Here is a 57,383-nt window from a genome sequence, read left to right as displayed (position 1 = left end):
CACATGTTCGGTGCGGCCGGGGCGGTCGAGACGATCCTGACCGTGCGGGCCCTGGAGACCGGGACGGTGCCGCCGACGCGCAACCTCGAGCACCTCGACCCGGCGGTCGAGCTCGACGTCGTGGCGGAGGCTGCGCGGCGGGCGCCGCTGCGGGCGGCGCTCAACAACTCGTTCGGGTTCGGCGGGCAGAACGCGTCGCTGGTACTGACGGCGGCGTGACCGCGGCGCGGTGGGGCGTCCGACCGTCCGGCGGTCCGTCTGTCCGTCCGTCCGTGTGTCGGTCTGCCCTTCTGTCAGGATGAGCGCGTGCGCGCAGTCCAGTACGAGCAGTTCGGTACCCGCCCCGTCATCGTCGACCTGCCGACGCCGACCCCGCCCTCCGACGGCGTCGTCGTCCGCGTCGCGGCGACCGGCGTCTGCCGGAGCGACTGGCACGCCTGGAAGGGCCACGACGACTCGGTCCGGCTCCCGCACGTGCCGGGTCACGAGTTCGCCGGCGTCGTCGACGCGGTCGGCCCCGGGGTCACCCGCTTCACCGTCGGCCAGCGCGTCACGGCACCGTTCGTCTTTGCGTGCGGCACGTGCGACCAGTGCCGTGACGGCGCCACCCAGGTCTGCACGCGCCAGGAGCAGCCCGGGTTCACGCTGCCCGGCTCCTACGCCGAGGCCGTCGTCGTCCCGCACGCCGACGTCAACCTCGTGGCGCTGCCCGACGAGGTCGGGTTCGCCGAGGCCGCCGGGCTCGGCTGCCGGTTCGGCACGGCGTACCACGCCCTGCACACCCGCGGACGCGTCGCTGCAGGGGAGTGGGTCGTCGTCTTCGGCTGCGGCGGGGTGGGGATCTCGACGGTCATCGTCGCCCTCGGGGCTGGTGCGCGGGTCGTCGCGGTGGACGTCTCGGCCGCTGCACTCGAGCGTGCGGCCGGACTCGGGGCCGCCACGGTCACGATGGGCGACGGCGCGGTCCGGACGGTCCGGGAGCTCACGAGTGGCGGCGCGCACGTGTCCGTCGACGCGTACGGCAGCCGTGCGACCTCGGTCGCCGCGGTGGCCTCGCTCCGGCCGCGGGGGCGACACGTGCAGGTCGGCCTGCTGCTCGACGACGAGGCGATCCCGGCGATCCCGATGGGCCGCGTGATCGGTGACGAACTGGAGCTGCTCGGCAGCCACGGGATCGCGGTCGGCGAGTACGCCGCGATGCTCGAGGACGTCGTCGCCGGGCGGCTCCGGCCGGCGGAGTCGATCGGCCGGACGGTCGGGTTCTCGGACCTGCCGGACGAGCTCGTCGCGATGGACGGGCCGCCGACGTCTGCGGGCATGACCGTCGCGGTCTTCGAGCGGTAGGGCAGAGGCGACAGCCCGCCCTCGGACCATGCCGCGTCGACCTGAGTTGACATAATATGCATTATCGGCGCTTGCTCGCGGCGTGGTCCGTTCGACTCCAGGATGCAGGACACGCCGCCCACGGTCACCGTGGGCGGCGTGTCCTGCGTCGTCGTCAGTGCTCGGGCGTCTCGTCGCCCGTGGGCACGTCCTCGCTGTCGATCTCGAGCGCGGCCTGCTCCTCGCCGTGCTCCTCGAGGTCCGAGCGGTCCGTGTCGGGCTGCTCGGGTGCCTCTGCCTGCGTGGTCTCTTCTGCCGGGTCCGGCTGGCTGTACGTCATGCGGCGCACGCTACTCGTCGCGGCCTGGCGGGGTCCCGCGGGTGCGGTCGCGCAGTGCGCAGCCCGACCACGGACGGGACGGGAGGCACGTGGCGACGCCGCCACGTGCCTCCCGTTCGGAGTCGTCGTCAGTTGTTGAGCATCTGTGTCGCGAGCACGGCACCGAGGATCATGAAGATGATCGCGACGACGATCGCGATGGCGCTGAGGACGATGCCCGCGAGCACCATGCCACGGCTGAGGCCGCGGCGACGGGCGATGATGCCGAGCACCAGGCCCACGATGCCGGCGACGAGGCCGACGATCGAGACCAGGAACGCGAAGACGACGCCGACGATGCCGAGGACCAGCGAGCCGACGGCGAGGCCGTTGCCGCCGCTGCGGACCGGGGCTCCACCGGGGGCGTTCGGGGCCGGCGGGTAACCGTTCGTGGACATGGGAGCTCCTTGGATCAGGGGCCGGTGGTGCGGGCGCACCCGGCCGTCACCGCACACGGTATGCGTTCCGTGCGCGTTCGGTTCAGGTTGCCCGTGCGTTCGCTGCCGGTTGCTTCAGTGCTCGTCGACGCCGACGGGAGGCACGTACGCGGCGAGGTGCTCGCCGGTGAGCGTCGAGCGGGCGGCCACCAGGTCGGCCGGAGTCCCCGCGAAGACCACCCGGCCGCCGTCGTGCCCGGCGCCCGGCCCGAGGTCGATGATCCAGTCGGCGTGCGCCATGACGGCCTGGTGGTGCTCGATGACGACGACCGTGCGGCCCGCGTCGACGAGCCGGTCGAGCAGCCCGAGCAGCTGGGCGACGTCCGCCAGGTGGAGGCCGGTCGTCGGCTCGTCGAGGACGATCACCCCGCCGGGGTCGCCGAGGTGCGTCGCGAGCTTCAACCGCTGGCGTTCGCCACCGGAGAGCGTCGTGAGCGGCTGCCCGATGGTCAGGTACCCGAGCCCGACGTCGACGAGCCGACGTGCGACGGTGTGGGCGGCGGGGACGCGCGACTCCCCCTCGGCGAAGAACCGTTCGGCCTCGGCGACGGACATCGCCAGGACCTCGCTGATGTCCCGGCCGCCGAGCCGGTACCCGAGCACGGACTGGTCGAACCGCCGACCGCCGCACTCCGCGCACGGCGTCGAGACACCGGCCATCATGCCGAGGTCGACGTAGACCACACCGGCGCCGTTGCATGCTGGACAGGCACCCTCGGAGTTCGCGCTGAACAGGGCTGGCTTCACTCCGTTCGCCTTCGCGAAGGCCTTGCGCACCGGCTCGAGCAGCCCGGTGTACGTCGCAGGGTTGCTGCGGCGGGAGCCGCGGATGGCGCTCTGGTCGACGGCGACGACCCCGTCCAACGTCGCCAGCGATCCGTGGACGAGCGTGCTCTTGCCGGAGCCGGCCACACCGGTGACCACCGTGAGCACACCGGTCGGCACGTCGACGTCGACGTCCTGCAGGTTGTGCCGGTCGGCACCGCGGATCGGGATCGCACCGGTGGGTCGACGGACGGTGTCCTTGAGCGCGACGCGGTCGCCGAGGTGCCGCCCGGTCACGGTGTCGCTCCCCCGGAGCTGGTCGACCGTCCCGGTGAAGCACACCCGTCCGCCGTCCCGGCCGGCCCCCGGGCCGAGGTCGACGACGTGGTCCGCGATCCCGATGACCTCGGGCTTGTGCTCGACGACCAGCACGGTGTTGCCCTTGTCGCGGAGCCGCAGCAACAGGTGGTCCATCCGCTCGATGTCGTGCGGGTGGAGGCCGGTGCTCGGCTCGTCGAAGACGTACGTGACGTCGCTCAGGCTCGAGCCGAGGTGCTTCACCATCTTCACCCGTTGGCCCTCTCCCCCGGACAGCGTGCCGGTCGGCCGGTCGAGCGAGAGGTACCCGAGTCCGATCTCGACGAAGGCGTCGACCGCGTGCCGCAGGCCGTCGAGGAGCGGCTGCACGGACGGCGCGTCGAGGGTGCGGAGCCAGGCGGCCAGGTCGGACACCTGCATCGCGCACACCTCGGCGATGTTCCGGCCGGCGATGCGCGACGAACGGGCGGTGCCGTTCAGGCGGGTGCCGTCGCACGCCGGACAGGTCGTGAAGGTCACCGCACGGTCGACGAAGGCGCGGACGTGCGGCTGCATCGCCTCGCGGTCCTTCTGCAGGAACGAACGGCGGACCCGGAGGACCAGGCCCTCGTACGTCATGTTGATGCCGGCGATCTTCCGCTTCGTCGGCTCGCGGTACAGGAAGTCCGCACGCTCCTGCTCGGTGAACTCGCGGATCGGTTTGTCACCGTCGACGAACCCGGACTCCGCGTACATCCGGACCATCCAGCCGTCCCCGCCCCATCCCGGGATCGTGATGGCGCCGTCGGACAGGGCCCTGGTGTCGTCGAAGAGCTGTGCCAGGTCGATGTCCGAGACGCTCCCCCGTCCCTCGCACTCCGCGCACATGCCGCCGAGCCGGGAGAACGAGACGTGCTCGGCCTTGGCGTCCTTGCCCTTCTGCACGGTGATCGCCCCGCCGGCGGTGACGGTCGCGAGGTTGAACGAGAACGCGTTCGGGCCGCCGACGTGCGGTTCGCCGAGGCGGCTGAAGAGGAGCCGGAGCATCGCGTAGGCGTCGGTGACCGTGCCGACGGTGGACCGCGGGTCGGCGCCGATGCGTTCCTGGTCGACGACGATCGCGGTCGTCAGCCCGTCCAGGACGTCGACGTCGGGCCGGGCGAGCGACGGCATGAAGCCCTGCACGAAGGCGCTGTACGTCTCGTTGACCATCCGCTGCGACTCGGCGGCGAGCGTGGCGAACACGAGGGAGCTCTTGCCGGACCCGGACACCCCGGTGAAGACCGTCAGTCGGCGTTTCGGCAGGTCGACGTCGACGTCGCGCAGGTTGTTCTCGCGCGCGCCGCGGACGCGGATCCGATCGTGCTGGTCGGCCGGGTGTCGGGTGGTGTCGCCCATGCGACGACGGTAGCGGTCCGGCGGGCGCCGGGACAGCCCCTCAGCGGCGGCTGTGGAGACGGACGAGGCCCGGGAGCTCGGCCGGTTCGAACGGCTCGTCGGTGGCGTCCAGCTCGTCGGCCGTCCACCACCGCGCGTCGAGGATGTCGACCTGCTCGTCCTCGGTCCACCCGGCGTCGGACAGGGTGAAACCCGGCGTGCGCACGACGTAGAACTCGCTGTGGCCGCGGTCGTGGTCGGCGAGGTCCCACTCGACGGTGAAGTCCCAGGTCCACACGGGCTCACCCGGGTCGTCGACGACGATGCCGGTCTCCTCGCGCAGCTCGCGCACCGCGGCGTCCCGGTGCGACTCCCCCGGGTCGACGCCGCCGCCCGGCGTGATCCAGCGGTGCGCGCCGTCGGACGACGGCGACCGCGTGTCCATCAGGAACACGCGGTCGTCCGGGTCGAGCAGGATGATCCGGGAGGTGCGGCGCAGGCCGGGCTTGGCGGTCACCCGGACGACGTTACTGCGTGAAGCCGCTGACGTCGCCGACGAGCTTGGTGTGGTCGGCGGGGATCGGCTCGACGGCGGCGAGGGCGATCTCGGCCGCGAACTCGGAGACGCTGTAGAGCTTCCCGACCTCCTGCCGACGACCCTCGATCGCGCCCGGGTTCAGGCGGTTGAGGAGCGTCGCGGTGATGGTGCCCTCGATCATGTCGCCGGAGACGACGACGAACTCGATGCCGGCGGCGTCGAGCTGCGGGATCAGCTCGCGGAGCGCGAGTTCCCCCGCCCGCTTGCTCTTCGCGACGGGGACGTACTCGTCCATCGTCTCGGCGGTCTCGACGAAGTGGGCCTGGTGGCTCGTGACGAAGACGACCCGCGAGCCGGTCGGCATGTGCGGCACGGCGGTCTGCAGCATGTCGACCTGCGCGTCGCGGTTCAGGCGGAGCGCGTAGTCCTCGCCCAGGTCGGCCTCCATGCCGCCGGAGGCGTTCAGGACGAGGAGGTCGATGCCGCCCCACTCCGACACGACCGTGTCGACCATCGCCTGCACGGAGTCGTGGTCGGTCAGGTCCGCGGCGACGGCGAGGGCCGAACCACCAGCGGCGACGACCTTCTCGGCGATCTGCTCGGCACGACGTGCCTTGTTGCGGTAGTTCACGACGACCTTCGCGCCGGCCTCCGCCAGGTAGCCGACGGTGTCGGCGCCGATGCCGCGCGAGGACCCGGTGACGAGGGCGCGCTTGTCGGCGAGGGATCCGGGGGCGAGGGGGTTCGTCACAGTGTTCTCCTGGTCGCGTCTTCCGGCCGGTCGGCCGCCGACGAGCCTACCAACCGGTCCGGGCCGCGCCGCCCGCGCTCGTCCCGGGGTCAGGGGCGGACGGTAGGTTGGAGGGAAGTACCGGCAGTCGCGACGCTGCACGCCGGCGTGCGCGACGAGGGAGGGAGTCCGCGTGAACACCGACTGGATCCAGACCATCGTCTGGATCGGACTGACACTGCTGCTCGGGGTGGTCGAGGTCTTCACCCTCGACTTCATCTTCCTGATGCTCGCGGCTGGGGCGGCCGGGGGGTTGATCGCAGCGCTGCTCGGCGCACCGTGGTGGCTCGCGGCCATCGTCGCCGCCGGCGTCGCGCTGCTGCTGCTCTCGCTCGTCCGCCCGCGGCTCCTCGCGGCCCTGGGCCGGAGCGCCGATCCGCACCGCACCAACATCGAGGGACTGATCGGCCTGCGCGGCACGGTCGCCGTCGCGTTCACGTCGTCGACGCCGGGTCAGGTCCGGCTCGCGAACGGCGAGACGTGGAGCGCCCGGCTCGCCGCCGACTGCCCCGACCGCACACCAGCGCTCGGCGCCCCCGTGGTCGTCGAGTCCATCGAGGGGTCGACCGCGGTCGTCCGCCTCGGAGAAAGGGCCACCTCGTGACCATCTCAACCGGGACGATCGCTCTGCTCGTCCTCGTCCTCGTCGTCGTCGTCTTCGTGATCGTCGTCCTGTCCCGCGCGATCCGGATCGTGCCCCAGGCCACCGCGGGAATCGTCGAACGACTCGGGAAGTACCACAAGACCCTCAACCCGGGGCTCAACATCCTGGTGCCGTTCATCGACCGCCTCCGGCCGCTCATCGACATGCGCGAGCAGGTCGTCTCGTTCCCGCCGCAGCCCGTGATCACCGAGGACAACCTCGTGGTCTCGATCGACACGGTCGTGTACTTCCAGGTGACGGACGCCCGCGCGGCGACGTACGAGATCGCGAACTACCTCGGAGCCGTCGAGCAGCTCACGACCACCACCCTCCGCAACGTGGTCGGTGGTCTGAACCTCGAAGAGGCCCTGACGAGCCGCGACAACATCAACGGCCAGCTCCGGGTCGTCCTCGACGAGGCCACCGGCAAGTGGGGCATCCGCGTCGGCCGCGTCGAGCTCAAGGCGATCGAGCCGCCCGTGTCGATCCAGGACGCCATGGAGCAGCAGCTGCGCGCTGAGCGGAACCGTCGTGCGGCGATCCTGCAGGCCGAGGGCACGAAGCAGTCCCAGATCCTCGAGGCCGAGGGCCAGCGACAGGCCGCGATCCTGCAGGCCGAGGGTGACGCGAAGGCCCAGGTCCTCCGCGCCGAGGGCGAGGCGCAGGCGATCGCGACCGTGTTCGACGCCATCCACACGGGCGACCCGGACGAGAAGCTGCTGTCGTACCAGTACCTGCAGACGCTGCCGAAGATCGCCGAGGGCACGTCGAACAAGCTCTGGATGATCCCGAGCGAGTTCACCGAGGCGCTCTCCGGCATCGCGAAGGGCTTCACGGCGAGCCGCTCCGGATCCGGCCCGGTCGCGGGTGCCGGCGGCGGTACCGACTTCCTGGCGAAGATCTCGGAGCTCGCGAACAAGAGCCTCGCCGACACCGCCACGGTCGACGGTGCCGCCGCGTCGAACCCCCGACCGGACGCGACGGCCGCCGACATCGTCCCGGACGCGGCGCTCGACGAGCGGCTCGCGGAGTCCGACCGGAGTGTCGACGCGCACCTCGCGGCCGCGGACGACGTGACGAAGGACGTCCTCGGGGACGACCGGCCGCAGGCCTAGTCACACCCGGGCTGGCACGCGCGCGGCCGGACACGACGACGCCCGTCCCGGATGATCCGGGACGGGCGTCGTCGTGTCGGCGGGCGGGGCTGCCGTGCGGGCGTGGAACCAGGCGCGCGACCGTCGGTGCCGCGGCGCAGGTCTCGCGGCCGGTGCGCGGCCGCTCAGGCCGCGCGGCTCAGGCCCCGCGTCGGGCGCGCAGAACCGCCAGGCGTTCCTCGAGCAGCTCCTCGAGCTCCTCGCGGGACCTCCGCTCGAGCAGCATGTCCCAGTGGGTCCTCGGTGCCTTGACGTCCTCTGCAGCGACCTCGACGGGGATGCCGTCGTCGCCGAGCAGACGACCCTCGCGACCGGTCCGGGGCTCGGACCACGTCTGGGGGACCTCGGCATCGGCCGAGAAGACGACGTCGAAGGTCTCCCCCGACGTCGTCTGGTAGACCGCACGCTTCCGGTCGGAGAGCTCGACGCCCTCCTCGCTCTGGAGACTCTGACTTCCGAGCCGCATGCCGCGGAGACTCCGATCAGCCATGGTTGTGCTCCTCTCGCTCGTCTGCAGTCCCCAACACTGTCCCACGCGGCATCCATCCCGGTGAGGCGCATTCACAGACCGTTCCCAGAGGGAGGTGGCGGTGTTCAGCCTCGGGCAGCGGTGGAGCGCCGTCGACCCCACGGCGCGCAGGCGAGGAGCGCGAGGAGCGACCCGAGCGCGACGACGAGCGTGACCGACCCGGACGCGACGGTCGCCGGGGTCGTCCCCGTGCCGAGCGGCACGTCGGTGATCATCGACGTCGCCGTGTACGCCGGCACCCGGTCGATCGTCCGACCGGTCGGGTCGATGACCTGTGAGGCCCCGACCGTGGAGATGTTGACGAGCGAGCGACCGGTCTCGACCGCCCGGAGCCGCGCGATCTCGAGCTGCTGCAGGTTCTCGTCGGTGCCGTCGAAGTCGGCGTTGTTCGTCTGGGCGAGGATCACCTGCGCTCCCCCGCGGGCCATGTCGGTCGTGAGCCCGTCGTCGACGATGTCGAAGCAGATCGCGATGCCGGCCTTGATGCCCGCGACGTCGAGGACGTTCGGCTTGGTGCCGGGCGTGTAGTCGCGCTGGAGCAGGCCGATGAGGGACGGTGCGAGCTTCGAGAAGAACCAGCGGTCGGGGACGTACTCGCCGAACGGCACGGGACGCTTCTTGTCGTACGAGGACTGCCACCCGTCGACGGTCCACACGAAGGACGTGTTGTGCAGCACGCCCGAGGCCGTCTGCGTGATCGCTCCGGCGACGATCGGGGCCGCGACGGATTCGACGACGGTGTCCAGGGCGTCGGCGATCACCGGCTGGACCCGGGGGTCGTACTCCGCGGAGGCCTCGGGCCACACCACGAGGTCGACTCCCTTCGCGCCGACCTCGGTCGCGGCCACCTGAGCGTTCAGGACCTCGCCCGGCTGTGCACCGTCGAAGTACCCGGCGGGTCCGTTGCCCTGCACGGCCTCGATGCGGATGGTGCCGTCGGTCGGGGTCGGCCACGCGGGCACGGCGAGGACCGCGGCGACCAGGAGCCCCGCGGTCGCGACGCGGATCGGTGCACGGAGCACCGCACCGGGGTCCTCGGGCACGACGAGGACGAGCGAGAGCGCCACGGCGACGCAGTACACGACGACGAAGGTCACGCCGAGCACGCCGACGTACGCGGCGAGGTGCGTGAACGGTCCCTGCGACTGGGACAGGCCGACGCGCCCCCAGGCGAAGCCCTCGTAAGGCCAGCTGCCGGAGAACCACTCGCGCCCCGTCCAGAGGCCCGCGACGACCGCCGGCAGCACCCACACCCGCCAGGCGACCGACCGGGACACCCGGCCCACCCACCGGTAGGCGAGCGCGATTGCGACGGCGCCGAGGGCGAAGTACGCCGCCTCGAACAGGGCGAGCGCGAGCCACGGCACCGGGCCGAGGTAGCGACCGGCCCACGAGATCGCCGGGAGCCAGAACGCGGCACCGGCGACGTACCCGAGCCACGCGGCGCGGCGGGCGCGCTGTCCCATCGCGGCGAGGAGCATGCAGGCCATCGCCGGGTAGGCGAGGAACCACCACCCGGGGGACGGGAACGAGAGCGCGAAGAGCAGGCCGCCGATCACCGCGAGCGGCAGCGCGGTGCGGAGCGGCAGGGCCGCGAACGCGTCCCGCACCGGCGCGCTCGACGACGGCCGGTCGTCTTCGGGACGACGCCGGACGCCACCACCGTGCGGGCGCACCGCGCTGCCGAGGACCGCCATGGTGCCTCCTGTCAGACCGTCGCGTAGGCGACGATGCCGCGGCGCACCGCGTCCGTCGCGCGCCGCGCGGTCGTGGACAGGTCGTCGTCGCCCGCGTTCTTCACCTGGTCGAGCAGGTCGATGACCTGCTTCGACCAGCGCACGAAGTCCCCGGCGGGCAGGTCGAGCGTGCGGAGCACGTCGTCGAGCGCGGACCCCGACGCCCAGCGGAACATGCCGACCGCCATCGCCGGGGTGGGCGGCTGCGACCCGGCGAGCCGTGCATCCCGCTCGACGTCGTCGAGCCGCGCCCAGATCGTGAGGGTCTCGTCGAGCGCCGGACGGAACGCGCCGCGGGGCAGGGCGTGCTCGGTGCCGGGAGCGTCCTCGCGCCGCGGCTGGTAGACGATCGTGGCGGCCATCGCGGCGAGCTGCGCCGGCGTGAGGTCCTTCCAGACCCCCGCCTCGAGGCACTCGGCGACGAGCAGGTCCCGCTCGCCGTAGATCCGCTGCAGGCGTCGGCCGCCGGGCGCGACGGTCGCCTCGCCGTCACCGGTCGGAACCAGGTAGCCGAGCTGCAGAAGCACGTCCGTCACCCGGTCGAACGTCGTCGCGACGGCGCCCGTGCGGGAGCGGATCTGCTGCACGAGCTTGTCGTTGGCGCGCTTGAGCTTGTACCAGCGCTCGGCCCAGCGGGCGTGCGCCTCGCGGTCCGGGCAGGCGTGGCAGGGATGCCGCTGCATCTGTCGACGGACCTCGGTGATCGCCGCCTGCCGGTCGCGCTTGGCGCCGTGCGACGCCTCGCGGCCGCCGGGCACGTTCGTCCGTTCGAGGTCGGAGAGCTGCCGACGGAGCGCCGCGTACTCGGTGAAGTCACCGAGGTGGCACTGCATGGCCTGCTGGTACCCGTCGAGCGACTCCTGCTGCGACCGCACCTTGCGGGCGAGGTCGACGACCGAGCGGTCCGCCTGGAACTGTGCGAACGAGGTCTCGAGGACCTCGCGCGTGCGCTGCCGCCCGAACTGGTCGATCAGGTTGACCGCCATGTTGTAGGTCGGCTTGAACGACGAGTTGAGCGGGTACGTGCGCCGGCTCGCGAGGGACGCCACGGCCTGCGGGTCGAGCCCGTCGGACCACTGGACGACCGAGTGTCCCTCGACGTCGATGCCCCGTCGGCCCGCGCGACCGGTGAGCTGTGTGTACTCCCCCGGCGTGATCGGCACACGGGCTTCGCCGTTGAACTTCTCGAGCTTCTCGAGCACGACGGTCCGCGCCGGCATGTTCACGCCGAGCGCGAGCGTCTCGGTCGCGAACACCACCTTGAGCAGCTTGCGGCGGAAGAGGTCCTCGACGACCTCCTTGAACGCGGGCAGGAGTCCGGCATGGTGCGCTGCGACACCGCGCTCGAGCCCCTCGAGCCACTCCCAGTACCCGAGGACGGCGAGGTCCTCGTCGAGGAGCGTCCGGCAGTGGTACTCGGCGGTCTCGCGGATCTCGCGCCGCTCCTGCGCGGTGGTGAACGACACCCCGGAGCGGAGCACCTGGCGGACGCCCTGGTCGCAGCCGTTCCGGCTGAACACGAAGAAGATCGCCGGGAGCAGCATGCGCTCGTCGAGGACGCGGGCGATCTGCTCGCGGAACATCTTCTCGGTGCGCGGTCCGCGGTGCTCCTGGTACCCGCCGCGTCCACGGCGCCCGCGGTGTCCGCCGCCGTGCCGCTCGCTGCGGGACGCGCCGCCGACGAGCCGGAGGAGCTCCGGGTTGACGCGGTTCGTCGCCGCGGCACCGCTGGAGTCGAACAGGTCGACCATCTTCGAGCCGACGAGCACGTGCTGCTCGAGCGGCACCGGACGGTCCTCGGACACGATGACGTCGGTGTCCCCGCGGACGGTCTGCAGCCAGTCGCCGAACTCCTCGGCGTTGGAGACCGTCGCGCTCAGCGAGACCAGTCGGACCTCGGTCGGCAGGTGCAGGATGACCTCTTCCCAGACCGCGCCGCGGAACCGGTCGGCCAGGTAGTGCACCTCGTCGAGGACGACCCACGCGAGGTCGTCGAGCAGGTCGGATCCCGCGTAGATCATGTTCCGCAGGACCTCGGTCGTCATCACGACGACCCGGGCGCGAGGGTTGACGTTGGTGTCGCCGGTGAGCAGCCCGACCTCGGACTCGCCGTAGGCCTGCACGAGCTCGGCGTACTTCTGGTTGCTCAGCGCCTTCATCGGCGTCGTGTAGAACACCTTCGGCGTGGGCTGGCGCATCGCGAGCCAGATCGCGAACTCGGCGACGATCGTCTTGCCCGCACCGGTCGGCGCGGCGACCAGGACGCTGCGGCCCTGGTCGAGGGCGTCGCACGCGGCCGTCTGGAACGGGTCGAGGTCGAAGCGCAGGTCGGTGCGGAACAGCTCGAGGTTGCGCGAACGGTTCCGGACCTTCGCCGCCCGGTACCGCTCGGCGGGGCTGAGTTCCGTGGTCATCAGGCTCCGTACTCCGCGTCGAGCTTCGCCTGGCGCTTGGCGGCCCGACGGTCGTGGATCCACGTCACCGCGCAGGCCGCGATGTAGAGCACGACCATCGGCACGGCGAGCAGGAACATCGAGATGACGTCGGCGGACGGCGTGACGATCGCGCAGAACACCAGGATGCACAGGATCGCGACGCGCCAGGCCTTGATGATCGAGGCGGCCGACAGCACGCCGACGAAGTTCAGCAGCACGAGGAACACCGGCAGGACGAACGCGATGCCGACGGCGACGATGAGCTTGATGACGAAGTCGTAGTAGGCCTTGGCGTCGACGATCGACGTGTCCTGCGCGGAGACGAAGCTGCCGAGGATCCCGACGACGTGCGGCAGGATGTACCACCCGAACCAGCACCCGGCGAAGAACAACGGGATGGCGGTGCCGAGGAACCCGAACACGTACTGCTTCTCGCGGCGCACGAGCGCGGGGACGATGAACGCCCACACCTGGTACAGCCAGACCGGGCTCGAGATGACGATGCCGATCGTGATCGCGATCTGCAGTTTCAGGTCGAAGGCCCCGGTGATCATCGGGAAGTTCAGTTCGGCGGTGTGGCCGCCGACCTCGGCCAGCTGGGTGACCGGCGCGCGCAGCGCGTCGAGCACGAACGGCGTGAGGAACCAGCCACCGATCGCGCAGACCGCGACCGCGACGACGGCCTTGAACAGCCGGTTCCGCAGCTCGATGAGGTGCTGCCCGAGCGACATGCGGCCCTCGGTGTCCTTCTTCGGACGACCGGGCCGCTCCGCTCGCCCGCTCGCGGTCGTCGAAGCCATGCGGTCGATCCTACGGGACCGGCACCGACAAGTCGGTCGCGCGGGCGCGACGCACAGGCCGCGTCGAGGCGGACGGGAGGCACGGTGCGGGCCGACCCCGTGCCTCCCGTCCGTCACGCGGTCGCGTCACGCACGACGCGACGCGCGCGGCCCGGCAGGCGCCCGCTACTCGGCGGCCAGGGCCGCCTCGGCGAACGACCGGACGGCCGCGCGCGCCGCCGGCGGGTCGAGGACGACTGCGCGGCCCGGCAGCCCGGCGACCAGCCGCACCACGCCGTCGAAGCCGTTCGACGCGGCGAGACGGATGCGGACGCGGCCGTCGGCGTCCTCGGCGTCGGCCGTGTCGGCGAGGAAGTCCGCGACGAGCGGCAGCGCCGAGCAGTCGAGCTCGACCGTGACGATGACGTCCTGGCCCGACTGCTGGAAGAGCGTGTCCGGGATGACCACGTCTGCGGTGGACCGCTCGGCAGCGCGGTCGTCGACGACCACCGCGGACATCCGGTCGAGGCGGAACGTCCGGAGCGCGTCGCGGTCCAGGTCCCAGGCGCGGAGGTACCAGTCGGTGTCGATCGACTCCACCCGGAGCGGATCGACGCGGCGGGTGCTGCCGCGGGTGCGCGGGCCGGCGTAGTCGAACACGAGCCCGCGGCCGTCCGCCATCGCGCGCCGGATCGTCGCGAGCGTGGCGTCGTGCAGGTCCTGGCCGACGGCGACGTTCGACGCTGCTCCCCCGGCGCCGCGCGACAACTTGGCCATCAGGTCGTGGATGGCCTGGCGGTCGGCGGCCTCGGGCAGGGCGGACAGGTACTGGAGCCCGGCGATCAGCGCCGAGGCCTCGCGCGCGGAGAGCCTGGGCGCGTCGTCGATCGCGACGAGGTTCGTCAGCACGATCATGTCGTTCTGCTCGAAGTCGTCCCATGCGATGTCGAACAGGTCGCCGTGCTGGTACTGCATGGTCTCGCCGGGGACGCCGGACACCGCGATGAGCTCGACGGCCCGGCGGATGCGCTGCTCGGTGACCCCGAAGTGCCGTGCGGCGTCGGCGACCGAGACGCGCTCGTGGTCGATCAGGTACGGGACGAGCACGAGCAGGAACGCGAGCTTGTCCTGCGCCTGGAGCGGTTGCTGGTCAGCCACGCGCGGTCTCCTCGGGGTCCGTGTGGTCGGCGACCAGGCCGCGGAGCCGGGCCGCCACCTGCTCGCGCAGTGCGGCGGGCTCGAGCACGCGGACCTCCGGGCCGAACGCGGCGAGTTCCTCGGCCAGGATCTGCGGGTCGACGTGGTGCACGACGAGCACGCCGCCGCCGTCGACCTCGGTCCCCCGACGGCGCTGCAGCCGCCGCTCGGCGTCCGAACCGGGCTGCACGGCGATGCGCGCGGTCCGCTCGGCCCAGATCCGGTCGAGCTCGGCGAGGGCCCGCTCGCCCGCACCGGCAGGCGCGGGGTGCTGTCCGGGGTGGTGGGTGGTCACCGGACCGACGATCCGGGAGAGCAGGTAGTTCTTCGTCCCACCCGTCGAGAACTCGTGCGCGCAGAGCATCCACCGGCCGCCGTGCTGGACGAGCGCGAGCGGTGCGACGTCGCGCTGCCGGGGCTCGTGCTCGCCCGGGGTGATGTAGTCGAAGCGCACGGCCGCTGCCCGGTCGAGCGCGGACCGCAGGGGTTCGAACGCCGCGTCGCGGGTCCGGAGGCGCGGGGCGTAGGCGGCCATGCCGCGGGGGTCCTCGACGTCGTCGGCGCCGGTGTCGTCGGCGGCGGAGTCGTCCGTGCCGGCCGAACGGACCTTGAGGAGGGCCCGGCGGGAGTCGGCGGACAGCGCGCCCTCGCGCCAGGCCATCGCGGCGAGCGACAGCAGCGCGGACTCGTCGGGCGTGAACCGGACGTCGAGCGGCAGGTCGTACTCGCCCTTCGGGATCCGGTAGCGGAGGGTCTGGTTGTTGCCGGCCGCCCCGGGGGTCTCGATCGTCTCGAGCGGGATGCCGAGCTCGCGGACGTCGTCCTTGTCGCGCTCGAACTGCCGCTCGAGCGACGCGTTGTCGCCGCCGGGGGTGAAGCGCTGCCGGTAGCCCTGCACGTTCGCGAGGATCTCGGCCTTCGTCAGCCCGGACTCCGTCGAGAGCAGCGCCAGCACGAGGCTGAAGAGCCGCTCCTCTGCGGGCACACGGGGAGCTCGGGTCGCTGGCACGAGCCCGATCCTACGACAGCGCGGGTGCACCGGAGTGCACCCGCGCGTCGGTCGGTGGACGGCTCGACGCGGTGCGCGGGGCCGGTCCGGGAGGGACTCGATCAGGACGGCATGACGCCGAGGACGTCGATGACGTACGCCGTCGCCGAACCGCCCTGGTGCACGATCGCCAGGACCTGGTCGCCGACGTGACGGCCGATCACGGCCTTGCGCACGCCGTCGATGACCTGGCCCTCGGCGAGCGGCAGCGTCTGCGCGCCCGAGCCGTCGGTCCAGTTCGACCCGGTGACGTTCGAGTCGGCGGTCGAGTCGCCCCAGGTCACGGCCGTGTACTTGAAGACCGCGGTGTCCTTGTCGGTGAGCTCGGCGCCGCTGCCCTTGCGGAGCAGGTGGTACTCGTCGCTCGTCGGCGCGCTCCACGAGGGGATCGTGATGCCGGGGGCGCCGGACGGTGCGAGGACGACCGCGGGGATCTTGTCGCCCGCGAGCTGCGGGGTCCCGGTCGCGCGGGCGTCGTAGGCGCGGCGGACGTCCACCACGGCGACGACGGCGTCCTCGGTCTTCGAGGACTCGGTGGAGGTGCTCGCCCCGGCGGTCAGGGCGCTCTTCGGGAGCGCGACGGCCAGGCGGTCGCCGACGTTCGAGCACTCGAGCGCGGCGCCGAGGGCCCCGAACTTGTCCGCACCCGCGGTGAGCAGCGCGCTCTGGCCGGAGTAGCCGCTCGTCTCGACGACCTTGCCGGTGGCACCGTCGACGAGCGTGTACTCGACGAGGACGGGCGTGCCCTGCTCGACCGCACGGCCGTCACCGGAGCGGAGCACCGAGACCTGCGTGCCCTTCGTGGTGAGCCCGGCCGGGACGTTCACCTTCGGCTCCTTGCCGAACGCACCGCTCGCGGTGACCGCCTGCGACGCGGCCCCGGGGGCGGCGCAGCGGGGCGGCGTCGTGCCGACACCGCTGGCGGAGCAGCCGGTGAGGGCGGCGGCGAGGCCGATGGTGACCAGGAGTGCGGGGATGGTGCGCACGGACCCTCTTTCCGTTCGATGCAGGACGGGCACGGTCGGTACTCTACCGGTCGCCCTCGACCGGACCGGGCTGTGCTGCACCGGCCTCGGCGGCGGCCACCTTGCGGGCCTGCGCTGCCGCCTGCCGCGCGACCTTGCGGAGCTTCTTGTCGCTGGCCGACCGCTCCCCCACGGCGCCGGGCGTCCAGGCCTCGACGTCCCCGTCCGAGAACTCCGCCTTGCCTGCGCGACGCTTCAGGTTGGGGAGCACGACGCCGTCGGCCAGGCGGCGTGCCGTGACCAGGAAGCCGGTGTGTCCGACCATCCGGTGGTCCGGTCGGACGGCCAGACCCTCGACGTGCCAGGTGCGCACGAGGGTCTCGCTCGACTGCGGGTCCGTGAAGCGCCCGGTGTCGCGGAGGGCCTCGGCGGTGCGGGACAGCTGCGTGACGGTGGCGACGTAGCAGACGATGAGCCCGCCGGGGACGAGGGCGTCCGCCGCGGCGTCGACGCACTCCCACGGGGCGAGCATGTCGAGCACGACCCGGTCGACGCTCTGCGGCTCGGTCGCGTCCGGGAGCTCCTCGACCAGGTCGCCGACCGTGACGGACCAGTTGTCCGGGACGGCGCCGAGGAAGGTCCCGACGTTACCGCGGGCGATCGCCGCGAACTCCTCCCGACGCTCGAAGGACTGCAGGCGACCGGTCGGGCCGATCGCGCGGAGCAGGAAGAGCGACAGCGCACCGGACCCCACGCCGGCCTCGACCACGCGGGCACCCGGGAAGACGTCGGCGAAGGCGACGATCTGGGCCGCGTCCTTCGGGTAGACGATCGCGGCACCGCGGGGCATCGACATGACGTAGTCGTTGAGGAGCGGGCGGAGCGCGAGGTACTCGTCGCCGGTGCTCGCCCGGATCACGGAGCCGTCGGGCTGGCCGATGACGTCGTCGTGCCGGAGGACACCGCGGTGGGTGTGGTACTCCCCCGCGGTCTCCAGCGACAGCGTCGTGAGCTTGCCCTTCGGGCCGGTGAGCTGCACGCGGTCCCCGGCGCGGAACGGACCGCGCGGCGGGGTGTGCGGAGCGCCCCCCGCGGTGTGCGGCAGGGCGGCGAGCTCGTCGTGCCGGTCGGCGGGTTGCAGGTCTTCGTGCAGCTGGTCGTCGTGCTGCTCGGCGGTCATCGGGCCACCGCCTCGGTGCGGGCGGCCAGGGCCGGGCCGGTGAGCTCGACCAGGCGGTCGACGTCGACCCCGTCGAGGGTCGTCAGGTGCACGTCGCCCCCGCCGATCTCGGAGAGCGGCACGATGTGCTCGACGGCGACCGTGACGGCGCCGGACGCGACCGCCGCAGCGACGCCGGTGGCCGAGTCCTCGACCGCGACGCAGGCCGTGGCCTCGACGCCGAGGGCGTCGGCAGCGGCCAGGTAGGCGTCCGGGAAGGGCTTCGGGCGGTCGACGTCGTCACCGGCGACGACGACACGGAAGCCGCGGGCGCCGAGGGCCTCGGCCGCGACCAGGGCCATCTTGCGACGGGACATCGTCACGAGGGCGGTCGGGACCCCGCGGTCGTGCAGCTCCTCGACGAGCTCACGCGCACCCGGGCGCCACGGCAGTTCTTCGCCGTCGAGCCGCTCGGTGACGTAGTCGGTCATCCACTGGACGATCTCCTCGACCTCCATGTCGACGCCCTTGTCGCGGAGGATCTCCCCCGAGCGCTCGAGGCCGGAGCCGACGAGCGAGAGGCCGTCCTCGTGGGTCCACTCGGCGCCGTACCGGGCGGTCAGCTCCACCTGGGACTGCTGCCAGATCGGCTCCGTGTCGATGAGCGTGCCGTCCATGTCCCACAGCACGGCTGCGGGCAGGACTCGGTCGGGGTGCTGGGCGGTCACGGGCGACGAGTCTAGCGGTCGGGGTTCCGCTGCACGCGGACGCCGCCACGCCCCGACGAGCGCCGGGCCTATCCTGGGGTACTCGTACCGTGTCCGGCCGCGCGCGTGCAGCGCGTGCCCCGCTCCACCACCAGGAGGCCCCTCCGTGCCACAGCACTCCCCCTTCAGCGACGGCCGACTGCTCGTCGTCGCGTTCGAGGGCTGGAACGACGCCGGCGAGGCGGCCAGCGGTCTCGCTCGGCGCATCGTCGACGCCCTGGGGCTCGACGAACTGCGCGAGATCGACGGTGAGCGGTACGTCGACTACCAGTTCAACCGACCAGAGGTCGGGACCTCCGAGGACGGCTCGCGCGGCATCACCTGGCCCCGGATCGTGCTGTACGGCCCCGGCCAGGACGGTCGACCGGTCGTCGGAGCGACGGGTGCCGAGTCCGAGCGCGAGGTCTTCGTGCTCGTCGGCCCCGAGCCCTCGCGGACGTGGCGCGGCTTCTGCGCCGAGGTGATCGACCTCGCCGACGTGTACTCGATCGACGCCGTGGTGTTCGTCGGAGCGATGCTCGCCGACGTGCCGCACACCCGACCGATCTCGGTGTTCGTCTCGAGCGAGGACGCCGGGGTGCGCTCGGCCTTCGACGTCGACCGCTCCACGTACGAGGGCCCGACGGGCATCCTCGGCGTGCTGTCCGACGCGATGGACACCGCGGGCCTGACGACCCTGTCGCTCTGGGCCTCGGTCCCGCACTACGTGCACAACTCCCCCTCGCCGAAGGCCACCCTGTCGCTGCTCGACAAGATGGAGGAGCTCACCGACGTCACCGTGCCGCGCGGCACCCTGCTCGACGAGGCCACGGAGTGGGAGGAGGGCATCGACGCCCTCGCCGCCGACGACGAGGACATGGCGAGCTACATCGGGCAGCTCGAGCAGGCCCGGGACACCGTCGACTCCCCCGAGGCGTCCGGGGACGCCATCGCGCAGGAGTTCGAGCAGTACCTCCGGCGCCGGGAGCGCAAGGACGGCAAGGACGGCGGCACCGCGGGTGGCGAGGGTCCCTGGCGGCCGCCCCAGCAGTAGACGCACCACAGACGGACGGGAGGCGCGGTGCCAGCCGGCACCGCGCCTCCCGTCCGTCTGCGGGCACGTCCGCCAGCCGCCAGCCGCCAGCCGCGTCGCGGCGGGCCGCCCCCCCGCTCGGCGCGCCGAGCGCGCCAGATCTGGCCCGTTCGGCGCCGTCCGCCGACGAGACGTGCCCGCCCAGCGGCACACGCGCGGCGTGTCGTGCACGCTCGACCGGCGCGGGCCGACCTGTCAGCCGAGGCGGATGCCGAGCAGGGCGTCGACGAGGTCGACGAGCTCCGGCGTGACGGCCGTGCCGCCCGCGATCGCGGTGTCCACCGCGGCGACCGCTCCGGGCGTGTCGAGGTCGTCGGCGACCCGTGCGCGGATGCGCGCGGCGACGTCGGCGGCGTCGTCTGCGTGTCCGGCCGGCTCGCCGGCGGCCCAGGCGTCCCAGGTCGCGAGGCGTGCCGTGGCGCTCGAGAGCTCGCCGTCGAACCACTCCCAGTCGTCGGAGTACTTGTGCGACAGCAGGGCGAGGCGGATCGCGCGCGGGTCGGCGCCGTCGTCGAGCAGTCCGCGGACGGTGACGAGGTTGCCGAGCGACTTCGAGATCTTCTCGCCCTGGTAGGCGATCATCCCGGTGTGCACGAACGCGTTCGCGAGGGGTTGGTGCGCGAGAGCCGCCGCGTGACCGGCGCTCATCTCGTGGTGCGGGAAGACGAGGTCGCTGCCGCCGCCCTGCACGCTGATCGGCAGGCCGAGGCGGTCGCCCGCGATGACGCTGCACTCGATGTGCCAGCCCGGACGTCCCGGACCGACGACGGTGTCCCACGACGGCTCCCCCGTGCGCGCGGCGCGCCAGAGCAGTGGGTCGAGCGGGTCGCGCTTGCCGGCACGGTCGGGGTCGCCGCCGCGCTCGGCCGACAGGCGCGTCATCGTCTCGCGGTCCAGTCGGCTCTCGTCCCCGAGCGTCCACGCCTCGGTGGGGCGGTTCACGTCGAAGTAGAGGTCGTCGCCCTCGGACTCCGCCGTCGGGACCGCGTAGGCGTAGCCGGTCTCCTGCAGGAAGGCGACGGCCTCGGCGACGCGCTCGACCTCGTCCGTGACGGCGACGTACTCGTCCGGCGGCAGGACGCGGAGCGCCTCCATGTCGCGACGGAACAGGTCGATCTGCGAGGCGGCGAGCTCGCGCCAGTCCACGCCGTCACGGGCGGCTCGCTCGAGCAGCGGGTCGTCGACGTCGGTCGTGTTCTGCGCGTACTCGACCAGGAGCCCGGCGTCCCGCCATGCCCGGCCGAGGGTGTCGAACGCCAGGTAGGTCGCGGCATGGCCGAGGTGCGTCGCGTCGTACGGCGTGATGCCGCAGACGTAGAGCGCGGCGCGGTCCTCGCCGCGCGTCGGGTCCACCGGGTGCCCGGACGCCGTGTCGTGCACGACGGGACGAGGGCCCTCCCCGGGGACGTCGGGGACGGATGGGGCCTCCCAGGCCCTCACGGCTGGACCACTCCGAGCGACAGCAACACGATGAGCACGATACCGAGTGCGATCCGGTAGACCACGAAGGGCAGGAAGCTCCGCTTCGAGATGTAGTTCATGAACGCGGCGATCACGACGAAGCCGACGAGGAACGCGACCACCGTGGCGACGAGCGTGTCGACGAGTCCGAAGGGCGCGCCGGTGTCCCCGAGGCTCGTCGCGGCCTCGTAGAAGCCGGACAGGAACACCGCCGGGATCGCGAGCAGGAACGCGAACCGCGCCGCGGCCGGACGGGTGTAGCCGAGCGCGAGGCCCATCGAGACGGTCGCACCGGAGCGCGAGACACCCGGCACCAGGGCGAGCACCTGCGCGAGACCGATGAGCAGGCCGCTCCGGAACGTCATGTGCTCGATGCGGCGCACCTTGCGACCGACGACGTCGAGCACGCCGAGCACGATGCCGAACACGATGAGGACGATCGCGACGATCCACAGGGACCGGAAGGTGGTCTCGATCGAGTCCTTGAGCAGCAGCCCCGCGACCCCGATCGGGATCGTCCCGAGGATCACCAGCCAGCCCAGCCGGACGTCGGGGTCGCCCTTCGGGATGTCCCGCCGGAGGACCGAGCGGAACCACCGCCCGACGATCCGCGTGATGTCCTTCCAGAAGTAGATGAGCACCGCGGTCTCGGTGCCGAGCTGCGTCACCGCCGTGAAGGCCGCGCCGGGGTCCTTCGCGTCGGGCAGGAACAGGCCCACGATGCGCAGGTGCGCGCTCGACGAGACGGGCAGGAACTCGGTGAGTCCCTGCACGAAGCCGAGGAAGATCGCCTCGAGGATGTGCATCGTGCGGGCCTTTCAGGGGTCAGCAGGCAGGACGGTGCCGCGGGGGCGACCCGGCAATGTATCAGTACGTGGCGAGCAGGTCGCCGAGGACGCGCCGCCCGAATGCCAGGGCGTCGAGCGGGACCCGCTCGTCGACGCCGTGGAACATCGCCGGGAAGTCGACGTCGGCCGGCAGCTGCAGCGGGACGAAGCCGTAGCCGGCGATGCCGAGCGTCGAGAGTGCCTTGTTGTCGGTCCCACCCGAGAGCAGGTAGGGCAGCACCGGGGCACCCGGGTCGTGGCGGCCGAGGACGTCCCGGACCGCGTCGACGAGCGGGCCGCCGAAGTCCTGCTCGAGCCCGATGTCGCGGAAGGACGTCACGACCTCGACGTCGTCGCCCGCGAGCTCCCGGACGCGCGCGAGCACGGACTCCTCGTCGCCGGGCAGGCAGCGGATGTCGACGAGCGCCTCGGCGGTGTCCGGGATGACGTTGTGCTTGTACCCGGCCGTCAGGACCGTCGGGTTCGACGTCGTGTGCAGCGCCGCGTGGATGAACCGCGAGGCCGACCCGGTCGCGAGAGCGACCTCGTCGGGGCCGGTGACCGTCGGGTCGACGCCGAGGAACCGGGCGACCTCGGCGACCATCGCGTCGGTGGTCGCCGACAGCCGGACCGGCCACTCCTCGCTGCCGATGCGGGCGACCGCCGCCGCGAGCTTCGTGACGGCGTTGTCGCGGATGACGTGGGACCCGTGCGCCGCGGTGCCGCGGGTGACCAGCTTGATCCACATCAGCGCCTTCTCGCCGGTCTGCAGCAGGTAGGCGCGTCGGTCGCCGAGCGTGATCGAGTACCCGCCGACTTCGCTGATGGCCGCCGACGCCCCGGCGAAGACCTCGGGGTGGTGCTCGACGACGTGGTGGGAGCCGAGCACGCCCCCGGCCTCCTCGTCGGCGAAGTACGCGATCACCAGGTCCCGCTCGGGCGCTCCCTGCCGCTCGACGACGTCGGCGAGCGACGTGAGCATCATCGCGTCCATGTTCTTCATGTCGACGGCACCGCGGCCCCAGAGCATGCCGTCCCGGACCTCGCCGCCGAACGGGTCCACCGTCCAGTTCGCGGGGTCGGCGGGGACGACGTCGAGGTGTCCGTGCACGACGAGGGCGGGCTTGCTGCGGTCACGACCGGGGACCCGGGCGACGACGCTCACGCGGTCGGGCTCCGACTCGAAGAGCTGCGGTTCCAGACCGAGGTCGCGGAGCTTCGCCTCGACGTAGTGCGCGGCCTCCGTCTCGCCGCGGGACTTCCCCTCGCCCCAGTTCGTCGTGTCGATGCGGATGAGGTCCCGCGCGATCGCGGCCGTCGCCTCGAGGTCCTGCTCGGTCGGGTCGGCGCTCGCCTGCTGGTCGCTCATGCCCTCACGCTACCGGGCCGCGTCGGCGCGTCGGTCGGTGGCGCGACCGAGGACGCGCCCGGGATGCGCGTCCGTGTTCATCGGGCGTTCAGGGCCGTGCTAGTGTCTTCTCCTGTCAGAACGGCCGGGGAAACAGCCTGGATCGGCTCTGGCACACAACTGGAAACACCTGTCCGGGTGGCGGAATTGGTAGACGCGCTAGCTTGAGGTGCTAGTGCCCGTATTAGGGCGTGGGGGTTCAAGTCCCCCCTCGGACACAGGAACAGCGCAAGGCCCCCTGACTTCGGTCAGGGGGCCTTCTGCGTTGCGCGGGCGGCGCTGCACGGGCCGCCCCGGCTCCGCCAGGGTTCAGCGCCGCCGCAGCCGCCGCACCACCACCACCACGCCACCGATCGCCGCGAGCCACCCCCAGTTCGCGACGACCGGGTCGAGCAGCTGGTGCCGCCAGTCCCGGCGGGACGACCCGAGTCGCGCCCGCACGGGGTGCGTCACCCGCTCCGAGCGCACCCCGGTCTCGTGCAGGAGCCGGTCCGGCCTCCCGCGGAGCGCGTCCGTCACCCGGTGCGTCGCGACGTCGATGCGGTCACCGACGACGAGCAGCATCCAGTGCGCCAGCCGACCCTCGCTGAAGCGTCGGTAGGCGTACCGCTTCACGACGCCGGCCGGACCGGCCAGCGGCTGCGCCGTGCCGAACACCGGCGTGACGTGGGCGTGCTCGATCGATCGCTCACGTCCGGAACCGCCCGCCTGGGCCTCCGGGACCTCCCAGTGGGCGCCCGACGCGGCACCGACGGCTCGGGAGAGCTTCGGCACCGACGGACGGTCGGCGGGGTCGAGGTCGCTCCCCCACCCCGGGATGCGCGCGCGGAGCTCGTCGGGGCTCGGCGCGGGGCGCGTCGGCTCGGCGACGTACGGCGTGTGGTCGGCGGTGCTCACGGGACGATCACCGTCTTGATGCAGTCGTCGAGCTTCGCGGAGAACAGGTGGTACGCCTCGTCGATGTGCTCGAGCGGGATCCGGTGCGTGATGATGTCGCTCGGCTTCAGGTGTCCGGCCTGGATGTGTTCCAGCAGCCGCGGCCACTGACGCTTCACGGGTGCCTGGTTCATGTGGATCGTCACGCCCTTGTTCATCGCGTCCCCGAACTTCACCGCGTTCGGGATCGGCCCGTACGCGCCCATCGCCGACACGGTGCCGCCCTTCCGGACCCCGTCGATCGCCCAGTTGAGGGCGACCGGTGAGCCGCCCTGCAGCTTCGCCTTCGCCGAGGTGACGTGCTGCAGGAAGTTCCCGTCGGCCTCGGCACCGACGGCGTCGATCACGCTGTCCGCGCCGAGGAAGTCGGTCTGCTGCTTCATCGCGAGCACGACGTCGTCGACCTCGGCGAAGTTGATCGTCTCCGCGTGCGCGAAGGTCCGCGCCTTCTCGAGCCGGTACTCCAGCTGGTCGACGACGATCACCCGCCCGGCGCCCATGAACCACGATGACTTCGCCGCGTAGAGCCCGACCGGTCCGGCGCCGAGCACGACGACCGTGTCGCCCTCGCGGATGGACGCGAGCTGCGCTCCGAAGTACCCGGTGCCGAGCGCGTCCGTCATCATCAGTGCGTCGTCGGGTTCGAGCCACTCCGGGATCACCTGCGGCCCGACGTCGGCGAACGGCACCCGCACGCGCTCGGCCTGCCCGCCGTCGTAGCCGCCCGTGGTGTGCGAGTAGCCGAAGATCCCGCCGACCGCGGTGGCGTTCGGGTTCACGTTGTGGCAGTTCGTGAACAGTCCCCTGGCACAGAACCAGCAGCTGCCGCACGAGATGTGGAACGGCACCATCACCCGGTCGCCCACGTCGAGGCTCCGCACCGACGGTCCCACCTGCTCGACGACCCCGATGAACTCGTGCCCGAAGGTGTGGCCGACGCGGGTGTCCGGCATCATGCCGTGGTACAGGTGCAGGTCGGACCCGCAGATCGCGGCGCGTTCGACCCGCACGATCGCGTCGTTCGGGTGCTCGATCCGCGGGTCGGGCTTCTCCTCGACGCGGACCCGGTACGGGCCGCGGTACGTCATGGCGCGCATGCGCGCTCCTCTCGCTCGTGCGCGCCACGCTCGGCCTGGTCGGGTGGGAGGCGACCCACAAAGGACGGGAGGCGCGGTGCCAGCCGGCACCGCGCCTCCCGTCCGTGGGATTGTGACGTCCCTAGGACTTGGACGCCTCGACGAAGTTGCGGCGGGGGTCCGTCTCCTTGATCAGCGAGGTCGCGTCGCGACCGGACACCGCACCGGTGACCCAACCGATGACGATGCGCGCCTTCCGGTTCAGGGTCGGCATCGCGTAGACGTGGTAGGAGCGGTGGGCGAGCCAGGCGAGCAGGTTCGTCATCTTGACGCCCTTGATGTTCGCGGCGCCCTTGCCGACGCCGTACGAGGCGACGGTGCCGATCGACGGGTGGCGGTACTCCTCGAGCGGCTTGCCGGTGATCGTGGCGACCACGTTGTCGGCGGCGACGACGGCCTGGCGGACGGCGTTCTGCGCGTTCGGCGGGTAGTACGCCGGCTGCTTCTCGGCGGTCAGGTCGGGGACCTGGGCGACGTCACCGAGGCCCCAGACGCCCGGGACGACCTCGTGCGTGTCCTCGGCTTCGACCTGGAGCTTCGCGTTCGCGGCGAGGTGCCCCTTCGGGCCGCGGGGCAGGTCCGAGGCGTCGAGGAGCGGGTTCGGCTTGACGCCGGCGGTCCAGACGAGCAGTCCGGTCGCGAACTCGTCGCCGTCGGAGAGCTTGACGACGCCGCCCTCGCAGCTCGGCATGGTGGTCTTCAGGCGGACGTCGATGCCGCGGGCGCGGAGCGACTCGAGGGTCCACTTCGACAGCTCCGGGCCGACCTCGGGCGCCACGCGGTCGAGCGCGTCGATGAGCACCCAGCGGGGCTGCTCGCCGGCGAGCGACGGGTAGGTCTTGATGGCGGCCTGCGACACGTCGAAGAGCTCGCCGATGGCCTCGACCCCGGTGTAGCCACCGCCGACGAAGATGCTCGTGAGCAGACGGCGGCGCTCGTCCTCGTCTCGCGTGGCAGCGGCCTTCGCGATGTTGTCGAGGAGCTTCGCGCGGACGTAGGCGGCTTCTTCGACGGTCTTGAAGCCGACGCCGTACTCCTCGAGCCCCGGCGTCGGGAACGTGCGGGTGACGGAGCCGAGCGCGACGACGAGCTGATCGTAGCCGAGGGTGCGGTCGTCACCACCGGCCGTGGCGATCGACACGGTCTTGTCCTTCGACGAGATGCCGGTGACCTTGCCCTGGATGACGCGGGTCTTCTTGAGCGCGCGGCGCAGCTCGAAGGTGACGTCCTTCGGCGCGATGTGACCGCCGGCGACCTCCGGCAGGAACGGCAGGTACGTGTAGTACGTGTTCTGGTCCACCAGCGTGATGCGCATCGGCACGGTCGCCGCGTGCTTCTGCAGCTGCTTGACCGTGGTGTAGCCGGCGGAGCCGCCGCCGAGGACGAGGACGTGGGGGATGGAGTCTGCCATGCGTCCGGTCTACCGGAAGAAGCCTGGTCGCGTCACCAAGCCGCGCCGCGCGATCCGGCGACGGCACGGCGGGTGTCCGCGGTCCGTCGGTGCACCGGTCACCGTCCGCGTGGACGGTCCTGCAGTCGCCACCACGCGGTCTCGGCGAGCTCCGGCCCGGTGTACACACCGTGCGGGGTGCGGCGGGACTCCGTGAGCGAGAACCGGCGGAGTCGGTAGCCGCCGCCGAAGCGGTCGATGATCGCCTCGGGTGAGGACTCGGGGGTGCGTCGGACGTACCAGGTGCGGTCGTCGACCTGCTCGATCACGAGCGGCTCAGCGTCGGTTGCCGATGCGGGAGCGCAGGACGTCGATGCGCTTCTGGATCTGCTCGACGCTCGCCTGCGCGACGGCCGGGCCGCCGCTGATGCGTCGGAGCTCGGCGTGGATCGCGCCGTGCGGTTCGTTGGCGTGCCGGGACCAGATCGACACCAGCCGGGCGAGCTCGGTCCGTTGTTCCTTGAGCGTCTGGTACATCGGGCGGTCCGCCGCGGGCTGCTGCTTCGGCAGGCCGTCCTTCACCGCACGACCGCGGGACCGCTTGGCCTGGGTCGCCTGGCGGGCGCGGAGCAGGTCGCGCACCTGGTCGGGCTCGAGCAGCCCGGGGATGCCGATGAAGTCGAGTTCCTCGAGCGAACCGACCTCGCCACCGGTGCCGAACTCGCCGCCGTCGTAGAGGACACGGTCGAACGAGGCCTGCGAGTCGAGCGCCTGGAAGGGCTGCACCTCGAGCAGGCTCTCCGACGCGCGGTCCTCCTTGTTGGCCTCGGCGACCATCGCGTCCTCGGGGTTGTACATCCCGTCGTCGGCGTCCTTCGGGCGGTCGAGCGCGTGGTCGCGTTCGAGCTCGAGGGTGGCGGCCAGGGCCATCAGGTTCGGCACGCTCGGCAGGAAGACGCTCGCGGTCTCCCCACGGCGACGGGCGCGCACGAATCGGCCGATCACCTGCGCGAAGAACAGCGGGGTGCTCGCGCTCGTGGCGTAGACGCCGACGCAGAGCCGGGGGACGTCGACGCCCTCGGACACCATGCGGACGGCGACCATCCAGCGCGAGGTGTCCTCGGAGAAGGCCTGGATGCGGCTGGACCCGGCGGCCTCGTCCGAGAGCACGACCGTCGGTCGTTCCCCCGTGATGCGCTGCAGGATGCGGGCGTAGGCACGAGCCGTCGTGGTGTCGGTGGCGATGACGAGCCCGCCGGCGTCCGGGACACCTCGGCGGACCTCGGTCAGACGCTTGTCGGCGGCGGACAGCACGGCCGGCATCCACTCGCCCTCCGGGGAGAGCGCCGTGCGCCACGCCTGCGCCGTGATGTCCTTCGTCACCTGCTCACCGAGCGAGGCCGACATCTCGTCGCCCATCCGGGTCTTCCAGCGCATCTGGCCGGCGTAGGCCATGAAGAGCACCGGTCGGACGACGCCGTCCTTGAGCGCGCGGCCGTAGCCGTAGTTGTAGTCGGAGACCGAGGTGCGGATGCCCTGCTCGTCGGGGGCGTACTGCACGAACGGGATCGGGGCGGTGTCCGAGCGGAACGGCGTCCCGGAGAGCGACAGTCGGCGCGTGGCCTTCGTGAACGCCTCGCGGATGCCGTCACCCCAGGTCAGTGCGTCGCCGCCGTGGTGCACCTCGTCGAGGATGACCAGGGTCTTCCCGCCTGCGGTGATGCGCTGGTGGACCTCGGGGTTCATGCCGACCTGGGCGTACGTGATCGCGACGCCCTGGTAGTGCCGGCCGAACATGCCGTCGCCGTTCTTGAACATCGGGTCGAGCCGGATGCCCACGCGGTCGGCGGAGTCGGCCCACTGCCGCTTGAGGTGCTCGGTCGGCGCGACGACGATGATCCGGTCGATCGTGCCGCGGGCGAGGAGCTCGGTCGCGAGCCGGAGCGCGAACGTGGTCTTGCCGGCGCCCGGGGTCGCGGCTGCGAGGAAGTCGCGCGGCTCCTTCTCGAAGTACTTCGTGAGGGCCTCGACCTGCCAGGCGCGGAGCTTGGACGCAGTGCCCCACGCGGCCCGCTCGGGGAACGCCGGCGACAGGTGCTCGGCGGCCGCGTTGCCGGCGTTCTCGGCCTGGGCCACGGCGTCTTCGTGCGGGCGGACGGCGCCGTCCGCGACGGTCTCGGGGGTGTCGCCCCACAGTGTCGCGGGCTGCTGCTGGTCGTCGTACTCCGCTGCGCTCACTTCACGCGAGTCTACCGTCACGCGGGGTCCTGCCGGGCGTGCGGGGGCCGCTGCTCGGGCGTGCCGCGGACGAGCGAGGCGGGCCGGAGCACGCCCGCGCCAAAGCGTGCGGCGACGGCGTCCACCGTGGTCTCGGTGTCTCGCCACGGCGCGTCGTCGTCCCACAGCGCGTTGCTCGCGGCGGCGGGCACGAGGTTCTCGCCGCGGACGCCGATGAGCCGGATCCGGTTGCCCGGCCGGTGCAGCACGTCGTAGAGCTCGACGGCCTCGTGGTGCAGCCGCTTGGCGACGTCGGTGGGCTCGGCGAGGGTGCGCGACCGGGTCAGCGTGCTGAAGTCGGTGTACCGGACCTTGAGCGCCACGGTGCGGGCCTGCACGTCGGCGAGCCGGAGCCGGACGGCCACCTTGTCGGCCAGGCGCAGGAGCTCGCGGGCGACGTCGTCGCGTTCGGTGAGGTCGTGGCCGAACGTGGTCTCGTGCCCGATCGACTTCTCGCTGACGCCGGTGTCGACGACCCGCGGGTCACGCCCCCACGACAGGTCGTGCAGGCGCTGGCCGCCGGCGGGTCCGAGTGCCGCGACGAGGGAGGGCAGCGGGGTGTGCGCGAGGTCGCCGACCGTGCGGATGCCGCGCCGCTCGAGCTTCTCCTGCGTGGTGCCGCCGACGCCCCACAGCGCGGAGACGGGCTGCGGGTGCAGGAACGCGACGGTGTGCTCGGCCGGGACGACGAGGAGCCCGTCCGGCTTCGCCCGGCTGGACGCGAGCTTCGCGACGAACTTGGTCGAGGCTGCGCCCACCGAGCAGTGCAGCCCGGTCTCGGCGAGGACCGCGGCGCGGATCGCCCGACCGATCTCCCACGGGGTGCCGGAGAGCCGGAGCGCTCCGGCGACGTCGAGGAACGCCTCGTCGATGCCGAGCTTCTCGACGCGGGGCGTGAAGCTCTCGAACACGCGCATCACGGCGGCGGACTTCGCCGTGTACTTCTCGAAGTGCGGCTCGACGATGATCGCGTTCGGGCAGCGGCGCTTGGCGACGGCCATCGGCATCGCGGAGTTCACGCCGTACCTCCGGGCCTCGTACGTGGCCGCGGTGACGACGGACCGGTCGGAGTCGTGGCCGACGATCACGGGCAGGCCGCGCAGGTCGGGACGGTCGAGCAGTTCGACGGACGCGAAGAAGGCGTCCATGTCGACGTGCAGCACCGTCGCCGTCAGGTCGTCCACGGGACGGTCCGAGACGAGCCGGTTGCGTCCGTCCTGCTTGCTCACGCGCCGATGATGCCACGCCCCACCGACACCGACGACCGGCCGCCGCGCGCCGGCGCCGCTACGCGAGCGGGCCGAGCTCCGCCGCCGCGATCGTCCGCGCTGCGGAGTCCCGCGTGGACGGGTGGTACTGCCCGGCCCGGACGTCCCGGGCGAGCCGAGCCAGCTCCGAGTCCGCCGCGTACGCCCGCCCGCCGACGACGCGCATCGCCTCGTCCACCACGTGCTGCGCCGCGTCGACCGTCCGCGCCTTGGTCCCGACGAGCAGGGGGAACCACCGCGCGCCCAGGTCCTCGCCCTCGTCCACCGACCGGGCGAGCGACCCGACCTGCAGCGCCACGGCGTCGACGGCGCCGCGCAGGTCCGCGATCGTCCGACGGACGTCCGGGTCCTGCGACCGCGGGACCTCGTCCCGCCCCGCGCGACCGGACACCGCCGTGACCGCCAGGTCCACCGCGCGCGAGGCGATCCCGACGTACACCGACGCCACGAGCAGCTCGAACGCGGCGAAGATCCCGAACACGAGCGGGTCGTTCGTCGGGCCGACCGGCAGCGACCGCACGATGCGCTCCGCGGGCACGTGCACGCCGAGCAGCCGGGTGGTCCGGCTCTGCGTCGCGCGCATCCCGAGCGTGTCCCAGTCGTCGAGGTGCTCGACGTCGCCGTCGGAGCGGAGCACGAATCCGTGCACCAGCCGCGGCTCCGGCCCGCTGGTGTCCTTCCCGAACACGCTCAGCACGTCCCACGCCGGCGCGAGCGACGTCGACACCTTCGTCCCGGTGAAGCGGTAGCCCCCGTCGCCGTCCGGCTCCGCCGTCGTCGACGAGTCGAACAGGACGGCGTCGTTGCCGGGTTCGCTCACCCCGAACGCGAGCAGCCGGTCGTCCGCCGCGTGGTCGGTGACGGCCTGGAGGAACGACCCACCCTGTGCGGACACGCTGCGGGCCGCCTGCACCCAGACCTGGTGCATCCCCAGCCCGAGCGCGGTCGCCGGTGCGGCCTGCGCGAGCTCCTGCTGCAACCGCGCCGTCGCGGCGAGGCCGAGCCCGGAGCCGCCCTGCTCGACGGGCACCCCGATCCGCAGCCACCCGGCGGCACGGAGCTCGTCCAGGTCCTCGGCGCAGAAGGCGTTGTCCGCGTCGTACCCGGGCGCCCGCGCCGCGATCCGGGCGAGCAGGTCCTCGGGCAGGCTCCAGGCGGGGTTGGCCTTCGTCATGGCACGAGACTACGGTTCGGGACGTGTCAGATCGTCATCCGTGGTCCAGGTACGTCGCGATCGGTGACTCGTTCACCGAGGGCATCGGGGACCCCGACCCGACCGTGCCCGGCGGCAACCGCGGCTGGGCCGACCGGGTCGCCGAGGTCCTCGCGCACCGCACCGACGACTTCGCGTACGCGAACATCGCGATCCGCGGTCGGCTCCTCGGCCAGATCGTCGACGAGCAGGTCGAGCCCGCCCTGGCGCTCCGGCCGGACCTCGTCACGGTCTCGGCCGGCGGCAACGACATCATCCGACCGGGGTCGGACCCCGACGAGCTCGCCGAGCGGTTCGACGGCATGGTCGAGCGGCTCCGGAGCGACGGTGCGACGGTCGTGCTGTTCACCGGCCCGGACGTCGGCATGACCCCGGTGCTCGGGATGGTCCGCGGCAAGACGGCGATCTACAACGAGAACCTGCACGCCATCGCGCTGAAGCACGGGGCGCTCGTCGCCGACATGTGGGCGCTCCGGGTGCTGCGGGACCCGCGGATGTGGGCGCCGGACCGGTTGCACCACTCCCCCACGGGCCACGCCACCGTCGCCGCGGCCGTGCTCGACACCCTGGGCGTCGACCACGGGCTGGAGCCGTTCGTGCCGGAGCCGCTCGAGGCCCGACCGTGGCGCGAGGCCCGCGTCGAGGACCTCGGGTGGGCGCGGGAGTACCTCGTGCCGTGGGTGGTGCGCCGGATCCGGCACACGTCCTCCGGCGACGGCGTCTCCCCGAAGCGCCCGGAGCTGCAGGACGTCGTCGAGCACCGCTCCGACACGCCCTAGCGCGGGCGACGGCCGATCAGTCGGCCGGGCGCCGGAGCGTCAGCGGTCCGTCGTGCAACGGCTGCGTCGCCCAGGCCGAGGTCGCCGTACCGGTGCCGGTGTCGAGCCGGAGGCCGAGCAGATGCGGGCTCTCGACGAAGCGGACGTCGACGGCGACGACCCCCTCGCGTCGGCGGGCCCCGCTCGCGGCGAGCGGACCCTCGACCGCCCACGCGCCCTGGCCGACCGGGCACGTCAGCGTGCCGCCGTCGACCTCCACCGTGACGCGCCAGCCGTCGCCCGAGCGGGCGAGACGCACCCCGTCGGCGACGCCGGTCGCCGCGTAGGACGCGTTCGCGTCGTCGTGCAGCTCCACCCCGTCGACGGGCGGCAGCCCCAGGGAGGCGAGCCGTGCCTCCAGGGCGGTGTCCGCTGCCACGTCGGTGTCCGCAGCGTCTGTGTCCACAGCACCGACGGCGGGCAGCAGGTGCTGCCAGGCCGCGTCGAGGACGGCCTGCATGTCGGTGCTCTGCCCGGTCATGGCGAGGACGACGTCCTGCTCGGGCAGGACGACGCAGAACTGGCCGTACGCGCCGTCGCCGCGGAAGCCGTGCCGGGCCATCCAGAACTGGAAGCCGTAGCCCTGTCGCCAGTCGACGTTCTCCTCGTCCGGGTTCGCGACCTGCGTGCTCGTCGCGGCGGCGACCCAGTCCTCGTCGAGGATGCGCTGGCCGTCCCACACGCCCCGCTGCAGGTACAGCTGCCCGAGTGCGGCGACGGCCGAGGTCGGGGCGTAGCAGCCACTGAAGCCGAGCTCGGCGCCGGTCTCGTCGGTCTTCCAGGCGAGGTCGTCGATCCCGAGGGGTTCGAGGACGTGCGGGCGGAGCCAGTCGACCAGGGAACCGCCGGTCACGCGTCGGACGATCGCCGCGAGCGTGTAGGTGCAGGGCTGGTTGTAGGCGAAGACGCTGCCGGGCTCCTCGTCCGGGGGCGTCAGGAGGAACCCGCGGACGAGGTTCGTCGGGTCGGCGGCGCGGGCGCGCTCGAGGGCCTCCTCGCGGTGCCCGGACGCCATCGCGAGCAGGTGCCGCACGCGGATGCGCCGGCTGCGCTCGTCGGTGACGTCGGCGTCGAGCTCGGGGAAGTACGAGAGGACCGTGGCGTCGAGGTCGACCAGGCCGGCCCGGACCGCGGTGCCGACGGCGGCGGCGGTGAAGCTCTTGCTCAGCGAGTAGAGCAGGTGCACCCGGTCGGGGGCGTACGGCGCCCACCAGCCCTCGGCGGCGAGCTGCCCGTGCCGGAGCAGCTGGAACGAGTGGGGTTCCACACCCGGCGTGGACTCGAGGGCGTCGAGGAACGCGGACACCCCGCGTGCGTCGATGCCGAGGGCGGACGGGGTGGACCGGGGGAACGTCGTCGTCACCCCGCCGACACTACGCGGTGCTCGGGGTCAGGCGGCGGTGCCCTGGAACGGGTTCGTCCAGCGCCACCAGACGCCGGGGTCCTCGATCCCGCGCTCGAGGACGAGCGGCACGGTCACCGGGTCGTGGTCGGAGATCGTGAAGCGCACACGCCCGACCCGATCCCCCGCAGCGCCGAAGGTGAGCTGCTCGAGCGTGGTCTTCGCGGTCACGGTGGTCCGTCCCCAGACCAGGACCTCGGCCGCCTTCGCCGAGACGGCGTCGGCCTCGTCCCGCCACGGCGTCGAGAACGTCCCGAACGTCTGCCCGGCGTGCGTCAGGGTGACGACCTGGAAGTTGTCGGCGACCGAGCGCAGGAGCCGCTGCACGTCGACGTCGAGCGAGTCGTGGTCGACCCCGCCGAGCATCGCCCCGACGACCGTGACGGTCCGGCCGCCCCGCTCGTAGGTGGCGGCGAACAGCAGGCAGGCGCCGGCCTGGTCGAGCGTTCCGGTCTTGATGCCCTCGACGCCGTCCATCCCGAGCAGCTTGTTCGAGTTCTCGATCTGCCCGGCGCCAGGGACCGTGGCCTGCGCGGTGCCGACGATCTCCTTGACCACGGGGTCCGCGAGTGCGAGCTGCCCGAGGTCGACGAGGTCGGTCGCGGTCGAGGTGTTGCCCGCGTCCAGGCCCGTCGGCTCGTGGATCGTGGTGTCGTCGAGCCCGTGCGCGTGCAGCCAGGTCGTCGCGGCGCGCTGGTAGGCGTCCATCGAGCCGAACGCCCAGAGTGCGAGCGCGCCGGCGTAGTTGTTCGCGGACTTCATGAGCATGACCTGCATGGTCTGGTACTGCGACAGCTGCAGCCCCGCGGGCATCGGGGCGACCTCGCCGTTCTGCGCAGCGTAGGTCGCGTAGAGCCCCTGCATCTGCGCGTCGAACGTGATCGTCGGTCCCGCCTGGCCCTGTCGGAGCGGCTTCGCGTCGAGGACGACGAGCGCGGTCACGACCTTCGAGATGCTCGCGATCGACCGGGCCCTGCGGTCCCCGCTCGTCCGCAGGCTCTCCGGGAAGTCGGTGGCCTCGACCGCGGTCGCGCCGTAGCCCGGGAAGGACAGCGCCGGCAGCGTCGAGGTCGGGGCGGCGTACGTCGTGGTCCGCGCGCTCGCCGGGGCGAACGGCACGACGGCCGCCGCGACGAGGAACCCGACGACGAGCACGAGGACGGCGACGACGGTGATCGTCACGGGCCTCCTGATGGCGGAGCGGGGGCGACGGACGACTGCTGGCACGGCACAGGAGCGTACCGGGGCGTGACCGGGTGCCGCGTGTGACGAACGTGTAAAACATCGGCGGGACGGCCCGGTGCGGCCCCGGACGCCCCCTACCGTGACGGACATGCTCCACGGATCCACCCCGGGCACCGCGCCCGTGCCGCCGTCCTCGTCCGCCCCCACCGTGTCTGTCCTGCAACCGGGCACGGGTCCGGTCCGCTCCGACCGGTACCTGCCGGTCGACCCGGAGCAGGCGCTGTGGGGACGCCTGCCGAGCGACGCCGACCGCCCGGTGATGACGGTGCCGTCCGGTGCCGAGGTGACGATCGACACGCTCAGCCACGAGGGGCTCCTGCCGGACCAGGGCAGCGACCCGGTGGCGTTCTTCGCCCGGCACGGCGTGCCCCGCGAGCACGTCCTCGACGACGCGGTCGCCGTGGCCCGTGCCGCTCGCCGCGACCCGGAGCACGACGGACCGCACGTGGTCACCGGCCCGATCGCGGTCGAGGGCGCAGAGCCCGGGGACGTCCTGACCGTCACGGTGCTCGAGACGCTGCCCCGGGTCCCGTACGGGGTCGTGTCGAACCGGCACGGCCGCGGCGCGCTGCACGGCGAGTACCCGGTCGACGGCACGACCGTGAGCGTCTTCGCGGACGTCGTCCCCGGACCGGACGGGCTGCTCGGCCGCATCCCGCTCACCGAGTCCCGCGACCGGTACGCCCGCTTCCCGCTCGCCCCGTTCCTCGGCATCACCGGTGTCGCGACCCCGGGCGAACGGCTCCACTCGGTCCCACCGGGGCGGCACGGCGGGAACGTCGACGTCAACCTGCTGCAGGCCGGAGCCCAGCTGCACCTGCCCGTGCTCGTGCCGGGCGCGTCGGTGTACGTCGGCGACCCGCACTTCGCGCAGGGGGACGGCGAGGTCGCGCTCACGGCGATGGAGGCCTCGCTCCGGGCGACGCTGCGCTTCGACCTGACGCCCGCTGCCGAGGCAGTCCAGCGGTTCGGCGACCTCGTGTGGCCGCTCGTCGAGACGCACGAGTTCCTCGTCCCGACCGGCATGGACCCCGACCTCGACGAGGCCGTCCGGGCCTGCGTCCGGCACGCGATCGCGATCCTCGGCGCCCGCTACGGCATGGAGCCGCACCTGGCGTACGCGTACCTCAGCGCCGCGACCGACTTCAACGTCTCGCAGGTGGTCGACCTCGTCACGGGGGCGCACGCCCGCATCCGCAAGGCCGACTTCGAGGACGTCCGGTGAGCGGGCCGGACGCCCCGGCCGGGCTCCTCGAGGCCCTGGACGCCTACGAGCGCGCCCTCGCCACCGACGACCTCGCCGCGCTCGACGACGCCTTCGTCCGCTCCCCCACGACCCTGCGCGGCGACGACCGCGGTCTGCTCGTCGGCCACGACGCGATCAGCGCCTTCCGCGGCGCGCGCGGTGGGGTCGCGAGCCGGACCCTGACCCGGGTCGAGGTCCGAGCGCTCGCCGACGACCTCGCCCTGGTCGTCGCCGTGTCCACCTTCGACGCGGGCGGCTCCGGCCTGCAGACCCAGCTGTGGCGCCGCCAGGACGGCACGTGGCGGATCGAGGCGGCGCACGTCACCGGACGCCCGCGGGCGTTCGACACCACGGTCTGGCGCGTGCTCGGCGACCCGCTCGTCGCCCCGACCGGGACCGGCCCGCTCGACGGCGAGACCGTCGCCGTGAAGGACCTCTACGCCGTCCCCGGGCACCCCGTCGGTGCCGGGAACCCCACGTACCTGCGGGAGTCGGTCCCCGCCGCGACGGCAGCGGCCGCCGTCGCGGCGCTCCTCGCCGCCGGCGCGTCGATCCGCGGCATCGCGCGGACCGACGAGTTCGCCTACGCGCTCACGGGACGCAACGAACACCACGGCACCCCACCCAACGGGGCGGTCCCGACCGCCGTACCGGGAGGATCGTCCAGCGGCTCAGCGTCGGCCGTCCGTTCCGGGACGGCCGGCATCGGACTGGGCACCGACACGGCCGGCTCGATCCGGGTCCCGGCGTCCTACCAGGGGCTGTGGGGCCTCCGCACGACGCACGGGCTCGTCGACCGGGCCGGACTCCTGCCCCTCGCGCCGTCGTTCGACACCGTCGGATGGCTGACGCGGGACGCCGACACGCTCCTCCGCGCGCTCGACGCCTCGGTGCCGGACGACACCGCCCGACAGCCGGTCGGCGACCCGGTGGTCCTGACGGACCTGCTCGACGCCGCGGACCCGGCGACGCGGGAGGCCTTCCGCGCCGCGGTCGGGCCCGACGTGCCGGAGACCTCCCTCGCCGCGCTCGGACTCCCCGGACTCGACGAGCTGCGCGAGCTGCTCCGGCTGGTGCAGGGCGCCGAGGCCACGGCCGTGCACGGCGACTGGATCGCCGCACACCCGGGAGCGCTCGGCGCCGTCGTCGGTGGACGGTTCGCCGCGGCCGCCGCCGCTCCGGCCGACCAGGTGGCGGCGGCGCGCGAGCGGTTCCCCGTCGTCCGGGCCGCGATCCGCGAGGCGCTGCACTACCGCGCGTTCCTGGCGCCGACCGTGCCCGGCCCGGCTCCCGCGCTCGCCGCCGACGCGGTCGAGCTCGAGCGGGTCCGGACGGCGACGACCGCGATGACCGCGCTCGCGAGCGTCGGCGGCCTCCCGTCGGTGAGCGCGCCGGTGCTCACCGTGGACGGCGCGCCCGTCGGGGGGTGCCTGACCGGCGGGCCGGACACGGACCGCGCCCTGGTGACCGCCGTCGGACGGTGGCTGCCCGCCTGACCCGCCACGATCCTCCCGGCCGGTGCTGCTGCCCGCCGACCGGATCGGTGCCTAGCGGGCCGCCCGCTGCGCGTGGGCGACCGCCCACAGGCCGACGGCGCTCGCCGCAGCCACGTTGAGCGAGTCGACGCCGTGCGCCATCGGGATCCGGACGGTCGTGTCGGCTGCGGCGATCGCGGCGGGCGTGAGGCCCTGGCCCTCGGTGCCCATCACGAGCGCGATCCGCTCGGGGATGTCCTGCACGAAGGCGTCCAGGTCCACCGAGCGGTCGGTGAGCGCCATCGCGGCGAGGTGGAACCCCTGCGCGCGGAGGTCGTCGCCCGCCGCGGGCCAGTCGCCGATGCGGGTCCACGGCACCTGCAGGACGGTGCCCATGCTGACCCGGACGCTCCGTCGGTAGAGCGGGTCGGCGCAGCGCGGGCTGACGAGCACCGCGTCGGCGCCGAGTCCGGCGACGCTCCGGAAGACGGCACCGACGTTCGTGTGGTCGACGATGTCCTCGAGCACGACCACGAGCCGGGCGTCCCGCACGACGTCCGCGACGCTCGGCAGCTCCGGACGGTGCATCGCGGCGAGGGCGCCCCGGTGCATGGCGAACCCGGTCAGCTGCTCGAGCAGGGCGTCGGGCCCGACGAAGACCGGGCCCTCGTGGTCCGCCACCAGGGGCAGCACGCTGTCGAGCCACTTCTCCTGCACGAGGACGCTCCGGGGCACGTGCCCGGCCCGGACCGCGCGCTCGATCACCGTGTTCGACTCCGCGATGTACAGCCCGCCCTCCGGCTCGGAGACCCGTCGGAGCGCCACGTCGGTCAGTCGGGCGAAGTCGTCGAGGCGCGGGTCGTCGAGGGTGTCGATGCGGACGGGGTGCACGGGGCTCGTTTCGTGGGAAGGCGGCTGGGCGGTCGGCTGTTGAGGGTACCGTGGACGACGTGCTGACCGACCCGATGCAGGCCGAGCTGGACCGCGTGGTCGAGCTCCTCGCGGGCAAGCGGATCGCGGTGCTGTCCGGGGCGGGGCTGAGCACCGACTCCGGGATCCCCGACTACCGCGGCGACGGCCGGGTGGTCCGCAAGCCGATGACCTTCCAGGAGTTCCGTTCCGACGCCGCGAAGCGACAGCGGTACTGGGCCGGCTCGCACCTGGGGTGGCGTTCGTTCGCCGCGGCACGTCCGAACGCCGGGCACCGCGCCCTCGCCGCGCTCGAGCGAGCGGGGCTCGTCACCGGGGTCGTCACGCAGAACGTCGACGGCCTGCACCTGCGGTCCGGGTCGCGCCGGGTCGTCGAGATCCACGGCTCGATGGACCGCGCGGTGTGCCTGACGTGCGGGCAGGTCTTCTCACGCGCCGATCTCGCCGCCGTGCTCGACCGCGAGAACCCGTGGATCGACGAACCCGGGAACGTCGAGCTGCAGCCGGACGGTGACGTCGAGATCACCGACGTCGAGCGGTTCCGCGTGCCCGACTGCTCGGTGTGCGGCGGGGTGCTGAAGCCCGACGTGGTGTTCTTCGGCGAGTTCGTGCCGGCCGAGAAGTTCCGCGAGGCCGTGTCGATCGTGGCCGACGCGGATGCGCTGCTGGTCGTCGGGTCGTCCCTCACCGTGAACTCCGGCGTCCGCCTGGTCGACCACGCCACGCGCCGCAAGCACCCGGTCGTCATCGTGAACCGCGGCACCACCCGCAGTGACCGGCGAGCAGCGGTGAAGATCGACGGGGGCACCACCGAGACGCTCGAGGCCCTGGCAGCGCGACTGCTGCCGTCTGCGATGATCGACGGGTGACGACGCTCCTCACCCTGGTCCGGCACGGCGAGACCGACTGGAACGCGCAGCGCCGCATCCAGGGTTCCACCGACATCCCGCTCAACGACACCGGCCGTTCCCAGGCGGCCGCGGCCGCGGCGCTCCTCGCGCGCCGGTCGTTCGACGCCGTCGTCGCGTCGCCGCTCTCGCGCGCGTTCGAGACCGGGTCGATCATCGCCGCCCACCTCGGGCTCGACGTCCCCTCGGCGTACCCGGGCCTCGCCGAGCGGTCCTACGGCGAAGCCGAGGGCCTGACCGACTCCGAGGTCGTCGAGCGGTACCCGGACGACGTCGTGCCCGGCCGGGAGTCGCGGAGCGCCCTGCTCGCCCGCGCCACCGAGACCCTCGGCGAGATCGCGGTCCGCTTCGACGCCGGGTCGGTCGTCGTCGCGACGCACGGCGCGGTGATCCGTGCACTCGTCAACGCCGCCGCTCCCGGCACCGCGGACCGCTGGTCGACGCCGATCCGCAACGGGTCGGTGCACTCGTTCCGCTGGGACCCCGAGCGCTTCCGAGCCGAGCTCGTCCGGTTCGACGACCCGCTGGACGAGGTCTCCGAGCAGACCGGCGACGAATCGTTCGCGGAGCAGAACCCGCTGGAGCGCCGCGGCTGACCCACGACGGCGTCCCGCGGAACCCGCAACCCCCTGACCGTCGCCGGACTACGCTCCGCTGCACGGACGGCCGGCTCCCGGGCCGCCCGACCCGGACGGTGTGAGGGGGACGGCATGGACGCCAGGCGGACCGACGACGACCCACCGTGGTTCGAACGCCCCCTGCCCGACGGTCGGCGCGCCGCCGCGGTCCCGGCTCGGCACGCCGCCGCTGCCTCGGGTCGGCTCGCCGCCGCTGACTCGGGTCGGCACGCCTCCGACGACGACCTGGACCGCGCGTTCGGACCGGACACGGCGGCGGTCCGCGCGGTCACCGGGGCGCAGCGCCTGCGACGGGGGTCCCTCGTGCTGCTCGGGTTCGTGGTCGCCGGCGTCGTGATCGCCGTCGTGCTGTCGACCATCGTCGGCAGCGTGCAGAACGGCGTCGGCGGGGTGTTCCCGCAGCCGCAGGCGGCCCTCGACCGGTTCCGCGCCGACGCCAGCGCGGTCCCGGGCGTGCAGGCGGTCCAGGACCCGACCACCGACAAGCAGGCCTTCGCGGCGTACGACGTGGCCGCGGTCGTCGTGGTCGACACCGCGCTCTCCCCCGGTCAGCAGGTCGACGTGGTCACGCGGCTGAGCGCCGCCGCGGCCGACGCCGGCGGCAACGGCGTCCGGGTGACGGCGATCGCGCGGATCGGGGCGCTCGACGTCGGGGTGTCCGCGGACGCCACCGTCAGCCGGCAGCGGTTCGAGGTCGCCCGCTCGGTCGCGGACATCGGCGGCGTGATGGCGGTGCGCTGCTCCTCCGGGCCGGAACGCACGGCGGACGACGCGGCACTCCAGCGGGTCGTCGTGGTGACCGGCGGGACCGGAGCAGCGCTCGACGCCGTGGTCGCGACCGCGTCGGAGCGGACGCACGCCGTCTTCCCGGGAGCGACGGTCACCGCCGCCGACCGGTGACACGGCAGACCCCACGGGGCACGGCGCGCAGCGGACCACGCCGGGCACCGTGCGCGGCGGACCACGCCGGGCGAGGTGCCCCGGCTCGGGCGACCGTCAGCCGTGGCGTCGCGCCCGTTCGGCCACCGCACGTTCGACGGCCTGCACGACCTGCTCGGCGGAGTCCGCCCAGCGGAACCGCGCGGCCTGCTCCAGCGACGCCGCCGACGCCGTGTCCCAGCGCTCCTCGAGCCGACGGACGGCGGCGGCGACGGCCGCGGGCGACGACGGGTCGAAGTACTCCGCGGCGTCGCCGCCGATCTCACGGAAGATCGGGATGTCACTCACCGCGACCGGTGTGCCGACACCCATCGCCTCGACGAGCGGGATGCCGAAGCCCTCGTCGCGGGACGCCGTGACGAGTGCCGTCGCGGACCGCAGCGTCGCGAGGTACTCCTCGTCGGACGCACCGTCGTGCCACACGATCGAGTCCGCCGGCGCGAGCCCCTCGAGCCGCCGACGGTCGGCGTCGGACACCCGGGACATGCAGTGCAGCGTCCAGTCCGGTCCGAGCAGCGGCAGCGCGGCGGCCAGGGTCTCGACGTTCTTGTACGGCATGTACGAGCCCATGTAGACGAGGGAGCGCTGCCGCCCGGCCGCCGGGTCGCGCGGTTCCGCCGGGTCCGCCGCGTTGTACGCGACCGTGACCGGGCGCTTCGTGAGCCGGTGCTCCGCGATCAGGCCGGCGGTCGTGCGCGAGACCGTGACCACGCCGTCGGCGCCGTCGAGCAGGAAGCGCTGCGGTGCCCAGCTGAGGTGGAAGAGCCGCCAGCCGAGCCGGATCGGCCACGAGAACTCCCGCGGGGGCGTGCGGTTCCGGTAGTAGATGAGGTCGTGCAGGGTCAGCACGAGAGCGTACCGCCGACCACGCGAACCCATGGTCTGCATGGGCGAGAACACCGCGTCCAGGCCGAGCCGGTTGACGACCCGGGCGACGAACGGTTCCCCCGCGTCGGTCGGCGCCGGGACGAGCTCCCACGGCAGTCCCGACGGCAGCGACTCGAGCTGCCGTTCGTCGTGCACGAGCAGCACGGCGTCGTGCCGGTCGGGCAGGTGCGCCGCGATGCCGGCGGTGAAGCGGCTGATGCCGTCGTGCCGCCCGATGCGGACGTACCGGCAGTCGATGCCGATCCGCAGGCGCGTCACGAGGTCGCCCCGTCCGCCCGGCCGGACCCGGTCCGCCGCGGGTGCCCCGCGCGACGCGGTCGGTCGGCCATCCGCCGGAGCACGGCGTCCGCAGCCGCGCCCGGGGTCTCGTAGTGCACGAGGTGTCCGACGCCCGGGACCACCACGAGCTCGGCGTCCCGCAGCCGGGCCTCGAGGGCCCGTTGCTCGGGCACCGCGGTGATGTCGTCGTGCTCCGCCGCCACGAGCAGGACGGGCACGTCGATGCGGTCGGCGTACTCCGACACGTCGTGCGTGACCGAGGTGCGGAACGCCTCGAGCACGCTCGTGCGGTCCGCGAACGCCGAGAAGTACCGGTCGTGCTGCTCGTGCACCCAGCGGCGGAGGTCGCGGTCGTGGCTCTTCAGCATCGCGACGCTCATCGCCCGGACGATCGCACGGTTCCGGAGCAGCCCGAGCCCGAGCGGCCGCGGCAGCAGCGCCCCCGCGCGGTAGTACCCGATCGCGATGCCGGTAGCGACGGCACGCGGCCCCTGGAGCGCCGGCGCGGCGATGGGGTTCACGAGGACGAGCAGCCGGGTGCCGAGCCCGGCGGCGACGGCAGCCGCGGTGACGATCGAGCCGAAGGAGTGGCCGAGCACGACGGTGTCCCGCGTCAGCCCGAGGGCTCGGTGGAAGCCGGTGAGCCAACCGACGTAGCCGTCGATGTCCGACACGGGCAGCGGGTCCGAGATCCCGAAGCCGGGCAGGTCCGGCACGAGCACCCGCTTGCCGACCAGGTGGGCGGCGATCGTCTCGAGGCCGTGGTGGTCGCCGCGGAACCCGTGGACGGCCAGGACCGTCTCCTGCGCGTCGGCCGGCCCGTACTCCCAGTAGTGCGAGGTGCGGCCGTCGACCACGACGGAGCGGTGCACGACGGGCGTCGACGCCGTCAGCGACTGGTACGGGGAGATCACGGGCGCTCGCATCCCGGCCAGTCTACGAAGCGGACCACGCCCCGGACCGCAGCCCACCCCGACGAACCGGACCACGCACCGGACCGCAGCCCACCCCGACGAACCGGACCACGCACCGGACCGCAGCCCACCCCGTCGACGCGCCCCGTGCCTCCAGGCCGGCGGACCGCACGCGACGGAAGGCGACCGAACACGACCCGCGCAACCCGCGGACAGTCGCAGGGCCGCGCGCCTACTGTGGCGGGGACGGGCCACGCCGCCGGCCCGCCGACCTTCGACGAGGAGCACGGTTGACGTTCACGGCCCCGATCCAGCTGCCCGGACTCACGCTCGACCCGCAGTGGCACAAGCGCTCGGTCTTCTACGAGTGCATGATCCGCTCGTTCGTCGACTCGAACGGCGACGGGATCGGTGACATCCAGGGGGTCATCGGCAAGCTCGACTACCTGCAGTGGCTCGGCGTCGACGCCCTGTGGCTGCCGCCGTTCTTCCAGTCGCCGATGCGCGACGGCGGCTACGACATCCAGGACTACAAGGCGATCCTGCCGGAGTTCGGCACCCTCGACGACTTCCGCGAACTCGTGACGAAGGCGCACGAGCGGAACATGCGCATCGTCATCGACATGGTGCTCAACCACACGAGCGACCAGCACGAGTGGTTCCAGCAGTCCCGCGAGGACCCGGACGGCCCTTTCGGCGACTTCTACGTCTGGCGCGACACCGACGAGCACTACCAGAACATCCGCATCATCTTCGTGGACACCGAGGAGTCGAACTGGACGTTCGACCCGGTCCGTCGACAGTTCTTCTTCCACCGGTTCTTCTCGCACCAGCCCGACCTCAACTACGAGAACCCCGCCGTTGTCGAGGCCGTCTACGACGTGGTCCGGCACTGGCTCGACATGGGCGTCGACGGGCTCCGACTCGACGCCATCCCGTACCTGTTCCAGTCCGAGGACGGCAACGGCGAGGGCGAGCCGGAGACGCACGAGTTCATCAAGAAGCTCCGCGCGATGGTCGACGACGAGTACCCCGGCCGCGTGCTCCTGGCCGAGGCGAACCAGTGGCCCCGCGAGACCGCCGCGTTCTTCGGTACCGACGAGGAGCCCGAGTGCCACATGGCGTTCGACTTCCCGGTGATGCCGCGCATCTTCTACTCGCTGCGCGCCCAGCACGCCGCCGAGCTCAAGGCGATCCTGTCGGAGACGCTCGACGTCCCGGAGAAGGCCGCGTGGGGCGTGTTCCTCCGGAACCACGACGAGCTGACGCTCGAGATGGTCAGCGAGGAGTACCGCCAGGCGATGTACGGCTGGTACGGCTACGACCCGCGGATGCGTTCGAACATCGGCATCCGCCGTCGCCTCGCGCCGCTGCTCGACAACTCCCGCGCGGAGCTCGAGCTCATCCACGCGCTGCTGTTCTCGCTGCCGGGCTCGCCGTTCCTGTACTACGGCGACGAGATCGGCATGGGCGACAACATCTGGCTGCCGGACCGCGACTCCTCGCGCACGCCCATGCAGTGGACGCCGGACCGGAACGCCGGGTTCTCGACCGCCGACCCGGGCAAGCTCTACCTCCCGGTCGTCCAGTCGCTCGTCTACAACTACGCGCAGGTCAACGTCGAGGCGCAGCTCGCGCAGTCCCGCTCGCTGCTGCACTGGGTGCGGAACGTCATCCACGTCCGCAAGGCGCACCCCGTGTTCGGGATGGGCAGCCTGCACGTTCAGGAGACGTCCAACGACTCCGTCCTCGCGTTCGTCCGGTCCTGGGAGGGCTCCGGGCAGCAGTTCGGGCCGAGCGCCGAGGACGTCCTGTGCGTGTTCTCGTTCGCGACGAACCCGACGTCCGTCACGGTGTCGGCCCCGGAGTTCGCGGGGCGGCCGCTGTACGACCTGTTCGGCGGCGGGTCGTTCCCGTCGTTCGACGACGAGGGGAACGTGACGCTGACGATGGGGACGCAGTCGTTCTACTGGCTGCACGTCGGACGGCCGGTCACGCAGTAGCGAGCGGACCGGCCTGGAGGCACGGGTCGGGTCCGGCGGGCGGGTCGCGTCGGTCGTGTCGGTGCGTCCGGCTAGCCTCCTGACGTGACGTACTCCGCAGCAGTGACCGACACGTCCGCTCCGGACGCCCCGGTGCAGGACCTCTCCGGTCGCCCCTGGTGGCACGCACTCGGCGTGTTCGACCTCGAGACAACGGGCGTCGACGTCGAGACCGCCCGCATCGTCACCGCGCACGTCGGGCTCATCGACATGACCGGGCGGTCCATCGTCGAGGGCGCCTGGGTGGCTGACCCGGGCATCGCGATCCCCGAGGGCGCCGCCGCGGTGCACGGCTACACCACCGAGCGGGCGCAGGCCGAGGGCCGCCCCGCCGGCGAGGTGGTGGCCGAGGTCATCGCCGCGGTCGAGGCCGTGTTCGCCCGCGGCATCCCGCTCGTCATCTACAACGCCCCGTACGACCTCACGGTGCTCGACCGCGAGGCCCGACGGCACGGCCTGCCCTCCCCCGTTGTCGGCAACGTCGTCGACCCGCTCGTGATCGACAAGGCGCTCGACACGTACCGCAAGGGCAAGCGCACGCTCGAGGCCGCGTCGGCGCTCTACGGCGTGCAGCTCGACGACGCGCACGACGCCGGGGCCGACGCCGTCGCCGCGGGTCGGGTCGCGCAGGCCATCGCCGCGAAGTACCCGGAGGAGCTCGGCGTCTCGGCCGAGGAGCTCCACCGCAAGCAGGTCGGCTGGTGTGCCGATCAGGCGTCCTCGTTCCAGGAGTACATGCGGAAGCAGCGCGATCCGGCGTTCACCGCAGACGGCCGCTGGCCCCACCGCGGGACGGCGCCGAGCATGTAGCATCGCCGCGGGGGCTCGTTCGACTGCGAACGTCCTCAGCCCCTGCTCGACGACGCACCGACCGGGAGACCGCCGCACGTGTTCCTGAAGACCTTCGGGTGGTCCCTCGTGATCACCGTCCTCGCCCTCGCCACGGCGCTGATCTACGGCAGCTGGACCGCCGTCGTGATCACGCTCATCCTCGGTGTGCTCGAGATCAGCCTGAGCTTCGACAACGCCGTCGTGAACGCGCGCATCCTCGAGCGGATGAGCCCGTTCTGGCAGAAGATGTTCCTCACCGTGGGCATCGTCATCGCGGTGTTCGGCATGCGTGTGCTCTTCCCGCTCCTCATCGTCGGCATCACCGCGCAGCTGAACCCGGTCGAGGCCGTCCAGCTCGCGCTCGAGAAGGGCCCGATCGACGAGCCCGGCACGTACGCCTACCTGCTGCACGAGGCGCACCCGCAGATCGCGGCCTTCGGCGGGATGTTCCTGCTGATGATCTTCCTCGACTTCATGTTCGAGGACCGCGACATCCTGTGGCTCAAGTGGCTCGAGCGCCCGCTGCACGTGATCGGCAAGCTCCCGATGGTCAACGTCGTCGTCGCTCTCGTGCTGCTCGCCGTCTTCGCGGTGTCCTCGGGCGACCACCAGAGCGTCGTGCTCATCGCCGGCATCGCCGGACTCGTGACCTACTTCCTCGTCACCGGACTCGGCGGGCTCTTCGACGTCGACGACCCGGAGGACGAGGGCGATGCGCTCGAGAGCACCGACCACATGGTGGCCGAGGCCGACCGCATCGTGAAGAAGCGCCGCCTCGGGCATGTCGCCGGCCGTGCGGCGTTCCTGCTGTTCCTGTACCTCGAGGTGATCGACGCGTCGTTCTCGTTCGACGGCGTGATCGGCGCGTTCGCGATCACCGCGGACCCGATCATCATCGCCCTGGGCCTCGGCCTCATCGGCGCGATGTTCGTCCGCTCGCTCACGGTGTTCCTCGTCCGCCAGGGCACGCTCGACGAGTTCGAGTACCTCGACCACGGCGCGCACTGGGCGATCGGCGCCCTCGCCGTGATCCTGCTCGTCACGATCACGACCGAGGTCAACGAGGTGGTCACGGGCCTGATCGGCGTCGTCTTCATCCTCGCCGCCTTCATCTCCTCCGTCGTCCGGAACCGCCGCAAGGCCGCGGCCGAGCAGCCGGCGGAACCCGCCCAGCTCGTCCACTGATCCGCGCGACGACACTGGTCCCGCGCGGACGACACCGAACTGCTCCAACGAAAGGTCACACCATGGGACTCAGCCTCCAGAAGGGCCAGTCGCTCTCCCTCACGAAACAGGACGGCAGCGCACTGACGCGCGTGCGCCTCGGCCTCGGGTGGGACGCCGTCGCCGCGAAGCGCGGGCTGTTCGGCGGCCGCAAGGAGGCCGAGGTCGACCTCGACGCCTCGGCGATCTTCTTCGACGCCCAGGGCACGCCGATCGACTACGTCTGGTTCAACCAGCTCCGCAGCAAGGACGGCTCCGCCCAGCACACCGGCGACAACCTCACCGGCGCCGGTGAGGGCGACGACGAGACGATCCGCATCGACCTGAGCGCCGTGCACCCCGCCGTCGCGCAGATCGTGTTCGTGATCAGCAGCTACAGCCGCCAGACCTTCGACAGCGTCAAGAACGCGTTGTGCCGGGTCGTCGACGACTCCACCGCCGGTGCACCCGAGGTCGTGCGCTACGAGCTCACCGAGTCCGGTCCGCACACCGCCATGGTGATGGCGAAGGTGGCCCGCGGCTCGGCTGGCTGGTCGTTCAGCGCGATCGGCGAGCGGGCGAACGGCCGCACCGTCCAGGACCTGGTCGCCCCCGCGGCCGCGGCCCTCTGATCAGGGAACAGGAGACCTCCGTGGCGACCCTCTCACTGTCCAAGGGCAACAACCTCTCGCTCACCAAGACCGACCCGGGTCTCCGGCGCGCGATGATCGGTCTCGGCTGGGACCCGCGCACGACCGCCGGTGAGCAGTTCGACCTCGACGCCTCCGCGCTGCTCGTCGGCGCGAACGGCCGGGTGCGCTCGAACGACGACTTCATCTTCTACAACCAGCTGCAGTCGAACGACGGCTCGGTCGTCCACCAGGGCGACAACCGCACCGGCGAGGGCGAGGGCGACGACGAGCAGATCCTCGTCGACCTCGACGCCGTCGCCGCCGACATCGAGCGGGTCGTCATCGTCGTGACGATCGACCAGGCGGACGCCCGTCGGCAGAACTTCGGGCAGGTCCGCGGCGCCTTCTGCCGGGTCGTGAACGACGAGACCGGCAACGAGGTCGTGCGCTTCGACCTCACCGAGGACGCCGCGTCGGAGACCGGCATGATCTTCGCGGAGATCTACCGGTACAACGGTGAGTGGAAGTTCCGCGCCGTCGGCCAGGGCTACGCCACCGGACTCCGGGGCGTCGCCACCGACTTCGGCGTCGTCCTCGACTGACCTCCGCACCCGCACCGACCGCACCACCTGGAAGGACCCGATCATGGCTGGACTCTCCCTCGCCAAGGGCAACAACCTCTCCCTCACGAAGACGAGCCCCGGGCTGACCGTCGCGACGGTCGGCCTCGGCTGGGACCCGCGCACGACCTCGGGCGAGCAGTTCGACCTCGACGCGTCGGCGCTGCTGCTCGGTGAGTCGGGCAAGGTCCGCTCGGACGCCGACTTCATCTTCTACAACCAGCCGCGCAGCGTCGACGGTGCCGTGGCGCACCAGGGCGACAACCGCACCGGTCAGGGCGACGGAGACGACGAGCAGATCACCGTCGACCTGCAGGCGCTCCCCGCCGACGTCGTCCGCGTGGTCATCGCGGTGTCGATCGACCAGGGCGAGGCCCGGCGGCAGAACTTCGGCCAGGTCCGGAGTGCGTACTCCCGCGTGCTCGACCAGGACGGCAACGAGATCGTCCGCTACGACCTGTCCGAGGACGCGGCGCCCGAGACGGCGATGATCTTCTCCGAGCTGTACCGCAACGGTGCCGAGTGGAAGTTCCGCGCCGTCGGCCAGGGCTACACGACCGGCCTCGCCGGCATCGCCACCGACTTCGGCGTCCAGCTCGGCTGAGCCGCTCCCCTCGACCCGCGACCCCGCGACCCCTTCGAACGACCCAGGAGACACCGATGCCCGGACCCCTCGCACCGCCGGAGCCCGCTGACTCGTCCGAGGACGCCCTCGTCCTGCGGCCGGCCGACGCGGCGGAGACGATCACGCCAGACGACGCCCCCGGCATGGTCCCGGTCGACGCCGAGCGGCAGGCGCAGATCGCGGCGCAGGCGCGCGAGTTCGTCGACGAGGTCGCCGCGCTCGACCCGCGCTCCCCGGCCTTCGGCGAGAAGGTCGACGGCATCAACCAGATCGCGGGCAGCGAGATCGCCCGGTCCGGCGGGTTCTCGTCGCGGATGCTCGAGCGGTCGCAGTCCTCGGTCGCGGGGGCCCGCCGGACGGGCGACAGTGCGCAGGTGAAGGTCGCGACGACCCTCGGCGATCTCCGCTCGACCGTCGAGGACCTGACCCCGAACCAGGCCGACCTCAGCACCGGCCGGAAGATCCTCGGGATGATCCCGGGCGGCAACAAGCTCGCGAAGTACTTCCAGCGCTACGAGTCCGCGCAGACGCAGCTCGACCGCATCATCAAGTCGCTCATGGCCGGCCAGGACGAGCTCCGCAAGGACAACGCGACGCTCGCCGACGAGAAGGTCCAGCTGTGGGAGACCATGCAGCAGCTGAGCGAGTACGCCGTCTTCGCGAAGGCGCTCGACCAGGCGGCCGTCACGAAGGTCGAGTCGCTGCGGAACGCCGGCCGCGTGGACGAGGCGCAGAAGCTCGAGTCCGACGTCCTGTTCCCGGTGCGCCAGCGGCACCAGGACATCCTCACGCAGCTCGCGGTCTCGGTGCAGGGGTACCTCGCCATGGACCTCGTCCGCAAGAACAACACCGAGCTCATCAAGGGTGTCGAGCGAGCGCGCACCACGACCGTCGCGGCCCTCCGCACCGCGGTCGTCGTCGCCCAGGCGCTCGCGAACCAGCGCATGGTGCTCGACCAGATCGACGCCGTGAACAACACCACGAACGCGATGATCCTGCAGACGAGCGAGATGCTCCGCGACCAGACCACGCGGATCCACCAGCAGGCGACGAACTCCGGCGTCAGCGTGGAGACCCTGCAGCGCGCGTTCGACAACGTGTTCCAGACGATGGACGCCATCGACTCGTTCCGCTCCGAGGCGGCGAAGAACATGTCGTCGACCGTGAGCGCGCTCGAGGCGGGCATCCAGCGGGCGAAGCCCTACCTGGAGCGTGCGCGGCAGAGCGACGACGACCCCCGGTCGGTCGCCCGATGACCTCCGCGGCCCCGCGCCGTGCGTGACCGCTTCCGGGCGCTCTTCGGCCGGGACGACGACCGTGCCGACCACCGGCACGACGATGGGCGCCGGACGCCGACGCCCGACGAAGCGGCTGCGGCCGCCGCGGCCCGGATCGACGTCCGCGGTGCCGGCGGCTCGGCGGACGACCGTGCCGTCGCCGCCGGGCTCGACGACCTGCGCGCGTTCGTCCGTGCCGCGGGAGCCGACCTGCCGACGGTGATCGCCTCGCGGATCCGCCACGTCGAGGACCTCCTGCGCGAGGCCGCCGACACGACCGTCGCCCGCGGCGCCTCGACGGAGCAGCGCTACCTGTTCCAGGCCGTCGTCGACGACTACCTGCCCACACCCGTCCGCACGTACCGCTCGCTGCCCGCGGCGGACCGGCGCGACGACAGCGACGCCACCCGGACACTCGCCGACCAGCTCGACGTCGTCGCGGAGACGGTGGAGGACATGCACGAACAGATCCGGAGCGGCGCGATCGCCGAGCTCTCCACCCACGGCCGGTTCCTGCGGGAGCGTCTCGGTGACGGCGATCCGGGGTTGCGACTCCGCGGAGCGGACTCGTGAGCGGGCGGCTCGTCCCCGGGGCGAACGCTGCGCTGACGGCCGAGAACCCCGGCCTGACGGCGGTCGTCGTCGGCATCGCGTGGGACCAGATCGTCAGCCGTGGTCCGTCGGCCGAGCTCGTGCCCGTCGCCCTGGTGTGCGGCGCGGACGGACTCGTGCTCTCCGACGAGGACCTCGTCTTCTTCAACCAGCTCGAGAGCGCCGACGCCTCCGTCGCGTACCTCGACGAGTCCGACGACGAGGAGATCGACGTCGACCTCGTGTCGGTGCCGGACGTCGTCGACAAGATCGTCTTCGCGGTGTACCTCGACCCGGACCGCCGCTCCCCCGGCGACCTCGGCTCGGTGCGCTCGATGTCGATCCGCGTCAGCGCGCCGGACGGCCGCGAACTGGTCTCCTTCGCGCTGCCGTCGGACCGCAACCACACCATCGACGCCGTGATCCTCGGCGAGCTGTACCGGCACCGGACGGACTGGAAGTTCCGCGCGGTGGGCCAGGGCTACACGACGGGGCTCACCGGGCTCCGGAACGACCACGGCATCGGTCGGCGGCGATGACCTCGGCGCACCCGTACCTCCGGCGGCGGGTCCGACCGGTGCCGCGGGACACGGCCGGCACGCAGCGCGCTGCGGCGACGCCACCGATCGCAGGACCGACGAACGGCGGCACCCCGGCCCCGGGGATCGGGCTGACCCTGTCCGGCCCCACGGCGCGGACCACCCCCGCCGTTTCCGTCACGTCGTCCTCTCCGCGGCCGCAGTCCACCCCGATCCCGACGTCGACCGGCCCCTCGGCGCGCGTCGCCGCCCGGCTCGCAGCCCGCGCTCGACGGGTCCGTCCGTTCCCGGCTCCGGACCCGCGCGACGTGCAGGTCCTCGACGCCGGGACGCCCGTCGTCCGCGTCGACCGTCGGCGTTCTGCCGTCGCGAGCCTCGTCGTCGCGGGTTGCACGAGCACGGTCTGGGAGAGCACCGACCACGTCGTCGGCGCGGCGACCGTCGACGGCGCCACCGCCGGGCGGGCCGTCGGGACCCCGGGCAACCGGCCGCTCGTCGGGTTCGACGACGGGGTCGCCCTCGTCGCGCTCCGGCACGTCCGCAGTCTGCGCCGTGCGCTGTTCATCGCGAGGAGCGCCGAGCGGATGACCGTCGCCCTGCACGACGGCACCACCCTCGCGGTCGATCCCGGCACCGGTGACACGACGACGATCCTCGCGCTGTCGGTCGTCGACGGGGAGCTCGAACTCCGCGCCGAACCGTTCCCCCGGGCCCCGCACGACGGCGAGGTCTTCGCCGCCTTCGGGTTCACCCTCTCCGCACCGTCGATCGGAGCCTGACCCGTGCGCCACTTCGCCGAGCTCGAACGGAGTGATCCGGACGGGCACCGGGCGTTCTTCCGGCAGCCGCCCGAGGACGTCACCCGGAGCAGCGACACCACCCTCCGCGCGGTCGCCCTCGGCGCGACGCTGTACACACCGGGGATCCGTCCGGACCTGGTCCGTGACGTCCGCCGGCAGCGGGAGCTCGGGGCCGCGTCCATCGTGCTCTGCCTCGAGGATTCGGTCGCCGACGCGGACCTGCCCCGCGCCGAGGACAACGTCGACGCCGCGCTCCGCGAGCTCGCGCGGTCGGAGGACCCCGACACGCTCCCGCAGCTGTTCGTCCGCGTCCGTGACGCCGAGCACCTGGCGCGCTTCGCCGACCGGGTCGGACCAGAGGCGCTCGACGTCCTGACCGGCATCGTGCTGCCGAAGTTCGAGGCGCAGGACGGCGTCGGGGACCGCTGGTTCCGGGTTCTGGACGACTGCAACGCCGGGCGCCCGGACGACCACCGGCTCGTGGTGATGCCCATCCTGGAGTCGCCGTCGATCATCCACCGCGAGACCCGCACCGACGCCCTCACCGCGATCCGCGACGTGCTGGTCGACCGGCGGCGCGACGTCCTCGCGGTGCGCATCGGCGCGACCGACCTGTCGAGCGTCTACGGGCTCCGGCGGCCGTCGCACCTCACGGTGTACGACGTGCAGGTGCTGGCGTCCGTGATCGGCGAGGTCGTGAACGTCCTCGGTCGCTCGGGCGACGGGTTCGTGGTCGCCGGCCCGGTGTGGGAGCACTACCCCGACTCGGACCGGGTCTTCCGGACGCAGCTCCGCTCGACGCCGTTCGAGCAGGCGGGCGACCTCGCCCTCCGCCGCAAGCTGTTGCTCGAGGGCTTCGACGGGCTGCTGCGCGAGGTCACGCTCGACCGCGCGAACGGCCTGACCGGCAAGACGGTGATCCACCCCCGGCACGTGCCCCTCGTGCACGCGATGTCGGTCGTCAGCGACGAAGAGTTCTCCGACGCCGAGGACGTGCTCGCGAACGCCTCCGGCGGTGCGGCGGCATCGCGCTACGGCAACAAGATGAACGAGATGAAGCCCCACCACGAGTGGGCCGAGCGCACACTGCTCCGGGCCCGTGCGTTCGGGGTGGCCGCACCCGACGTGACCTTCGTCGACCTGCTGGAACGGAGCCTGCCGTGACCCTGCCCACGCCCCCCGACCTCGGGGTCGTGCTCAGCGACGCACCGAAGAACACCGACGCACCCGACAGCACCGCAACCGTCCCGCTCGGCGACCTCGTGCGCGTCGCCCTCCGACGGAACCCGAAGCGCGCGCACCTGCTCGTCTCGACCGTCCTCGCCAAGCACGTCCCCACGGTGCCGGCCGTGGCACTCGCCGCCGGCGAGGTCCTGGGCGCCCGCGTCGCCGACGTCCTCGACGACGGAAGCCGCGTCGACGACGCGACGATCGGTCGCCTCACGGCCCTGCTGCCGACGGCCACGGACGGGGAACGGGACCGCGCCGACCGACACCGCGCCGCGACCACGCTCCGCACCGACCTCGCCGTCCACCGCCCGGACCACCCGGACGTCCTCGTGCTCGGCTTCGCGGAGACCGCCACCGCACTCGGCGCGATGGTCGCCGAGACCCTCGGCGCGCAGTACCTCCACTCGACCCGGCACGATCCCGAGGGTGCCGTCGCCGCGGCGGGCTTCGACGAGGCCCACTCACACGCGACCGCCCACCGACTGCTGCCGGAGGACCCGGACTGGCTCCCCGCCGACGGCACGGTCGTCCTCGTGGACGACGAGCTGAGCACGGGCGCGACCGCCCGAGCCACCATCCGCGCGCTCCACGCCCTCGCACCGCAGCGACGCTGGGTGGTGGCGACCCTGGTCGACCTCCGGACCCCGGCGGACGTCGCGGCCACCGACGCCCTCGGTGACGAGCTCGGCGCGCCCGTGACGGTCGTCGCGCTCGGGCGGGGCGCGGTCTCGCTGCCAGACGGCCTGCCGCAGGCGGCCGCCGACCTCATCGCCGCACACGCCGTCGACCTCCGGCCAGCCTCCGCAGGGATCGACACGAGCGCCGACGCGGGCGCCGCGACCACCAGCGGCGGCACCAGCCACGTCGGGACCGGGGACGACCCGTCGGACGCACCCCGTGCCTCCCGGCCGGCCGCCGAGGTGACCACCCTGCGCGCCGCGCCGACCGCGACGGACCGCACCGGCGTCCCCGCGAGCCGCACCCGCCTGCCGCGCACCGACGTCGAGGGCACCGCCGCCGACCTCCGGCCCCTGCTCGGGGCCGCCCCCGGACGCGTGCTCGTGCTCGGCGCCGAGGAGCACATGCACACGCCGCTCGTCGTGGCGGACGCGCTCCGGCGCACCGGGCTGGACGTGACGTCCTCGACCACCACCCGCTCCCCCGTCGCCGTGCTCGACGACCCCGCGTGGCCGGTGCGGTCCGGGATCCGGTTCCGGTCGCGCGAACGGACCGTCGACGGTCCGGGTGAGCGGTACGCCTACAACGTCCGCGGCTTCGACGCGATCGTCGTGCTGCCCGAGCCGGGGACGGACCGCGCGCTGCTCGACGGCGACGACGGCCTCCTCGCCGCCCTGGCCGCGGTGACGCCCCGGGTGGTCCTCGTCGAGTCGGCGCTCGACCGGTCCGGCGGCTCCCCCGCCGACACCGGGCCGCGTCCGCTGACCGGGCCGTCGTTCGGGTCGTACGAGCCCGACGACGTCACGTGGCTGCTGCAGGACCTGGCCGACGTCGCACTCGAGGCCGACACCGCCGACCGGGAGCGCGCGATCCAGCTCGAGGGCGCCAACTACGCCGAGTCGCTGCCCGTCGAGTACGTGCCGTCGCCCGCCTACGAGCGGCTCTACGAGGACGCGCTGCACCGCTCGGCCGACCGCGTGGCCGAGGCGGTCGGCACCGTGACCGAGCTCGTCCTGCACGACCGGGAGCGTCCGGTGCTCGTGTCCCTCGCCCGGGCCGGGACCCCGATCGGGATCCTCGTCCGCCGCTGGGCTGCCCGGTACCACGGCGTGCTGCTCCCCCACGTCACAGCGAGCATCGTCCGCGGCGTCGGCATCGACGAGACCGCGCTCCGGTGGCTCGCCGCCCACCACGACCCCGACCAGGTCGTCTTCGTCGACGGCTGGACCGGCAAGGGCGCGATCACCCGGGAGCTCACGGCCGCACTCGACCGGTTCGCGGAGACCGACGGCGTCCGGTTCCGGGACGACCTCGCCGTCCTGGCCGACCCGGCGGGGTGCACGCCGTTGCACGGCACCCGGGACGACTACCTCGTGCCGTCGGCGTGCCTCAACTCGACGGTGTCCGGCCTGGTCTCGCGCACGGTGTTCAACCGGTCGGTGACGCCGCTCGGCACGCTGCACGGTGCGAAGCAGTACCGGCACCTGGGCGACCGCGACCACTCGCGGGCGTTCGTGGCCGCGATCGAGGACCGGTTCGACGCCGTCCGCCCCCGGGTGATCGCCGCGCTGGCAACCGACGCGGCGCAGGCCCCCACCGCGGCCCCGGCCGCCGACCGCGCCGTGGACTGGCGGGGCATGCGCACCGTCGAGGCGATCGGCGCCGAGTACGGCATCGAGGACCTGCACCTCGTCAAACCCGGTGTCGGCGAGACGACCCGCGTGCTCCTCCGCCGCGTCCCGTGGCAGGTGCTCGTCCGCGACCCCGAGGACGTCGACGTCGCGCACGTCGTCGCGCTCGCTCGCGAACGCGGCGTGCCCGTCGTGACCCGGCCGGACCTGGCGTACAGCTGCGTGGGGCTCATCCACCCACTCGGCAGCCGGGTCGTCGAGCAGCCCGTCACGGCGGCCACGCCGTGAGCGCCGTCGTCGGGTTCGACCTCGACCGCACGCTCGTCTACTCCGCGGCCGCCCTGCTGCTCGAGGGCCCGGACGACCAGGCACCGCCGCTCGTCGTCGCCGAGGTGTACCAGGGCGCGCCCCTGTCCTTCATGACCCGTCCCGCCGAGGACGCCCTCGGCGCCCTCGGCGCGCGCGCGACCGTGGTGCCGGTGACGACCCGGACCGTGGCGCAGTACCGGCGGATCCGCCTGCCCCTGCCCACGGACGGCTGGGCGGTCACCACGAACGGGGCCGTCATCCTGCACGGCGGCACGCCGGACGCCGACTGGGCGGAGTCCCTCCGGTCGGACATCGCGTCCTCGTCGGCGCCGCTCCCCGAGGCCGAGGAACGCTTCCTGGGCCTCCTGCCCACCGGCGCCCTGCTCCGGAACCACCGCGCCGAGGAGCTGTTCGTCTACGCCGTCGTCGACCGCGCGGCGCTTCCCGACGCCGCGCTGCAGGACCTCGTCGCCGCGCTCGACCTGCTCGGGTGGGTCGTGTCGCTCCAGGGCCGCAAGCTGTACGCGGTGCCCCGAGCGATCCGGAAGGAACGTGCCCTCGCCGAGGTCGCCGCGCGTGTCGGCGCCACGACCACCGTCGCCGCGGGCGACTCGCTGCTCGACCGGGACATGCTCGCGTGGGCGGACGTCGCGCTCCGGCCGGCGCACGGCGAGCTCCACGCCGTCGGGTGGACCGCGCCGCACTGCACCGTGACGCACGCCGCGGGCGTGCGCGCCGGCGAGGAGATCGTGGCGCTGGCCGCGGCGGCGGTCGCGCGCGCCTGACCGCGCCGGGCCGCGCAGCCGGGACGCGCGCCGGCCGGGCCGCGCCGCCTGTCCGCCCGCGTCCGCCACGCGGCCACCCACCGGCCTGGAGGCACGGTGCCGCCCCGCCCCGCGCCTCCCGTCCGTCCTCACGCGCTGAGCGACAGCTCGCGCGCTCGCGACCCCGTGACGTGTCGCTGGGCCCGAAACGTGCCCAGCCCTCCCATCGCTCGCCCTCCCGTCGCGCGCCCGCGAGCGCCCGCCCGCACACGCAGAACGGGCGGCCCTCCCGGAGGAGGACCGCCCGTCAGGCGTTCGGGACCTACTTGCTGAAGCCCTTGAAGCGCTGGTTGAACTTCTCGACGCGACCGGCCGAGTCGAGGATGCGCTGCTTGCCCGTGTAGAACGGGTGCGACGCGGACGAGATCTCGACGTCGATGACCGGGTAGGTCGCACCGTCGAGCTCGATGGTCTTGTCGCTGGTCGCGGTCGAACGCGTCAGGAACGTCTCACCGGAGGCCAGGTCGCGGAAGACGATGGCGTTGTACTCGGGGTGGATGTCGGTCTTCATGGAGATTCCTCGGTTGGAGATGGTGGGAATGTACGGGCACTCGAGTGAGCAC

At 72.7% G+C, this 57,383-nt stretch carries 54 protein-coding genes and 1 tRNA gene (1 of these 55 cut by a window edge); 25 read left to right on the top strand and 30 right to left on the bottom strand.

Features of this window, described 5'->3' with window-relative positions:
• Window positions 1-219 carry the 3' portion of a hypothetical protein gene (locus HUN58_RS00790; protein ID WP_254631585.1) on the top strand. The gene continues 45 nt to the left of window position 1, outside the view, so the window shows 219 of its 264 coding nt (coding positions 46-264); the start codon falls outside the window, past its left edge; the stop codon is at window positions 217-219.
• A gap of 87 nt (window positions 220-306) precedes the next feature.
• Window positions 307-1,344: an alcohol dehydrogenase catalytic domain-containing protein gene (locus HUN58_RS00785; protein WP_180225300.1), complete on the top strand. Its 1,038-nt coding sequence runs from the start codon at window positions 307-309 to the stop codon at window positions 1,342-1,344.
• A gap of 154 nt (window positions 1,345-1,498) precedes the next feature.
• Here the strand turns inward: HUN58_RS00785 and HUN58_RS00780 are convergent, their stop codons facing one another.
• From HUN58_RS00780 to HUN58_RS00760, 5 genes are all read right to left on the bottom strand, one after another.
• Window positions 1,499-1,663 carry a hypothetical protein gene (locus tag HUN58_RS00780; protein WP_167510073.1) on the bottom strand — a complete coding sequence of 55 codons (165 nt, stop codon included), beginning with the start codon at window positions 1,661-1,663 and terminating at the stop codon, window positions 1,499-1,501.
• Between the two features lie 128 nt (window positions 1,664-1,791).
• Window positions 1,792-2,100 carry a DUF4190 domain-containing protein gene (locus HUN58_RS00775; RefSeq protein WP_114851196.1) on the bottom strand — a complete coding sequence of 103 codons (309 nt, stop codon included), beginning with the start codon at window positions 2,098-2,100 and terminating at the stop codon, window positions 1,792-1,794.
• Window positions 2,101-2,214: 114 nt separating this feature from the next.
• Complete coding sequence (locus HUN58_RS00770; RefSeq protein WP_180225301.1) at window positions 2,215-4,599, bottom strand: excinuclease ABC subunit UvrA; 2,385 nt, start codon at window positions 4,597-4,599, stop codon at window positions 2,215-2,217.
• Window positions 4,600-4,639: 40 nt separating this feature from the next.
• The gene (locus tag HUN58_RS00765) at window positions 4,640-5,095 is read right to left on the bottom strand and encodes an NUDIX hydrolase (protein WP_114851198.1); all 456 of its coding nucleotides are present in this window, start codon (window positions 5,093-5,095) and stop codon (window positions 4,640-4,642) included.
• Between the two features lie 10 nt (window positions 5,096-5,105).
• A complete protein-coding gene (locus HUN58_RS00760; RefSeq protein WP_114851199.1) occupies window positions 5,106-5,867 on the bottom strand; it encodes an SDR family oxidoreductase in 762 nt (253 codons plus the stop codon).
• A 172-nt stretch (window positions 5,868-6,039) separates the two neighbouring features.
• Here HUN58_RS00760 and HUN58_RS00755 point away from each other — a divergent pair, with 172 nt between their 5' ends.
• Together HUN58_RS00755 and HUN58_RS00750 are read left to right on the top strand one after the other, a co-directional pair.
• Complete coding sequence (locus HUN58_RS00755; RefSeq protein WP_254631584.1) at window positions 6,040-6,510, top strand: NfeD family protein; 471 nt, start codon at window positions 6,040-6,042, stop codon at window positions 6,508-6,510.
• Between the two features lie 2 nt (window positions 6,511-6,512).
• A complete protein-coding gene (locus HUN58_RS00750; RefSeq protein WP_306669581.1) occupies window positions 6,513-7,664 on the top strand; it encodes an SPFH domain-containing protein in 1,152 nt (383 codons plus the stop codon).
• Between the two features lie 178 nt (window positions 7,665-7,842).
• Here HUN58_RS00750 and HUN58_RS00745 read toward each other — a convergent pair whose 3' ends face one another.
• The 9 genes from HUN58_RS00745 to HUN58_RS00705 all read right to left on the bottom strand — a co-directional run bounded on the left by HUN58_RS00745 (window position 7,843) and on the right by HUN58_RS00705 (window position 18,279).
• Window positions 7,843-8,193, bottom strand: a complete 351-nt coding sequence (locus HUN58_RS00745) for an RNA polymerase-binding protein RbpA (RefSeq protein WP_058740868.1) — start codon at window positions 8,191-8,193, stop codon at window positions 7,843-7,845.
• A 104-nt stretch (window positions 8,194-8,297) separates the two neighbouring features.
• Window positions 8,298-9,929 carry an apolipoprotein N-acyltransferase gene (lnt, locus tag HUN58_RS00740; protein WP_180225302.1) on the bottom strand — a complete coding sequence of 544 codons (1,632 nt, stop codon included), beginning with the start codon at window positions 9,927-9,929 and terminating at the stop codon, window positions 8,298-8,300.
• An 11-nt stretch (window positions 9,930-9,940) separates the two neighbouring features.
• Window positions 9,941-12,382 carry an RNA helicase gene (locus tag HUN58_RS00735; RefSeq protein WP_180225303.1) on the bottom strand — a complete coding sequence of 814 codons (2,442 nt, stop codon included), beginning with the start codon at window positions 12,380-12,382 and terminating at the stop codon, window positions 9,941-9,943.
• Window positions 12,382-13,134, bottom strand: a complete 753-nt coding sequence (gene tatC / locus HUN58_RS00730) for a twin-arginine translocase subunit TatC (RefSeq protein ID WP_114851203.1) — start codon at window positions 13,132-13,134, stop codon at window positions 12,382-12,384. Before tatC ends, HUN58_RS00735 begins: the two co-directional genes overlap by 1 nt.
• A 234-nt stretch (window positions 13,135-13,368) precedes the next feature.
• Window positions 13,369-14,340 carry a YafY family protein gene (locus tag HUN58_RS00725; RefSeq protein WP_114851204.1) on the bottom strand — a complete coding sequence of 324 codons (972 nt, stop codon included), beginning with the start codon at window positions 14,338-14,340 and terminating at the stop codon, window positions 13,369-13,371.
• Window positions 14,333-15,388, bottom strand: coding sequence for a YafY family protein (locus HUN58_RS00720; RefSeq protein WP_114851205.1), 1,056 nt, complete (start codon window positions 15,386-15,388; stop codon window positions 14,333-14,335). Before HUN58_RS00720 ends, HUN58_RS00725 begins: the two co-directional genes overlap by 8 nt.
• A gap of 101 nt (window positions 15,389-15,489) precedes the next feature.
• A complete protein-coding gene (locus tag HUN58_RS00715) occupies window positions 15,490-16,413 on the bottom strand; it encodes an FKBP-type peptidyl-prolyl cis-trans isomerase (protein ID WP_180225304.1) in 924 nt (307 codons plus the stop codon).
• Window positions 16,414-16,456: 43 nt separating this feature from the next.
• On the bottom strand, window positions 16,457-17,572 hold the full coding sequence (locus HUN58_RS00710) for a tRNA (adenine-N1)-methyltransferase (protein ID WP_254631583.1): 1,116 nt from the start codon (window positions 17,570-17,572) through the stop codon (window positions 16,457-16,459).
• The gene (locus tag HUN58_RS00705) at window positions 17,569-18,279 is read right to left on the bottom strand and encodes an HAD family phosphatase (RefSeq protein WP_231048874.1); all 711 of its coding nucleotides are present in this window, start codon (window positions 18,277-18,279) and stop codon (window positions 17,569-17,571) included. The genes HUN58_RS00710 and HUN58_RS00705 overlap by 4 nt, the downstream gene beginning before the upstream one ends.
• Before the next feature lie 145 nt (window positions 18,280-18,424).
• Between HUN58_RS00705 and HUN58_RS00700 the strand changes: the two genes are divergently transcribed.
• Window positions 18,425-19,351, top strand: coding sequence for a proteasome assembly chaperone family protein (locus HUN58_RS00700; RefSeq protein WP_141861596.1), 927 nt, complete (start codon window positions 18,425-18,427; stop codon window positions 19,349-19,351).
• Window positions 19,352-19,585: 234 nt separating this feature from the next.
• Here the strand turns inward: HUN58_RS00700 and mshC are convergent, their stop codons facing one another.
• The 3 genes from mshC to HUN58_RS00685 form a co-directional block, all read right to left on the bottom strand.
• The gene (gene mshC, locus HUN58_RS00695; protein ID WP_114851206.1) at window positions 19,586-20,830 is read right to left on the bottom strand and encodes a cysteine--1-D-myo-inosityl 2-amino-2-deoxy-alpha-D-glucopyranoside ligase; all 1,245 of its coding nucleotides are present in this window, start codon (window positions 20,828-20,830) and stop codon (window positions 19,586-19,588) included.
• Window positions 20,827-21,657, bottom strand: coding sequence for an undecaprenyl-diphosphate phosphatase (locus tag HUN58_RS00690; RefSeq protein ID WP_114851207.1), 831 nt, complete (start codon window positions 21,655-21,657; stop codon window positions 20,827-20,829). The genes mshC and HUN58_RS00690 overlap by 4 nt, the downstream gene beginning before the upstream one ends.
• Before the next feature lie 61 nt (window positions 21,658-21,718).
• On the bottom strand, window positions 21,719-23,047 hold the full coding sequence (locus tag HUN58_RS00685) for a M20/M25/M40 family metallo-hydrolase (protein WP_058740876.1): 1,329 nt from the start codon (window positions 23,045-23,047) through the stop codon (window positions 21,719-21,721).
• Window positions 23,048-23,218: 171 nt separating this feature from the next.
• Between HUN58_RS00685 and HUN58_RS00680 the strand changes: the two genes are divergently transcribed.
• A tRNA-Leu gene (locus HUN58_RS00680) sits at window positions 23,219-23,304 on the top strand.
• 91 nt (window positions 23,305-23,395) lie between these two features.
• On the opposite strand, the gene HUN58_RS00675 is transcribed toward HUN58_RS00680, so the two are convergent.
• From HUN58_RS00675 to HUN58_RS00645, 7 genes are all read right to left on the bottom strand, one after another.
• Window positions 23,396-23,983, bottom strand: a complete 588-nt coding sequence (locus HUN58_RS00675) for a hypothetical protein (protein ID WP_180225305.1) — start codon at window positions 23,981-23,983, stop codon at window positions 23,396-23,398.
• Window positions 23,980-25,119, bottom strand: a complete 1,140-nt coding sequence (locus HUN58_RS00670) for a zinc-dependent alcohol dehydrogenase (protein ID WP_144801152.1) — start codon at window positions 25,117-25,119, stop codon at window positions 23,980-23,982. The genes HUN58_RS00675 and HUN58_RS00670 overlap by 4 nt, the downstream gene beginning before the upstream one ends.
• Window positions 25,120-25,240: 121 nt before the next feature.
• Complete coding sequence (locus HUN58_RS00665; protein WP_058740879.1) at window positions 25,241-26,569, bottom strand: NAD(P)/FAD-dependent oxidoreductase; 1,329 nt, start codon at window positions 26,567-26,569, stop codon at window positions 25,241-25,243.
• 98 nt (window positions 26,570-26,667) lie between these two features.
• Complete coding sequence (locus tag HUN58_RS00660) at window positions 26,668-26,877, bottom strand: hypothetical protein (protein ID WP_114851209.1); 210 nt, start codon at window positions 26,875-26,877, stop codon at window positions 26,668-26,670.
• 7 nt (window positions 26,878-26,884) lie between these two features.
• Window positions 26,885-28,684 (bottom strand): DEAD/DEAH box helicase, encoded by a 1,800-nt coding sequence (locus HUN58_RS00655; RefSeq protein WP_058740907.1) that lies wholly within the window; start codon window positions 28,682-28,684, stop codon window positions 26,885-26,887.
• 119 nt (window positions 28,685-28,803) lie between these two features.
• Window positions 28,804-30,054 carry a DNA polymerase IV gene (gene dinB, locus HUN58_RS00650; RefSeq protein WP_180225306.1) on the bottom strand — a complete coding sequence of 417 codons (1,251 nt, stop codon included), beginning with the start codon at window positions 30,052-30,054 and terminating at the stop codon, window positions 28,804-28,806.
• 58 nt (window positions 30,055-30,112) lie between these two features.
• Window positions 30,113-31,267 carry an acyl-CoA dehydrogenase family protein gene (locus HUN58_RS00645; RefSeq protein ID WP_180225307.1) on the bottom strand — a complete coding sequence of 385 codons (1,155 nt, stop codon included), beginning with the start codon at window positions 31,265-31,267 and terminating at the stop codon, window positions 30,113-30,115.
• A gap of 23 nt (window positions 31,268-31,290) precedes the next feature.
• Here HUN58_RS00645 and HUN58_RS00640 point away from each other — a divergent pair, with 23 nt between their 5' ends.
• Complete coding sequence (locus HUN58_RS00640; RefSeq protein WP_058740883.1) at window positions 31,291-32,085, top strand: SGNH/GDSL hydrolase family protein; 795 nt, start codon at window positions 31,291-31,293, stop codon at window positions 32,083-32,085.
• Between the two features lie 16 nt (window positions 32,086-32,101).
• Here HUN58_RS00640 and HUN58_RS00635 read toward each other — a convergent pair whose 3' ends face one another.
• Window positions 32,102-33,487 (bottom strand): serine hydrolase, encoded by a 1,386-nt coding sequence (locus HUN58_RS00635; RefSeq protein ID WP_180225308.1) that lies wholly within the window; start codon window positions 33,485-33,487, stop codon window positions 32,102-32,104.
• Between the two features lie 27 nt (window positions 33,488-33,514).
• Complete coding sequence (locus HUN58_RS00630; protein WP_180225309.1) at window positions 33,515-34,708, bottom strand: D-alanyl-D-alanine carboxypeptidase family protein; 1,194 nt, start codon at window positions 34,706-34,708, stop codon at window positions 33,515-33,517.
• Between the two features lie 151 nt (window positions 34,709-34,859).
• On the opposite strand from HUN58_RS00630, the gene HUN58_RS00625 reads away from it, so the two are divergent.
• Both HUN58_RS00625 and HUN58_RS00620 read left to right on the top strand, forming a co-directional pair.
• Entirely contained in the window at window positions 34,860-35,996 is a 1,137-nt protein-coding gene (locus HUN58_RS00625; protein WP_180225310.1) for an acetamidase/formamidase family protein, read from the top strand.
• Window positions 35,993-37,513, top strand: a complete 1,521-nt coding sequence (locus tag HUN58_RS00620) for an AtzH-like domain-containing protein (protein WP_180225311.1) — start codon at window positions 35,993-35,995, stop codon at window positions 37,511-37,513. The genes HUN58_RS00625 and HUN58_RS00620 overlap by 4 nt, the downstream gene beginning before the upstream one ends.
• A 51-nt stretch (window positions 37,514-37,564) precedes the next feature.
• Here the strand turns inward: HUN58_RS00620 and HUN58_RS00615 are convergent, their stop codons facing one another.
• The gene (locus tag HUN58_RS00615; protein ID WP_180225312.1) at window positions 37,565-38,383 is read right to left on the bottom strand and encodes an RNA methyltransferase; all 819 of its coding nucleotides are present in this window, start codon (window positions 38,381-38,383) and stop codon (window positions 37,565-37,567) included.
• A 74-nt stretch (window positions 38,384-38,457) separates the two neighbouring features.
• Here HUN58_RS00615 and HUN58_RS00610 point away from each other — a divergent pair, with 74 nt between their 5' ends.
• From HUN58_RS00610 to HUN58_RS00600, 3 genes are all read left to right on the top strand, one after another.
• The gene (locus tag HUN58_RS00610) at window positions 38,458-39,291 is read left to right on the top strand and encodes a Sir2 family NAD-dependent protein deacetylase (RefSeq protein WP_058740909.1); all 834 of its coding nucleotides are present in this window, start codon (window positions 38,458-38,460) and stop codon (window positions 39,289-39,291) included.
• Window positions 39,288-39,926, top strand: coding sequence for a histidine phosphatase family protein (locus tag HUN58_RS00605; RefSeq protein ID WP_180225313.1), 639 nt, complete (start codon window positions 39,288-39,290; stop codon window positions 39,924-39,926). Before HUN58_RS00610 ends, HUN58_RS00605 begins: the two co-directional genes overlap by 4 nt.
• A gap of 114 nt (window positions 39,927-40,040) precedes the next feature.
• Entirely contained in the window at window positions 40,041-40,868 is an 828-nt protein-coding gene (locus HUN58_RS00600; RefSeq protein ID WP_180225314.1) for a hypothetical protein, read from the top strand.
• 96 nt (window positions 40,869-40,964) lie between these two features.
• On the opposite strand, the gene HUN58_RS00595 is transcribed toward HUN58_RS00600, so the two are convergent.
• Complete coding sequence (locus HUN58_RS00595; RefSeq protein WP_114850117.1) at window positions 40,965-42,044, bottom strand: glycosyltransferase family 1 protein; 1,080 nt, start codon at window positions 42,042-42,044, stop codon at window positions 40,965-40,967.
• A 5-nt stretch (window positions 42,045-42,049) separates the two neighbouring features.
• Entirely contained in the window at window positions 42,050-43,000 is a 951-nt protein-coding gene (locus tag HUN58_RS00590; protein WP_180225315.1) for an alpha/beta fold hydrolase, read from the bottom strand.
• 278 nt (window positions 43,001-43,278) lie between these two features.
• Between HUN58_RS00590 and treS the strand changes: the two genes are divergently transcribed.
• The 13 genes from treS to HUN58_RS00525 all read left to right on the top strand — a co-directional run bounded on the left by treS (window position 43,279) and on the right by HUN58_RS00525 (window position 56,781).
• Window positions 43,279-44,991, top strand: a complete 1,713-nt coding sequence (gene treS / locus HUN58_RS00585) for a maltose alpha-D-glucosyltransferase (RefSeq protein WP_180225316.1) — start codon at window positions 43,279-43,281, stop codon at window positions 44,989-44,991.
• Window positions 44,992-45,123: 132 nt separating this feature from the next.
• A complete protein-coding gene (locus HUN58_RS00580; protein WP_058740911.1) occupies window positions 45,124-45,840 on the top strand; it encodes a 3'-5' exonuclease in 717 nt (238 codons plus the stop codon).
• A 78-nt stretch (window positions 45,841-45,918) separates the two neighbouring features.
• Entirely contained in the window at window positions 45,919-47,046 is a 1,128-nt protein-coding gene (locus tag HUN58_RS00575; protein WP_114849908.1) for a DUF475 domain-containing protein, read from the top strand.
• Window positions 47,047-47,108: 62 nt separating this feature from the next.
• Complete coding sequence (locus HUN58_RS00570) at window positions 47,109-47,696, top strand: TerD family protein (protein WP_180225317.1); 588 nt, start codon at window positions 47,109-47,111, stop codon at window positions 47,694-47,696.
• A 20-nt stretch (window positions 47,697-47,716) separates the two neighbouring features.
• Window positions 47,717-48,298 carry a TerD family protein gene (locus HUN58_RS00565; protein WP_180225318.1) on the top strand — a complete coding sequence of 194 codons (582 nt, stop codon included), beginning with the start codon at window positions 47,717-47,719 and terminating at the stop codon, window positions 48,296-48,298.
• Window positions 48,299-48,341: 43 nt separating this feature from the next.
• On the top strand, window positions 48,342-48,920 hold the full coding sequence (locus HUN58_RS00560) for a TerD family protein (RefSeq protein ID WP_058740895.1): 579 nt from the start codon (window positions 48,342-48,344) through the stop codon (window positions 48,918-48,920).
• Window positions 48,921-48,976: 56 nt separating this feature from the next.
• Entirely contained in the window at window positions 48,977-50,197 is a 1,221-nt protein-coding gene (locus tag HUN58_RS00555) for a toxic anion resistance protein (protein ID WP_141861623.1), read from the top strand.
• Window positions 50,198-50,215: 18 nt separating this feature from the next.
• A complete protein-coding gene (locus HUN58_RS00550; RefSeq protein WP_180225319.1) occupies window positions 50,216-50,791 on the top strand; it encodes a hypothetical protein in 576 nt (191 codons plus the stop codon).
• Window positions 50,788-51,348: a TerD family protein gene (locus tag HUN58_RS00545; RefSeq protein WP_141861627.1), complete on the top strand. Its 561-nt coding sequence runs from the start codon at window positions 50,788-50,790 to the stop codon at window positions 51,346-51,348. Before HUN58_RS00550 ends, HUN58_RS00545 begins: the two co-directional genes overlap by 4 nt.
• Complete coding sequence (locus tag HUN58_RS00540; RefSeq protein ID WP_114849914.1) at window positions 51,345-52,127, top strand: hypothetical protein; 783 nt, start codon at window positions 51,345-51,347, stop codon at window positions 52,125-52,127. The genes HUN58_RS00545 and HUN58_RS00540 overlap by 4 nt, the downstream gene beginning before the upstream one ends.
• A 3-nt stretch (window positions 52,128-52,130) precedes the next feature.
• Window positions 52,131-53,312, top strand: a complete 1,182-nt coding sequence (locus tag HUN58_RS00535; protein WP_180225320.1) for an HpcH/HpaI aldolase/citrate lyase family protein — start codon at window positions 52,131-52,133, stop codon at window positions 53,310-53,312.
• The gene (locus HUN58_RS00530; RefSeq protein ID WP_217488568.1) at window positions 53,309-55,975 is read left to right on the top strand and encodes a phosphoribosyltransferase domain-containing protein; all 2,667 of its coding nucleotides are present in this window, start codon (window positions 53,309-53,311) and stop codon (window positions 55,973-55,975) included. Before HUN58_RS00535 ends, HUN58_RS00530 begins: the two co-directional genes overlap by 4 nt.
• Complete coding sequence (locus HUN58_RS00525) at window positions 55,972-56,781, top strand: HAD family hydrolase (protein ID WP_180225322.1); 810 nt, start codon at window positions 55,972-55,974, stop codon at window positions 56,779-56,781. The genes HUN58_RS00530 and HUN58_RS00525 overlap by 4 nt, the downstream gene beginning before the upstream one ends.
• A 301-nt stretch (window positions 56,782-57,082) precedes the next feature.
• On the opposite strand, the gene HUN58_RS00520 is transcribed toward HUN58_RS00525, so the two are convergent.
• Window positions 57,083-57,331: a type B 50S ribosomal protein L31 gene (locus tag HUN58_RS00520; protein ID WP_058743381.1), complete on the bottom strand. Its 249-nt coding sequence runs from the start codon at window positions 57,329-57,331 to the stop codon at window positions 57,083-57,085.
• Window positions 57,332-57,383 lie beyond the last annotated feature (52 nt).

The organism is Curtobacterium sp. Csp1 (assembly GCF_013347185.1).
This window is presented reverse-complemented; position numbering and strand designations above follow the sequence as displayed.

Coding starts and splice junctions, on each gene's coding strand:
- HUN58_RS00780 (WP_167510073.1), bottom strand. CDS start 1,663: ATGACGTACAGCCAGCCGGACCCGGCAGAAGAGACCACGCAGGCAGAG.
- HUN58_RS00775 (WP_114851196.1), bottom strand. CDS start 2,100: ATGTCCACGAACGGTTACCCGCCGGCCCCGAACGCCCCCGGTGGAGCC.
- HUN58_RS00770 (WP_180225301.1), bottom strand. CDS start 4,599: ATGGGCGACACCACCCGACACCCGGCCGACCAGCACGATCGGATCCGC.
- HUN58_RS00745 (WP_058740868.1), bottom strand. CDS start 8,193: ATGGCTGATCGGAGTCTCCGCGGCATGCGGCTCGGAAGTCAGAGTCTC.
- lnt (WP_180225302.1), bottom strand. CDS start 9,929: ATGGCGGTCCTCGGCAGCGCGGTGCGCCCGCACGGTGGTGGCGTCCGG.
- HUN58_RS00735 (WP_180225303.1), bottom strand. CDS start 12,382: ATGACCACGGAACTCAGCCCCGCCGAGCGGTACCGGGCGGCGAAGGTC.
- tatC (WP_114851203.1), bottom strand. CDS start 13,134: ATGTCGCTCGGGCAGCACCTCATCGAGCTGCGGAACCGGCTGTTCAAG.
- HUN58_RS00710 (WP_254631583.1), bottom strand. CDS start 17,572: ATGACCGCCGAGCAGCACGACGACCAGCTGCACGAAGACCTGCAACCC.
- HUN58_RS00690 (WP_114851207.1), bottom strand. CDS start 21,657: ATGCACATCCTCGAGGCGATCTTCCTCGGCTTCGTGCAGGGACTCACC.
- HUN58_RS00685 (WP_058740876.1), bottom strand. CDS start 23,047: ATGAGCGACCAGCAGGCGAGCGCCGACCCGACCGAGCAGGACCTCGAG.
- HUN58_RS00670 (WP_144801152.1), bottom strand. CDS start 25,119: ATGCGCGCCATGACGTACCGCGGCCCGTACCGGGTCCGCGTCGAGGAG.
- HUN58_RS00665 (WP_058740879.1), bottom strand. CDS start 26,569: ATGGCAGACTCCATCCCCCACGTCCTCGTCCTCGGCGGCGGCTCCGCC.
- HUN58_RS00645 (WP_180225307.1), bottom strand. CDS start 31,267: ATGACGAAGGCCAACCCCGCCTGGAGCCTGCCCGAGGACCTGCTCGCC.
- HUN58_RS00625 (WP_180225310.1), top strand. CDS start 34,860: ATGCTCCACGGATCCACCCCGGGCACCGCGCCCGTGCCGCCGTCCTCG.
- HUN58_RS00610 (WP_058740909.1), top strand. CDS start 38,458: ATGCAGGCCGAGCTGGACCGCGTGGTCGAGCTCCTCGCGGGCAAGCGG.
- HUN58_RS00600 (WP_180225314.1), top strand. CDS start 40,041: ATGGACGCCAGGCGGACCGACGACGACCCACCGTGGTTCGAACGCCCC.
- HUN58_RS00590 (WP_180225315.1), bottom strand. CDS start 43,000: ATGCGAGCGCCCGTGATCTCCCCGTACCAGTCGCTGACGGCGTCGACG.
- HUN58_RS00570 (WP_180225317.1), top strand. CDS start 47,109: ATGGGACTCAGCCTCCAGAAGGGCCAGTCGCTCTCCCTCACGAAACAG.
- HUN58_RS00560 (WP_058740895.1), top strand. CDS start 48,342: ATGGCTGGACTCTCCCTCGCCAAGGGCAACAACCTCTCCCTCACGAAG.
- HUN58_RS00555 (WP_141861623.1), top strand. CDS start 48,977: ATGCCCGGACCCCTCGCACCGCCGGAGCCCGCTGACTCGTCCGAGGAC.
- HUN58_RS00540 (WP_114849914.1), top strand. CDS start 51,345: ATGACCTCGGCGCACCCGTACCTCCGGCGGCGGGTCCGACCGGTGCCG.
- HUN58_RS00520 (WP_058743381.1), bottom strand. CDS start 57,331: ATGAAGACCGACATCCACCCCGAGTACAACGCCATCGTCTTCCGCGAC.